The 57,671-nt window shown below is 40.3% G+C and carries 56 protein-coding genes, 1 tRNA gene, 1 other RNA gene, 3 pseudogenes and 1 other annotated feature; of the genes and pseudogenes, 51 read left to right on the forward strand and 10 right to left on the reverse strand.

Annotated features, from left to right (window positions below):
* Window positions 1–10: 10 nt before the first annotated feature.
* Window positions 11–81 (forward strand) — tRNA-Trp (locus FC14_RS08790).
* Between the two features lie 156 nt (window positions 82–237).
* Window positions 238–1,110 (forward strand): UTP--glucose-1-phosphate uridylyltransferase GalU, encoded by an 873-nt coding sequence (gene galU, locus FC14_RS08795; protein WP_050612328.1) that lies wholly within the window; start codon window positions 238–240, stop codon window positions 1,108–1,110.
* A 53-nt stretch (window positions 1,111–1,163) separates the two neighbouring features.
* Here the strand turns inward: galU and FC14_RS08800 are convergent, their stop codons facing one another.
* The gene (locus FC14_RS08800) at window positions 1,164–1,976 is read right to left on the reverse strand and encodes a Cof-type HAD-IIB family hydrolase (RefSeq protein WP_056977485.1); all 813 of its coding nucleotides are present in this window, start codon (window positions 1,974–1,976) and stop codon (window positions 1,164–1,166) included.
* A 169-nt stretch (window positions 1,977–2,145) separates the two neighbouring features.
* Between FC14_RS08800 and FC14_RS08805 the strand changes: the two are divergent.
* The 4 genes and pseudogenes from FC14_RS08805 (at window position 2,146) to FC14_RS08820 (ending at window position 5,594) form a co-directional block, all read left to right on the forward strand.
* Window positions 2,146–2,889: pseudogene (locus tag FC14_RS08805) on the forward strand (alpha/beta fold hydrolase).
* A 9-nt stretch (window positions 2,890–2,898) separates the two neighbouring features.
* Window positions 2,899–3,222 (forward strand): metal-sulfur cluster assembly factor, encoded by a 324-nt coding sequence (locus FC14_RS08810; RefSeq protein WP_056977487.1) that lies wholly within the window; start codon window positions 2,899–2,901, stop codon window positions 3,220–3,222.
* A gap of 18 nt (window positions 3,223–3,240) precedes the next feature.
* The gene (locus FC14_RS08815; RefSeq protein ID WP_056977489.1) at window positions 3,241–4,224 is read left to right on the forward strand and encodes an ABC transporter permease; all 984 of its coding nucleotides are present in this window, start codon (window positions 3,241–3,243) and stop codon (window positions 4,222–4,224) included.
* Window positions 4,224–5,594, forward strand: coding sequence for an RsmB/NOP family class I SAM-dependent RNA methyltransferase (locus FC14_RS08820; RefSeq protein ID WP_056977491.1), 1,371 nt, complete (start codon window positions 4,224–4,226; stop codon window positions 5,592–5,594). The genes FC14_RS08815 and FC14_RS08820 overlap by 1 nt, the downstream gene beginning before the upstream one ends.
* Window positions 5,595–5,641: 47 nt before the next feature.
* Here FC14_RS08820 and fni read toward each other — a convergent pair whose 3' ends face one another.
* Genes fni through mvk form a run of 4 tightly spaced genes read right to left on the reverse strand, consistent with a single transcriptional unit; the run spans window position 5,642 to window position 9,706 of the window.
* Window positions 5,642–6,679: a type 2 isopentenyl-diphosphate Delta-isomerase gene (fni, locus tag FC14_RS08825; protein ID WP_056977493.1), complete on the reverse strand. Its 1,038-nt coding sequence runs from the start codon at window positions 6,677–6,679 to the stop codon at window positions 5,642–5,644.
* An 11-nt stretch (window positions 6,680–6,690) separates the two neighbouring features.
* Window positions 6,691–7,758: a phosphomevalonate kinase gene (locus tag FC14_RS08830; protein WP_056977495.1), complete on the reverse strand. Its 1,068-nt coding sequence runs from the start codon at window positions 7,756–7,758 to the stop codon at window positions 6,691–6,693.
* Between the two features lie 24 nt (window positions 7,759–7,782).
* Entirely contained in the window at window positions 7,783–8,745 is a 963-nt protein-coding gene (gene mvaD / locus FC14_RS08835; protein WP_056977497.1) for a diphosphomevalonate decarboxylase, read from the reverse strand.
* Window positions 8,717–9,706, reverse strand: a complete 990-nt coding sequence (mvk, locus tag FC14_RS08840; RefSeq protein WP_056977499.1) for a mevalonate kinase — start codon at window positions 9,704–9,706, stop codon at window positions 8,717–8,719. The genes mvaD and mvk overlap by 29 nt, the downstream gene beginning before the upstream one ends.
* A gap of 110 nt (window positions 9,707–9,816) precedes the next feature.
* On the opposite strand from mvk, the gene FC14_RS08845 reads away from it, so the two are divergent.
* The 6 genes from FC14_RS08845 (at window position 9,817) to nth (ending at window position 17,207) form a co-directional block, all read left to right on the forward strand.
* Window positions 9,817–12,594: a helicase C-terminal domain-containing protein gene (locus FC14_RS08845; protein WP_082618729.1), complete on the forward strand. Its 2,778-nt coding sequence runs from the start codon at window positions 9,817–9,819 to the stop codon at window positions 12,592–12,594.
* A 99-nt stretch (window positions 12,595–12,693) separates the two neighbouring features.
* Window positions 12,694–13,191, forward strand: a complete 498-nt coding sequence (locus tag FC14_RS08850) for a cell wall elongation regulator TseB-like domain-containing protein (protein WP_050612317.1) — start codon at window positions 12,694–12,696, stop codon at window positions 13,189–13,191.
* Between the two features lie 15 nt (window positions 13,192–13,206).
* Window positions 13,207–14,391 (forward strand): pyridoxal phosphate-dependent aminotransferase, encoded by a 1,185-nt coding sequence (locus FC14_RS08855; RefSeq protein WP_056977502.1) that lies wholly within the window; start codon window positions 13,207–13,209, stop codon window positions 14,389–14,391.
* 13 nt (window positions 14,392–14,404) lie between these two features.
* On the forward strand, window positions 14,405–15,706 hold the full coding sequence (gene asnS / locus FC14_RS08860) for an asparagine--tRNA ligase (protein WP_050612315.1): 1,302 nt from the start codon (window positions 14,405–14,407) through the stop codon (window positions 15,704–15,706).
* Window positions 15,707–15,837: 131 nt separating this feature from the next.
* On the forward strand, window positions 15,838–16,563 hold the full coding sequence (locus FC14_RS08865) for a DnaD domain-containing protein (RefSeq protein ID WP_056977504.1): 726 nt from the start codon (window positions 15,838–15,840) through the stop codon (window positions 16,561–16,563).
* The gene (gene nth / locus FC14_RS08870) at window positions 16,563–17,207 is read left to right on the forward strand and encodes an endonuclease III (RefSeq protein ID WP_056977506.1); all 645 of its coding nucleotides are present in this window, start codon (window positions 16,563–16,565) and stop codon (window positions 17,205–17,207) included. Before FC14_RS08865 ends, nth begins: the two co-directional genes overlap by 1 nt.
* Before the next feature lie 66 nt (window positions 17,208–17,273).
* Here nth and FC14_RS08875 read toward each other — a convergent pair whose 3' ends face one another.
* Complete coding sequence (locus tag FC14_RS08875; RefSeq protein WP_056977508.1) at window positions 17,274–19,595, reverse strand: transglycosylase domain-containing protein; 2,322 nt, start codon at window positions 19,593–19,595, stop codon at window positions 17,274–17,276.
* 16 nt (window positions 19,596–19,611) lie between these two features.
* Window positions 19,612–20,229, reverse strand: a complete 618-nt coding sequence (gene recU, locus FC14_RS08880) for a Holliday junction resolvase RecU (protein WP_056977511.1) — start codon at window positions 20,227–20,229, stop codon at window positions 19,612–19,614.
* Window positions 20,230–20,352: 123 nt separating this feature from the next.
* Between recU and FC14_RS08885 the strand changes: the two genes are divergently transcribed.
* The 13 genes and pseudogenes from FC14_RS08885 to FC14_RS08945 all read left to right on the forward strand — a co-directional run bounded on the left by FC14_RS08885 (window position 20,353) and on the right by FC14_RS08945 (window position 29,815).
* On the forward strand, window positions 20,353–20,898 hold the full coding sequence (locus FC14_RS08885) for an SLOG family protein (RefSeq protein WP_056977513.1): 546 nt from the start codon (window positions 20,353–20,355) through the stop codon (window positions 20,896–20,898).
* Window positions 20,899–20,980: 82 nt separating this feature from the next.
* On the forward strand, window positions 20,981–21,322 hold the full coding sequence (gene gpsB, locus FC14_RS08890; RefSeq protein WP_050612309.1) for a cell division regulator GpsB: 342 nt from the start codon (window positions 20,981–20,983) through the stop codon (window positions 21,320–21,322).
* Between the two features lie 20 nt (window positions 21,323–21,342).
* Window positions 21,343–21,706, forward strand: an RNA gene (rnpB, locus tag FC14_RS10450) — RNase P RNA component class B.
* A 92-nt stretch (window positions 21,707–21,798) separates the two neighbouring features.
* The gene (locus tag FC14_RS08900) at window positions 21,799–22,935 is read left to right on the forward strand and encodes a THUMP domain-containing class I SAM-dependent RNA methyltransferase (RefSeq protein WP_056977515.1); all 1,137 of its coding nucleotides are present in this window, start codon (window positions 21,799–21,801) and stop codon (window positions 22,933–22,935) included.
* A gap of 87 nt (window positions 22,936–23,022) precedes the next feature.
* Window positions 23,023–24,424, forward strand: a pseudogene (locus FC14_RS08905) (APC family permease).
* Between the two features lie 609 nt (window positions 24,425–25,033).
* Window positions 25,034–26,890, forward strand: a complete 1,857-nt coding sequence (locus FC14_RS08910; protein ID WP_056977516.1) for a heavy metal translocating P-type ATPase — start codon at window positions 25,034–25,036, stop codon at window positions 26,888–26,890.
* 79 nt (window positions 26,891–26,969) lie between these two features.
* Window positions 26,970–27,197, forward strand: coding sequence for a heavy-metal-associated domain-containing protein (locus FC14_RS08915; protein WP_037619394.1), 228 nt, complete (start codon window positions 26,970–26,972; stop codon window positions 27,195–27,197).
* Window positions 27,198–27,212: 15 nt separating this feature from the next.
* Complete coding sequence (locus tag FC14_RS08920; RefSeq protein ID WP_014294089.1) at window positions 27,213–27,491, forward strand: hypothetical protein; 279 nt, start codon at window positions 27,213–27,215, stop codon at window positions 27,489–27,491.
* Window positions 27,492–27,518: 27 nt separating this feature from the next.
* A complete protein-coding gene (locus FC14_RS08925; RefSeq protein ID WP_050612305.1) occupies window positions 27,519–28,172 on the forward strand; it encodes a Crp/Fnr family transcriptional regulator in 654 nt (217 codons plus the stop codon).
* A gap of 8 nt (window positions 28,173–28,180) precedes the next feature.
* Window positions 28,181–28,810, forward strand: a complete 630-nt coding sequence (locus FC14_RS08930; RefSeq protein ID WP_056977518.1) for a hypothetical protein — start codon at window positions 28,181–28,183, stop codon at window positions 28,808–28,810.
* A 109-nt stretch (window positions 28,811–28,919) separates the two neighbouring features.
* On the forward strand, window positions 28,920–29,108 hold the full coding sequence (locus tag FC14_RS08935) for a hypothetical protein (RefSeq protein WP_056977521.1): 189 nt from the start codon (window positions 28,920–28,922) through the stop codon (window positions 29,106–29,108).
* Window positions 29,098–29,445 (forward strand): IS66 family insertion sequence element accessory protein TnpB, encoded by a 348-nt coding sequence (gene tnpB, locus FC14_RS08940; RefSeq protein ID WP_056977522.1) that lies wholly within the window; start codon window positions 29,098–29,100, stop codon window positions 29,443–29,445. The genes FC14_RS08935 and tnpB overlap by 11 nt, the downstream gene beginning before the upstream one ends.
* The gene (locus FC14_RS08945; protein WP_056977524.1) at window positions 29,429–29,815 is read left to right on the forward strand and encodes an IS66 family transposase; all 387 of its coding nucleotides are present in this window, start codon (window positions 29,429–29,431) and stop codon (window positions 29,813–29,815) included. The genes tnpB and FC14_RS08945 overlap by 17 nt, the downstream gene beginning before the upstream one ends.
* 104 nt (window positions 29,816–29,919) lie before the next feature.
* Here FC14_RS08945 and FC14_RS08950 read toward each other — a convergent pair whose 3' ends face one another.
* Both FC14_RS08950 and FC14_RS08955 read right to left on the reverse strand, forming a co-directional pair.
* The gene (locus FC14_RS08950) at window positions 29,920–30,393 is read right to left on the reverse strand and encodes a universal stress protein (protein ID WP_056977526.1); all 474 of its coding nucleotides are present in this window, start codon (window positions 30,391–30,393) and stop codon (window positions 29,920–29,922) included.
* Between the two features lie 30 nt (window positions 30,394–30,423).
* Entirely contained in the window at window positions 30,424–31,995 is a 1,572-nt protein-coding gene (locus FC14_RS08955; RefSeq protein ID WP_235804534.1) for an Nramp family divalent metal transporter, read from the reverse strand.
* Between the two features lie 149 nt (window positions 31,996–32,144).
* On the opposite strand from FC14_RS08955, the gene FC14_RS08960 reads away from it, so the two are divergent.
* The 25 genes and pseudogenes from FC14_RS08960 (at window position 32,145) to FC14_RS11095 (ending at window position 55,620) form a co-directional block, all read left to right on the forward strand.
* The gene (locus FC14_RS08960; protein WP_056977530.1) at window positions 32,145–33,188 is read left to right on the forward strand and encodes a helix-turn-helix domain-containing protein; all 1,044 of its coding nucleotides are present in this window, start codon (window positions 32,145–32,147) and stop codon (window positions 33,186–33,188) included.
* The gene (locus FC14_RS08965) at window positions 33,176–34,633 is read left to right on the forward strand and encodes a RecQ family ATP-dependent DNA helicase (protein WP_056977532.1); all 1,458 of its coding nucleotides are present in this window, start codon (window positions 33,176–33,178) and stop codon (window positions 34,631–34,633) included. Before FC14_RS08960 ends, FC14_RS08965 begins: the two co-directional genes overlap by 13 nt.
* Before the next feature lie 75 nt (window positions 34,634–34,708).
* Complete coding sequence (locus FC14_RS08970; RefSeq protein ID WP_056977534.1) at window positions 34,709–35,314, forward strand: LysM peptidoglycan-binding domain-containing protein; 606 nt, start codon at window positions 34,709–34,711, stop codon at window positions 35,312–35,314.
* 76 nt (window positions 35,315–35,390) lie between these two features.
* Entirely contained in the window at window positions 35,391–36,068 is a 678-nt protein-coding gene (cmk, locus tag FC14_RS08975) for a (d)CMP kinase (RefSeq protein WP_056977536.1), read from the forward strand.
* 75 nt (window positions 36,069–36,143) lie between these two features.
* The gene (rpsA, locus tag FC14_RS08980) at window positions 36,144–37,325 is read left to right on the forward strand and encodes a 30S ribosomal protein S1 (protein WP_056977537.1); all 1,182 of its coding nucleotides are present in this window, start codon (window positions 36,144–36,146) and stop codon (window positions 37,323–37,325) included.
* Between the two features lie 89 nt (window positions 37,326–37,414).
* Window positions 37,415–38,725, forward strand: a complete 1,311-nt coding sequence (der, locus tag FC14_RS08985; RefSeq protein WP_056977540.1) for a ribosome biogenesis GTPase Der — start codon at window positions 37,415–37,417, stop codon at window positions 38,723–38,725.
* A 216-nt stretch (window positions 38,726–38,941) separates the two neighbouring features.
* Window positions 38,942–39,217, forward strand: a complete 276-nt coding sequence (locus FC14_RS08990; protein ID WP_050612292.1) for an HU family DNA-binding protein — start codon at window positions 38,942–38,944, stop codon at window positions 39,215–39,217.
* A gap of 78 nt (window positions 39,218–39,295) precedes the next feature.
* Window positions 39,296–40,558 carry a tetratricopeptide repeat protein gene (locus tag FC14_RS08995; RefSeq protein WP_056977542.1) on the forward strand — a complete coding sequence of 421 codons (1,263 nt, stop codon included), beginning with the start codon at window positions 39,296–39,298 and terminating at the stop codon, window positions 40,556–40,558.
* Between the two features lie 294 nt (window positions 40,559–40,852).
* The gene (locus FC14_RS09000; RefSeq protein ID WP_056977543.1) at window positions 40,853–41,818 is read left to right on the forward strand and encodes a LysR family transcriptional regulator; all 966 of its coding nucleotides are present in this window, start codon (window positions 40,853–40,855) and stop codon (window positions 41,816–41,818) included.
* Window positions 41,819–41,857: 39 nt separating this feature from the next.
* Window positions 41,858–42,781 carry a manganese-dependent inorganic pyrophosphatase gene (locus FC14_RS09005; RefSeq protein WP_056977546.1) on the forward strand — a complete coding sequence of 308 codons (924 nt, stop codon included), beginning with the start codon at window positions 41,858–41,860 and terminating at the stop codon, window positions 42,779–42,781.
* 164 nt (window positions 42,782–42,945) lie between these two features.
* On the forward strand, window positions 42,946–43,779 hold the full coding sequence (gene hisJ, locus FC14_RS09010; RefSeq protein WP_056977548.1) for a histidinol-phosphatase HisJ: 834 nt from the start codon (window positions 42,946–42,948) through the stop codon (window positions 43,777–43,779).
* A 69-nt stretch (window positions 43,780–43,848) separates the two neighbouring features.
* Window positions 43,849–44,078: a binding site (T-box leader), on the forward strand.
* Between the two features lie 41 nt (window positions 44,079–44,119).
* On the forward strand, window positions 44,120–45,298 hold the full coding sequence (locus FC14_RS09015; RefSeq protein ID WP_056977550.1) for an ATP phosphoribosyltransferase regulatory subunit: 1,179 nt from the start codon (window positions 44,120–44,122) through the stop codon (window positions 45,296–45,298).
* Complete coding sequence (hisG, locus tag FC14_RS09020; RefSeq protein WP_056977552.1) at window positions 45,273–45,893, forward strand: ATP phosphoribosyltransferase; 621 nt, start codon at window positions 45,273–45,275, stop codon at window positions 45,891–45,893. The genes FC14_RS09015 and hisG overlap by 26 nt, the downstream gene beginning before the upstream one ends.
* Before the next feature lie 23 nt (window positions 45,894–45,916).
* Complete coding sequence (gene hisD / locus FC14_RS09025; protein WP_056977581.1) at window positions 45,917–47,206, forward strand: histidinol dehydrogenase; 1,290 nt, start codon at window positions 45,917–45,919, stop codon at window positions 47,204–47,206.
* A gap of 2 nt (window positions 47,207–47,208) precedes the next feature.
* Complete coding sequence (gene hisB / locus FC14_RS09030; RefSeq protein ID WP_056977554.1) at window positions 47,209–47,793, forward strand: imidazoleglycerol-phosphate dehydratase HisB; 585 nt, start codon at window positions 47,209–47,211, stop codon at window positions 47,791–47,793.
* A complete protein-coding gene (gene hisH, locus FC14_RS09035; RefSeq protein WP_056977556.1) occupies window positions 47,793–48,401 on the forward strand; it encodes an imidazole glycerol phosphate synthase subunit HisH in 609 nt (202 codons plus the stop codon). Before hisB ends, hisH begins: the two co-directional genes overlap by 1 nt.
* Complete coding sequence (hisA, locus tag FC14_RS09040; RefSeq protein WP_056977558.1) at window positions 48,398–49,117, forward strand: 1-(5-phosphoribosyl)-5-[(5-phosphoribosylamino)methylideneamino]imidazole-4-carboxamide isomerase; 720 nt, start codon at window positions 48,398–48,400, stop codon at window positions 49,115–49,117. The genes hisH and hisA overlap by 4 nt, the downstream gene beginning before the upstream one ends.
* A complete protein-coding gene (gene hisF, locus FC14_RS09045; RefSeq protein WP_056977560.1) occupies window positions 49,111–49,869 on the forward strand; it encodes an imidazole glycerol phosphate synthase subunit HisF in 759 nt (252 codons plus the stop codon). Before hisA ends, hisF begins: the two co-directional genes overlap by 7 nt.
* Entirely contained in the window at window positions 49,866–50,174 is a 309-nt protein-coding gene (gene hisI / locus FC14_RS09050; protein WP_056977562.1) for a phosphoribosyl-AMP cyclohydrolase, read from the forward strand. Before hisF ends, hisI begins: the two co-directional genes overlap by 4 nt.
* Before the next feature lie 11 nt (window positions 50,175–50,185).
* Window positions 50,186–50,506, forward strand: a complete 321-nt coding sequence (gene hisE / locus FC14_RS09055) for a phosphoribosyl-ATP diphosphatase (protein WP_050612284.1) — start codon at window positions 50,186–50,188, stop codon at window positions 50,504–50,506.
* An 11-nt stretch (window positions 50,507–50,517) separates the two neighbouring features.
* The gene (hisC, locus tag FC14_RS09060) at window positions 50,518–51,591 is read left to right on the forward strand and encodes a histidinol-phosphate transaminase (protein ID WP_056977565.1); all 1,074 of its coding nucleotides are present in this window, start codon (window positions 50,518–50,520) and stop codon (window positions 51,589–51,591) included.
* Between the two features lie 163 nt (window positions 51,592–51,754).
* Window positions 51,755–52,519, forward strand: a complete 765-nt coding sequence (locus FC14_RS09065; RefSeq protein ID WP_050612282.1) for a DeoR/GlpR family DNA-binding transcription regulator — start codon at window positions 51,755–51,757, stop codon at window positions 52,517–52,519.
* 72 nt (window positions 52,520–52,591) lie between these two features.
* Entirely contained in the window at window positions 52,592–53,752 is a 1,161-nt protein-coding gene (locus FC14_RS09070; RefSeq protein ID WP_056977584.1) for a pyridoxal phosphate-dependent aminotransferase, read from the forward strand.
* A 136-nt stretch (window positions 53,753–53,888) separates the two neighbouring features.
* Window positions 53,889–54,665 (forward strand): glutamate racemase, encoded by a 777-nt coding sequence (gene murI, locus FC14_RS09075; protein WP_056977568.1) that lies wholly within the window; start codon window positions 53,889–53,891, stop codon window positions 54,663–54,665.
* A 70-nt stretch (window positions 54,666–54,735) separates the two neighbouring features.
* Window positions 54,736–55,620: pseudogene (locus FC14_RS11095) on the forward strand (nitronate monooxygenase).
* Between the two features lie 180 nt (window positions 55,621–55,800).
* On the opposite strand, the gene FC14_RS09085 reads toward FC14_RS11095, so the two are convergent.
* The gene (locus FC14_RS09085; RefSeq protein ID WP_056977569.1) at window positions 55,801–56,226 is read right to left on the reverse strand and encodes a MerR family transcriptional regulator; all 426 of its coding nucleotides are present in this window, start codon (window positions 56,224–56,226) and stop codon (window positions 55,801–55,803) included.
* A 74-nt stretch (window positions 56,227–56,300) separates the two neighbouring features.
* On the opposite strand from FC14_RS09085, the gene FC14_RS09090 reads away from it, so the two are divergent.
* Complete coding sequence (locus FC14_RS09090; RefSeq protein ID WP_056977571.1) at window positions 56,301–57,647, forward strand: alpha/beta hydrolase; 1,347 nt, start codon at window positions 56,301–56,303, stop codon at window positions 57,645–57,647.
* Window positions 57,648–57,671: the final 24 nt, after the last annotated feature.

Consider the following 57,671-nt stretch of genomic DNA (forward strand, 5'->3'; position numbering starts at 1 on the left):
CCATTAATATAGGGATATAGTTTAAAGGTAGAACTACGGTCTCCAAAACCGTCGGTGTGGGTTCAATTCCTACTATCCCTGTCATAACTTGGTGAAAGGTTAGGTTAGTACCTGGCCTTTTTTAATTGAACTTCTAAGATTTACGGCTTAATTCTAGAAAGAGTATTTAATTATTGCCAAACTTATGCTAAGATAAATTGGTATTATCCTATTTAAATATACGAGGGAGTTTGAAAAATGAAAGTAAGAAAAGCTGTTATTCCTGCAGCAGGTCTAGGTACACGTTTTTTACCTGCAACTAAGGCGTTGGCTAAGGAAATGTTCCCCATTATTGATAAGCCAACTATCCAATACATTGTTGAAGAGGCCAAGAAGTCCGGAATTGAAGACATCTTGGTTGTAACAGGTAAAGGTAAGCGTCCGATTGAAGACCACTTTGATTCGGTTCCAGAACTAGAACAAAACTTGGAAGCTAAGGGTAAGGACGAATTATTGCGCTTAGTGGAAGAAACTACCGATATCAACCTTTACTTCATCCGCCAATCACACCCACGTGGCTTAGGTGACGCTGTCTTGATGGCTAAGGACTTTGTGGGAGATGAACCATTTGTAGTTATGCTTGGTGATGACATTATGGATGATAAGGTTCCATTGACTAAGCAACTAATTAACCGCTATGAACAAACTCACGCTTCAACTCTAGCGGTAATGAAGGTTCCTCATGATGAAGTTAATAAGTACGGTGTGATTGATCCAGCTGCCCAAACACACCCGGGTCTTTACGATGTTAAGCAATTTGTTGAAAAACCAGATGTAGATAAGGCTCCATCAGACTTAGCTATTATTGGTCGTTACCTATTAACTCCAGAAATTTTTGATATGTTAGAAACACAAAAACCAGGTGCCGGTAACGAAATTCAATTAACTGATGCTATCGATCGCTTAAATAAGATTCAACGCGTATTTGCACATGAATTTAAGGGCCAACGCTATGACGTTGGTTACAAGTTTGGTTACTTGAAGACTTCAATTGAATTCGGGTTAGCTCACCCAGAAGTTAAGGCTGATTTAACAGCTTATATTAAAGAATTAGCTGCTAAGTTAAAATAAAACCAGCTAGTTAAGAAAGCCCCCAACAACTCTTGTTGGGGGCTTTTCCTATGTTATTCGGCTAAGTCTAAGTAATCTTCTAAGTAGCTAGCTAAACCGTCATGGTCGTTATCAAGGGGGGTAATGTCATTAGCTAGCTTCTTTAACTGGTCGGTACCGTTTTGCATTACGACACCCCAACCAGCGTAGTCAATCATTTCAGCATCATTGTGTTCGTCACCAAAGGCGATGATATCTTTTCGATCAATGGCTAGGGTTTGGGAGAGAAATTTTAACCCGTAGGCCTTGTTAACCCCCTTAGGAGCTAATTCTAAGATAGGTGTTGGCCCACCCCAGACACCGACGTTGATTTTATCGCCAAATGAACGCTCTAGTTCTGCCACAACGTTTGGTAATTTTTGGCGGTCGACTAACATGGTCATTGCAGACGGGTCGGTAGTTAAATTACTCTTGTTTAGGAACTCTTCGGGCTTAAGCTTAGCGGGAAAGAAGTCAGGAATAATGTCATTAGGTTGGTCGGCTAAGGAGAGATTTTTACCCTCGGCAGCTAACAACTTAATACCTAACTTCTTTTTAGCTGCTAAAAGTTCAAAGGCAATGTCCTTGTTGAAGGTTAATTGATATTCCTTGTCCCAAGCTCGGTGGGGCAAGTGACCAACTGCCCCGTTAAAGTTAATCATGGGTGATTTCAAACCTAGCTCATCGTAAAAGTGTTCAGAGATACGGTTAGGACGGCCGGTAACAATCGAGACGACGTGACCAGCTTTGACAGCCTTATTTAAAACGGCCTTGGTTTTAGAACTGATTTGGGATTGGGAGTTTAAAGTAGTTCCGTCCAAATCAATTGCGATTAGTTTTCTTTTCATTTTAGTAAACATCCTCAAAATTAAATTGCTTGTTTTATCTTACCATAGATAGCGGCTGTTAGAAAAGTTAATGCTTTGTTTGGATTATTCTTAAGCTTAGTGGCAATTATTGTCAAACCAGCTTTCATCAACTAAAATAGAAATAGATTATGAATTGAGGTGGTAGGTAATGATAACTGTTACTGAAAAAACGGTAGCAACCTTACCGGTCTTAGAACTAATAGAAGCTGACTTAAAAACAAGTAAGGTTCCACTAGTATTTTTCTATCATGGTTGGACCGGTTGCAAGGAAAAAGTATTAACCCAAGGTTATGAACTAGCTAAGCAAGGCTTTAGGGTGGTTTTGCCGGATGCTTACTATCATGGTAGCCGTGCTAGTGAACCAGCTAGCAAGCATCAGTTAGAGTTTTGGCACATTATTCAGCATTCAGTGACTGAGTTTCCTAAGTTAGTGGCGGCCTATAACCAGGTTGGTTACGATAAATTAGGGGTTAGTGGCCTATCAATGGGTGGGATTACCACCTGTGCTTTGCTAGCAACCTATCCAGAAATTGATGCAGCTGTCTGCTTAGAAGGTTGTCCTCACCCACTAGCCTTTGCTAAGCAGTTAGTGGCAGCTATTCCAGGCGCAAATCAGTTGCCGGCTGAATTATTAGCACAAGAGTATCAGCAAATTGCTAGTTATGACCTAGCCCTACAACCGGAAAAACTTGCCGGTAGGCCGTTACACTTTTGGCATGGGACAGCCGATGAGATGGTTCCTTATCAGTTGACCGCAGATTTCTATCAAGCTATCAGTAAAGAAGCCCCAGCCTAAGTCACTATGACTACTAGTCAAGGTGTAGGGCACAAAGTTTCTTATGATACCACCCTTGAAATGGCGGCTAAATTTGCCCAATATTTTAAGAAATGAGATGATTTGATGACTGAAAAGAGAAGCAACCAAGCAATCAAAGATGATATTTTAGCTGGGTTAGAAGAGGTAGTGGATCCCGAATTAGGAATTGACATCGTTAACTTAGGTTTAGTTTACGAAGTTAATCTAAACGAGGATGGGCACTGTGAAATTCAGATGACCTTGACAACAATGGGCTGCCCGCTAACTGATTTATTAGCGGATATGGTTGAACGTCAGTTAGTAAAGATTCCTGAAATTACCGAAGTTGAGGTTAAGTTTGTTTGGGAGCCTGCCTGGACAATGGACAAGATGTCCCGCTATGCTAAGATGGCATTGGGAATTCACTAGTTAAGCGAGGAAAGATTAGTGGTTAAGAAAAATTTATTGGTGGTTGTCTACGTGGCTTTTTTGGCTTTTATAGCGGTTGCAACCTTCTATAAGATTCAAGAGCGGGATTTAGTAATTCAGCTAAATAACCATAATTTATCTGCCGCTGCTTATAAGGTAAAAGTGAAGTCAAGTCAGTCTCTAGCCCAACTGAATGAAGCAGTTTCTAAAAGTAAGTTAACTAATTTACAGCTACATTACCAGGCTAAGGATAATTCACAGGTCACCTATTTTTATGGGAAGGGGAAATTTGCAACTCCCCCAATGATTACGGGTAACTTCTTTTCCGAAGATGATTTTAAGTCGGATGTAGCCGTAGCGGTGGTTGGTAAAGACTGGCAAAAAAAATTGTATAAACCACAAGGGCAGGCTTACATCAAATTAAACGGGACTTACATTCCGGTGATTGGAATTATGGGTGATAGTTATAAGTCTGATTTAGATAAGCAGATTTTTATCGCCCAGTCCCAACAGCAAACCCCGATGATGAAAGCTACAGACTACAAATTAGTAGTCGATGCTAAGCAAGCCCTCACTAAAAATGACTTACGTACAGTCTTTAAGCAAGCAAAAATAACGCCTTTGGTAACCAATGTGTTCATCGTACCGCAATCAACTTGGGTGGCAGAACACCTTAGGGAGCTAGCGGTGCTAGCCTTAGTAGTGATTGGCTTAGCCTTAGAGCTCGGTTTGTGGGTAGCGTCATTTCGGCGTAAATATCAAGCGGCTAAGTTTGCTAAACTTAGCTTGAAAAAGTATGCCTTTGAAGAGTGGGAATTTTATACCTTATTTACCGGGTTAGGGCTAGCTTTCGGGACGGTTTTAGGCATTTTAAGGTATTCCTTTACCAGTGTGAAGGCACCAATTCTTTATGCACTTGGAATTTATTTTGTGGCCAGTTTAGGTTGTTATATTTTGCTAAAAAAGAAAATGAGTGAATTTGAGAGGAACGAAAAAAGATAGTGGAGTTACCAAAAGATTTTATCAGTAAGTATCAACGGCTACTAGCTACTGAGGCAGAGGAGTTTTTAGCTGCTTTTGATGGGCCGGTTGAAAAGGGGTTTCGCTTAAATCCCCTAAAGGAAAATTATCAAGCGGTGGCCTATAGTTTGGCCAAGAAAGCGCCCCATGTAAAAACCGGTTATTATGGTGAAGTTAGTGGCCGAAGTCTAGATCATCAAGCCGGCTATGTTTATAGTCAAGATTTAAGTGCGATGTATGTGGCTGAAGTAGCTGATGCTAAGCCTGGTGAGTGGATTTTAGATCTATGTGCGGCTCCTGGAGGGAAATCCACTCAGCTGGTAGAAGCGATGGCTAACCAGGGCTTATTGGTGGCAAATGAAATCAATAAAAAGCGAGCAGCCATCTTGGCTGAAAATTTAGAGCGAAGTGGTGCTAGTAACTATATTGTTCTTAATGAAAGTCCCCAAAACTTAGCTAAAAATTGGGGACCGATTTTTGACAAGATTATTGTTGATGCTCCTTGTTCTGGGGAGGGGATGTTTAGAAAGGACCACCAGGCAACTAGCTACTGGGATAAGGATTACCCTGCTGAGTGCGCTAAGCGCCAAAAAGAAATTTTAAAGTCAGCCTTAGAGTTATTAAAACCAGGCGGTAAGCTGATTTATTCGACTTGTACCTTTGCCCCAGAAGAGGATGAACAAATAGTGGCCTGGTTGCTGGCTGAATACCCTGATTTACGAGTATTACCTATCAAACAGTATCCTGGTATGGATCAAGGCCGCCCAGACTGGGCAGACGGTAATCCTGACTTAGAAAAGACCATTCGGCTATTTCCCCACCATTTCAAGGGTGAGGGTCACTTTGTGGCTTTGCTTGAAAAGGTGGGACAAGCAGTACCTAAAAAGGTTTCAAAAAAGAAGGGAAAAGCTAAGCAAGCTAAAGGCAATCTTAGTTTAGAACAGTTAGAACTTTGGCAAGCATTTAGCCAAGAGCTTGTGGGCACAGATTTATTTGCTAGCGCAGATCTGAAATTAGTAGGTGATTACCTTTATTACTCGCCTAAAACTTGGCCAAGGTTAGCCAACTTAAGGTATTTACGCCCGGGCCTATTATTAGGAGTTTTTAAGAAAAAAAGATTTGAGCCGAGCTATACGTTGGCTTTAGCATTAAAACCAAGTCAAGTTAAGCGGGTATTAGCGGTTAGCGAATCAGAGTGGGAAAACTATGTTAAGGGCAACGTTTTAACTACGACCAGTTCCCAACAAAACGGTTGGTACTTATTAACCTGTCAGCAAAAGGGCTTTGCATTTGGAAAAAAGGTCAATCAACAAATTAAGAACTTCTTTCCGAAGGCATTACGGTTTTATTAAAAAAAGGATGACCATCTAAACTTAGCGGTTTGGATGGTCATCCCTTTTTAGAATTTTAAGCTAGCAATTTGGTCTTTAAAATTAACTAACTCAGGACTGAGAAGATAAGGAACAGTTTTTAAGTCGGAAATGGTCCGGCAACCTAATATAACCATTAGGCGTTTGAGTTGATCTTTGAGGTTAGTAATCTCAGTAACCAAAGCATCATCGCCTTGACGTAAGAGAACGTGTAGGAAATGGCCGGCTAATCCGACGTTATCAGCTCCTAAAACTAGGCACTTAATAATATCAAGTGCAGTTCTGATTCCGCCTGTAGCGGTAAAGGAGAAGTCGGCTTGGAAGGTTTGGGCAGCTAAGAGACTTTCGGCCGTCGTGAGACTAAGTTCGTTAAAGTAACCCAGCTCTTTATTTTCACGGCGTTCATTTTCAATTGCAACAAAGTCCGTTCCCCCAGCGCCGCCTAAATCTACGTACTTAATGCCAGCTTCTTTTAACAGCATCAAACTACGGGGAGTCATTCCTGCGCCCACCTCTTTAACTAAGAGGGGCACGTCTAGGTGGCTGTTAATTTCTTTGAGGTTGGCTAGCCAGTAGAAACTTTGGTCACCTTCAGGCATGACCAACTCTTGGGCCAAGTTAACGTGTAATTCCAAAGCATTAGCATTAATCATCTTGACGGCGCGCTTGGCATTAGTTAAATTATGGTGAGCGCCAAGGTTAGCTAAAATAAAACCAGCAGGGTTATTTTGGCGGACAACCTCAAAGGTTGAGCTTAGGCTAGGAAGTTTTAAAGCAATACTTTGGGAACCAACTGCCATTGGAATTTGAGTTTTAGCAGCGACCTTAGCTAGGCGGGCATTAATCTTACCCGTTTGCTCGCTGCCTCCGGTCATAGCGTTGATAAAGAAGGGGACAGCAATTTTTTGGTCCAAGAAAGTCGCAGTTAAATCGACATCGGCCAAGGCCAGTTCGGGTAGGTTAGTTGCCAACAATTTAACTTGATCAAGCTTGGTTTGAGCTTGAGGGCGGTAGAATTTTTCGGCAATAAAAACGTGCTCATCTTTTCGGTGTGCTTGTTTATCCATAAAAATCCCCCTTATTCTTTATATACGTTAAAGGCAAGTGGTTCTATTCCCGCAGCTTGCCAACGATTGATTAAGGTTGAAACTTGGTTGGTATCTGTTAGCAAGGCAATCCCACAGTCCCCGCCTCCAGCTCCAGAAGTTTTAGCGGCACCGCCAAGGTCAGTGGCAGTTTCAATCAAGGTCTTAAGCAAGGGGGTTTCGATATTTAAGCCACTAAAACTTGCCAGCTTGACCAAGAGGTCGCGGTTAACCTTGACTTGAGTCAAAATTTCTGCAGGCGAGTTGGTTTTAAAGCCGGCAATCATGTTAGTTAAGCAGCTTTTACTTGCTTTTAAAAATTCTTGGTACTTAGCTTGTTTTTCTGCTTTACTAAGGCCAACGGCGTCTACTAGGTGAGAAGTAGATGCAGGAGATCCGGTCCAACCAATGAGTAAGGTCAAATCTTTAGGCGGGGTCAGCTCTTCAATACTTAAATCAGGCCAATCCATAGCTAGTAATTGTTTCAGAGAGTATTTTTGTCTAGCTAAAATGAGCCAGTCACGGTTTAGGGAGTGGTAGGCTAACCAGCCACCATAAACGCTAGCAGCAACGTCGCCTAAGGAACCATTACCTTGAACCTCAAAGTGGGCAATCGCTGCTAATTTAAACAAAATTTCCTTGGTAGGTTTTAAATCATAGTAGGCACAGAGGGCTTTGACTGTAGCCACCGTTACTGCGGCTGATGAGCCTAGGCCGTACTTTTTACCATCGGGACTATCTAACTGACTATCGATTTTGAGGTGGTAGCAGTCTAACACTTTACCAAGACTGCGGGCATATTCTTCCGTCAATTTGATTGCGGCTAAAATATAATGGAAGGGGTTATCACGGTTATCAAAAACAAGTTCTTGTCCTTCGCGCCGCCAGTAGATTGAGTTTTCTTCATACTGCTTGGATACAATCGAACCAAGAGAGGCGCTTTTTTCGATTGACACGTAAACAAATTGATCCAAAGCCACTAAGACAGCTGGATAGCCGTTTTCGACGACGGCATATTCACCAGCAATATAAAGTTTTCCTGGTGCTTTGACTTTAATCACACAAATCAGTTCCTTCCTAAATTATTAAGCTAATAGATGGGCTCCGGGACCAGGAGCCGCGAGTAATAGTTGTTCTTGGTTAAAGGCTTCTGCTAATTTAGCTTTGATTTGGGCTACATCTTTTTCAAGACATAAGACCTTTACATTAGGGCCGGCATCCAGTGTATAGTAGCAAGGAATGCCAGCGGCCCTTAGTTCTTCAACTAGTTGCATTGCTACCAAGGTTTCTGGCTGGAAGTAATTGAAGTGCGGACTAGCAGAAAGGTTAAGGGCGTGCATCTTCATGGCATTTTCCTCAGCGATAGTCCCCAGCCTTTCGAAGTCTTTAGCTTCAATAGCCTCCTTTAGCTCACCAATGTCTTGGTGGCAAGTTTTCACCCAGGCTGGGTAGTAAGGAGAAGTAGCAACGACTGTTTGCATCCCCCTTCTTGAAGAGATTTTCTTTTCAGCATCGTTTAAAACAATGGCTAGCATCCGGATGTCCCAATCAACTTCTTCTTGAAAGGGGACAGCGTATGAATCAAGGTCACCCGTCCCCATTTTCCATTCAACAAAGCCACCGTAGATGGAACGGCAAGCAGAACCAGAACCACGGCGGGCTAGGCGAGAGAGATCTTTTTTAGAAAGGGTTAAGCCGGCAGCACTACTAGCAGCTAAGGCTAACGCGGCGTAGGCTGAGGCCGATGAGGCCAACCCAGCCTTAGTAGGGACGTGGTTAGTTGAATCAACCTGGGCGTAGGTAGTGATTCCCGCCAGTTTTCTAACCAGATTTAAAAAGTTGGTAATTTGCTGAGCATCTTTGCTAACACCATTTAGTGAAAAGTTATCGGCGGTCAGTTCCTCTTTAAATTCAACGCTAGTATCCGTGTAGAAGTGATCAAGCGTTAATGAAAGTGAACTATTCATAGGAATAATTAACTCCTTATCTTTTTTGCCCCAGTATTTAACTAAAGCGATGTTAGTGTGGGCGCGGGCCGTTTTCTTCATTACTAAATTCCTCCAAATTAGTTAGGGGTTGAAGCCAGGTCTGGGTCACCCCGTGTTCTTTTAAAACCGTAGCTAGATTTTGGGCTGTAGCTTGATCTTTAACCAGGCAGATAAAGCAGCCACCACGTCCACCGCCAGTTAATTTAGCACCTAAAGCGCCGTTATTCAAACTAAGTGAGATAAAATTGTCTAATTCTTTAGAACTAACCCCTAACGCTTGCAGGTGACTTTGAGCCTGGTTAAAGGTTTGCCCAAGACCTAAGACGTCATTGTGGGCCAGTTGTTTTCTAGCCAGGTGGGCCAAAGCGCCTAAAGCTTGAATTTGACCTTGAGTTGAGCTAGGGTCGTTAACTAATTTTTCTTTAACTAGACTAACTGCCTGCTTAGTTTGCCCTTTAATCCCGCTATCTGCGATTAGTAGGTAGGCGTCAAGCGCGATTTTTAGGGGGTACATTTCCTGGTTACGAATAAGCCAAATAGGCTTTAGGCTGGCACTAGTAGCGGCATCTAGCCCACTGGGATTTTTATGAGTTTCTCTTTCTGCGAGTTGGGCTAGTTTCAGTAGCTGGGGGCGACTTAAGTTCCATGCAAAGTAAGCCGCAAAGGCACGGATGATTGCGATGGTAACAGCAGCAGACGACCCCATCCCCCGTTCGGCCGGTAATTGGCTGTTAATTTCCAAGCAAAAGCCTAACTGGGGCTGATTTGCTTTAGCCAACATAAATTTAATGAGGTTAGTAATCCCAAGCATTGATTGGGGGGCGGTAGTCAACGGCCCATCGTAATAGCTACTTTTGATTAATTGATTATTTGCTGGCAGTGGTTTTAAGGTGGCAGTAACTGTCACGGCTGAAAGGGGGAGGGCAATTGCTGGTTGCCCGTAGACTACAGAATGTTCCCCGATTAAGATGATTTTAGCGTGACTTTTGCCACTTGCGAGCACTGTGTTCTTTTCTTCCAATAAAAGCCTTCCTTTCTAGGATTATTGGCATACGATATAAATTATAACCGTTTAAATCACGAGCGACAAGAATTTATGCTAAAATGAGAAGATAAGAACATAAAAAGTCGGTGAAGAGTTTGAAAGCAAGTAACACTTATGCTGTTGTTGACTTAGAGACTACGGGAACTAACCTGGACGGAAGTCAACGGATAATCCAATTTGCGTGCGTACTGGTTGAAGACGGACAGATTGTTAATCAGTTTAGTACCTTAATAAATCCGCTCCGCCCGCTAAGTCCAGAGGTGGAAAAACTAACGGGATTAAAGCAAAAGGATTTAAAAAAAGCGCCCAGCTTCGATGAGGTGGCGGCTAGTATCTACGCCTTATTACAGGGCACAATTTTTGTAGCCCACAATATTCAATTCGACTACCGTTTTTTGAACCTTGAGTTAGAGCGGGTAGGGTACCCAGCCTTAGAGTTAAAGGGAATCGATACAGTCCAGTTGGCTCAAATCTTGTTACCAACCCAGTTGTCATACCGGTTAGGGGATTTAGGTAAGGCCTTAAAAATTGAACATGATCACCCCCACCATGCTGATAGTGATGCCTACGTAACTGCTAAGTTATTATTACTTTTATTAGCAAAATTAAAAGAGTTGCCACGAGATTTATTAGTTACCTTAAATAAGTTGGCAGGGGAATTGGTATATGATACGGGCGCCTGTTTTAAAGAGGCCTTGGCCCAAAAAGATGAGACGGAAATTTTGGATGCCGACCTCTTGCAGGTGGCAGGAATTATCCTCAAGCGGCCTCACTTTGAAAGTGGGGCCAAACTAACTATGACCTACCCGCTTACCGAACAAGAAAAGCGGCAACAGTTTACAGGAATTATTGATTATCGTAGTGAGCAAGTAAGGCTAATGGATGATATTGAAGAGTTTAGCCACAGTAAGGCTCGCTATTTCTTGGCCCAAGCGCCAACAGGTTTAGGCAAGACCTTAGCTTACCTTTACCCTGCTGCCTATCTAGCCTTAGGGGGACAAAAAGTGGTGTTGGCTGTGCCAACCAACACTTTGCAAGAGCAAGTATTAACAACAAGCATCCCCATTATAGAGCAATTAGTGGGTAAGTTAAGGGTCGTAACTTTAAAGGGAAGTCAAAACTACCTTAACTTAGAAAAGTTTTGGCAAAGCCTTAGACAAGCACAAGGAAAGTATACGCGGATTGTCCAGATGAAAATCTTAGTTTGGTTAAGTCAGACTGAAACGGGTGACTTGACAGAACTACACCTGCTAAAGACAAAGGATAGTTTTTTTGAACAAATTAGTCACCAAGGAATAGAGGGACTAGACAAGACCAGTCCGTTTTATCAAGTTGACTTTGTCAGACGCCAAGAAGTGGCAACTAAAAATGCTGATATCGTGATAACTAACCAGTCGTATTTGCTTAACCACGCTAGCGATTTTGCTTCATTAGGTGCCCTCCTTATATTAGATGAAGCACAACATCTTATTGACTTGGCCGCTAGTTACAACCGGCAAGTCTTAGACTTAGATGCTATTAAAATTTTGGCGGATAGTTTGTTGGTTAAAATGGAATCCCAGGTAAGTCTATCGTTTGAGCAGTTAGTGGCAACTGGATTTATGACCCGCTATAGTTACCAACAAATTAAGCATTACACCCAAGTAATAGACCATAGCGTTATGGATGTTAGGAGTCGCTTAATTCAATATTTCTACAGGAAAGAAGCAGGTAATGAGATTTACCTAAGTAATAACAAGTTGCGCGGCTTTGTGAAGGCCCACCTAGGCGAAATTAAGCAAATTGGGTTCGCCTTTGAAAAATTACTGAACCTTAATAGCAAATTAGAAGGAAAGTTTATTCAAGCTAGTCGTAAGCAGGCCCTCACCCAAGAAGAAGAAGGACTGTTGTTAGATTACTTTACTTTGGTGACATCTTTTAACAAGGAACTAAGTCAGTGGAGCCAGTTAGATCTTGAATTAATTGAAACCAAACAAAATAAAGGCATTACCTGGCTGAGTTTAAATCGTTCGCAGGCTAACGCGCACTTACGCTTAAACTTTGGCCTCTTAGAGGGAAAGGATTATTTAGCTACCAATATCTACCAAAAGTTTGCCAAGGTTATTTTACTGGGGGCAAGTGTGTTAACACCTAAGACTAAAAGTTACGTTTTAAATCAGTTAGATTTACCGGCTGATTTAAAAATCCATACTTATAAGAGTCAGTTTAACTATCGGAAGCAAGCCCAAGTTTTAGTGGCTCGTGATGCCCCCACGGTAGATCAGCTTGAATATAGCCAGTACCTAGTGCAGACGATTAACCAAATCGTAACGGAAAGTCCGCGACAAACCATGGTCTTGTTCAATTCCTTAGAAATGGTCGCAAAAATCTATCAAGGATTAGTGGAGCTAGGGTTGACCGCTAAAAGAGATGTCTTAGCCCAAGGAATTAACGGGGGAGTTAATAAATTAAAGAAGCGATTTGCTTTAAGTCAAACTAAGGACAGTATCTTGTTAGCAACTGGAAGTTTTTTTGAAGGGATTGACTTGCCAGAAGATAAGTTAGAGTTAGTAATTGTAACTAGGTTACCGTTTACTCCACCGGATTCGCTTTATAACCAGGTTAGGTATCAACGCTTAAAGGCGGCGGGGAAAAATCCATTCTCAGTCTTAGCTTTACCGGAGGCAATCATTAAGTTAAAACAAGCCTTCGGCCGCTTGATTCGGACTAAAAACGACCGCGGGGTCTTTGTTTTACTCGATAGTCGCTTTGTCACTAAACGTTACGGAAGCGAATTTAATCAGGCTTTTCCTACGGAATGTAGCTTACAGGCGGTTTTAACAAAACAAGTTGTTAAGGAAGTTAAAGATTTTTTTGAAAGTTAATTTTTTATTTTAAAGGTTAACCTCAAATTAAATTTGAATGGTATAATAAAAAAGTGTTACTTATCTTATAAAGAAAGGTTGCGAACTAATCAAAAGTTTATGAAAAGAAGTAGACAGTCACGGTTTGGTTGGAGAAAACTGTTAATCAGTTTAGGGGTAATTTTAGCTCTTTATGGTAGTTGGTATTACTACCACCAAACCCAAGCCCCCCTAACGGTAGCTAAAGACGAGGCATATGCTTTAGCTGATAAGTATGGGCATTTAAAAACACATACGGCCTTTTACCGTTACAATCGTCAAGAAACTTATTTTACAGTTGCCGGAGAAAATCAACGGGGGCAAAAAGTATATGTGCTTATCGCTAAGCGGGGAGGTAAGATTAACATCTACTCCCAAGATAAAGGACTTACTGCCCAAGAGGTGCAATCCTTTGTTAAAGCGCGCTATCGTCCTAAGAAAATCCTAAATTTAGCTTTGGGCTTATATAAAAAGCAACCGGTTTGGGAAGTTAGTTATCTTAACTCTAAGAACCAGTTATGTTATGACTTAATCGCCTTTAAAAATGGGCGGATAGTCAAATCTATTCAAAATCTTTAAAAGGGTGGTCAGCATATGAATTTTTCACAACGGGCAGCAAATATAAAACCGTCTGCAACTTTAGCTTTAGCCAATAAGGCTAAGGAAATGAAGGCACAAGGAATTGATGTTATTAATCTTTCAGTAGGCGAACCAGACTTTAAAACACCAGCTCACATCAAGCAGGCTGCGATTGAGGCAATTCAAGCTGGTAAGGCAGATGCGTATACGGCGGCAACTGGGATTTTACCACTGCGAGAAGCAATCGCTACCTATACCAATAACGATTACCAAACTAATTTTACGGCTAAGAATGTGGCTGTTACGGTTGGGGGTAAATTATCCTTATATGCATTAGCCCAGGTTTTATTTGAAGCAGGGGATGAAGTTTTAATCCCGCTCCCTTACTGGGTCAGTTATGGTGAACAGGTTAAGTTAGCAGAGGCTAAGCCAGTTTTTGTTGCACCTGCATTAGGAAATGATAAGGTATCGGTAGTTGAATTAGAGGCTAAACGAACTGATAAGACTAAGGCCTGCATCATTAATTCTCCTCAAAATCCTGCTGGCTTAATCTATAGTCGCGAGGAATTAGAGGCAATTGGAAATTGGGCTGTTGAACATGAGATAATCTTGATTGCTGATGACATGTATAGTAAGTTAGTTTATAATGGTAATCAGTTCGTTTCTTTACTTAACTTATCAGATGCAATTCGCAAGCAAACCATTTTAGTTAACGGACTTTCAAAAGCTTATGCAATGACGGGCTGGCGGGTAGGCTACACTGTCGCTAGTGAAGAAGTAATTCAAAAGTTGGCAGCTTTCTTAGGACACGCCACGAGTAATTTGGCGGCTGTTAGCCAGTACGCAGCTTTAGCGGCGTTAACAGGTGATCAAGCTTGTGTTGAAGAAATGAGACAAGCCTACGAAGAAAGACTCAATACTATCTATCCGCAGTTAGTGGCTTTACCCGGCTTTAAGTTTACTAAACCTCAAGGAGCCTTTTACATGTTCCCTAATATTAGAGAAACCTTAGAGTTAACTGGCTTTAAGAGTGCCGATGACTTTGCTGCCGCTTTATTAGAACAAGCTCACGTGGCGGTGGTCGTTGGGTCTGCTTTTGGGATGCCGGATTGCATTCGAATTAGTTATGCGACCGACTTAGCTAGCTTACAAGAAGCGGTTAAGCGGATGAAGAAATTTATTGAAGAATATAGACACTAGGAGGAATTTGCGCGTGCAAACTATTAGTATTATTGATGCCAAAAATCACGTTGATGAAAAAGTTAAAATCGGAGTTTGGCTAACTAATAAGCGTTCCAGTGGGAAGATTGCCTTCTTACAACTCCGGGACGGATCAGCTTTTTTCCAAGGGGTTGTTGTAAAAAATAACGTCAGCGAAGAAGTATTTAAGCGGGCTAAAGAAGTCAAGCAAGAAACCAGTATGTATGTGACGGGAACAATTCATGAAGACGCTCGGTCACACTTTGGTTACGAAATTGAAATTGAAGATATTGAAATTGTCGGTGAAAGTGAAAATTACCCAATTACCCCTAAAGAACACGGAACGGACTTTTTAATGGACCATCGCCACTTATGGTTGCGTTCTAAGCGGCAATTTGCAATTATGCAAATCAGAAACGAAATGATTAGGGCGACTTATGAATTCTTCAACCAAGAAGGTTTTATCAAGTTAGATTCCCCAATTTTAACGGGAAGCGCACCTGAAGGGACTACAGAACTATTCCACACTGAGTATTTTGACCGGGATGCTTACCTTTCCCAGTCAGGACAGTTATATGCAGAAGCTGGGGCGATGGCTTATGGCAAGGTATTTACCTTTGGGCCAACTTTCCGGGCTGAAAAATCAAAGACGCGGCGGCACTTAATTGAATTCTGGATGATTGAACCAGAAATGGCCTTCATGCACCAAGAAGAAAGTTTAGAAATCCAAGAAAAGTATGTAGCCTTTTTAGTCCAAGCGGTACTTGATAATTGTGACTATGCCCTAACTATCTTGGGTCGGGATAAGGAAGTCTTAAAGGAATACACTAAGTTACCTTACCCACGGATTTCTTATGATGAAGCAATCAAGTTACTCCAAGAATCAGGAGAATTTCCTGATGTTAAGTGGGGCGAAGACTTTGGTTCTCCAGAAGAAACTTACTTAGCTAACCACTTCAGCAAACCGGTCTTTGTCATGAACTATCCTAAGGCAATTAAGCCATTTTACATGAAACCACACCCAACTAGAGATGACGTGGTTGTCTGTGCCGACCTCCTAGCTCCTGAAGGCTATGGTGAAATTATCGGTGGTTCTGAACGGGCGGTAGACCCTGCTTACTTAGAAGCACAAATTAAGCAAGCTGGTTTAGATGTGGCCGATTATGAATGGTACCTAGACTTGAGAAGATTCGGGAGTGTTCCTCACTCTGGTTTCGGTTTAGGGTTAGAACGGGCGGTAACTTGGATCACTGGTGAAAGCCATATCCGGGAAGCAATTCCATTCCCACGTCTTCTTAACAGAATTTACCCATAAAGTAAAGGTTATTAAATGCAAGCATTTTGACGCTGTCGTTATGATGCTTGCATTTTTCTTCTCAAAGAGTGCTAATTAGTTAAGCTTTGTGTTAGATTGTGATAAAGTTGTTTTGTGAGAGGGGCGATTTTATGGAGAATGATTGGGAGTTTTTTGTTGATGCTAAACAAGTAACTATTTCCAGTTTGATTCTGGCAAACTATCAAAAGTTAGGGTTAACTGAAGAAGAATTAGTTTTGTTTTTGCAAATTGATAGTCAACTTCAAGCCGGGAAGAATATTCCAGATATTGAGAAAATAAGCCAGGCGATGGGCAAAGCTAGCACTGACATCTACAGTCTGATGCACAAGCTAGTTGAAAAAAAAGTGTTAGCGATTAATACGGTCAGCGATGAAAATGGACGGGAAACTAACCAGTATAGTTTTAAGGGCCTATATCAGAAGTTAGTGGCCCTAAAGAGGCAAGAGGAGATGACAACTAGCCAAGCCGCCCTTAGTGTTAGTCGGGCAGAAATTTATAAGAGTATCGAGGTTGAGTTTGGAAGAGCTTTGACTCCGATGGAGTTACAAACCATAGATATGTGGTTTAGTCAGGACCATTATCAGCCTGAACTAGTTAAACTAGCTTTAAGGGAAGCGGTTTTGAATCAAGTCTATAACCTACGTTACATAGACCGGATTTTAATCAGCTGGGAAAAGCAAAACATCAAAACGGCTGCCGATGCCCAAAAACTGCTAGTAAAACAGCGGGAGGTTAAGGCGGCGAAGTGGAGCAAACCTACCTCCCAGTCTAAGACTAAAGATAAGCCAGAAATTCCGGTTTATAAATGGTCAAATAGAACAGAAGGTGAGCACTAATGTTAGATGCTAAGGAAACCCTACAAGCGATTCAAATCATGGGTAAAACCTACCCGACCACGGGTAGCTCTTTAGTGGCTGATACCCCCTTTCATTTTTTAATGGCAGTAATTCTTAGTGCCCAAACGACGGATAAGGCGGTTAATCAAATTAGCCCCGCCTTATTTGCTCGGTTTAAGCAACCTGAAGACTTAGCTAATGCCAAACCAAGTGAAGTAGAGCCCTATATCCAAACGATAGGTTTATATCATAATAAAGCTAAGTATCTAGTTGCATGTGCACAGGGGTTAGTTACCCAGTTTGATGGTCAAGTTCCTAAGACTCATAAAGAACTGATGAGCTTAGCCGGAGTAGGGCGAAAAACGGCAGACGTTGTATTAGCCGAGTGCTTTGGAATTCCGGCTCTAGCGGTAGACACCCACGTAGGCAGAATTGCCAAGCGGCTTGCAATGGTTAAAGCAGATGCAACCGTTAACCAAATTGAGCAAACCCTAATGAAAAAATTGCCTAAAGAAATGTGGATTACTGCCCACCACCGGATGATTATTTGGGGGAGAAACCAGTGTCTAGCTCGGGCACCTAAATGTCAAACCTGTCCCTTATTATTTATGTGTCAAGAAGGGCAAAAGCGGACTCAATCTTAAAAAGTACCATAAGTCAAAAAAGTAGCTCTTATATGAAGAGCTACTTTTTTAGTTTAATAAAGACTACTATTGATTAGGGTTAGTGGTAGTCGTTGTTGTTGCAGCCGAACTAGTTGGGTTGCTTGGCTGACTAGGAGTTTGTGACTGGGAACTATTAGTATTAGCACTGGCGGCACTTGAGCTCGAAGATTCAGCTGTAGACTGACTAGAACTGGAGCTAGAACTAGAACTCAAAACAGATGAAGTAGTAGTAAGCGAGCTAATGCTTGAAGTATCCTGTGAGCTAGCAACTGAATTGCTGGAGTGAGTACTTGAGTTTGAATGCTTCTTTTGACTAGTATAAGGATCAGAAGTACCAGCTAAGTAGAGATACTTTTGGCCATCAAGCGTCTTGGTGTAAACATTAGATGGTCGTTTCCAGTTGGTATTAGATTTACCCTGCGAGATATTAGCAATTAGTGACTTGTAAAAGGCAATTGGAATTCTAGCTGTGGTAGTATCCAGGTAATTAGCGTCACGATAAGGATGATCATAACCCATCCAAATTGAAACAGAATAATGTTTCGTGTAGGCGTTAAACCAAGAATCCATGGTGGCATTATCAGGGAAATTAGTTTCGATATCATCTGGATAAGCATTGGTCCCAGTCTTACCGGCTTGGTAAAAACCAGGGATGTTAGCACGATAACCAGTCCCACTTGGGTTAGTAATAACCTGTTGGAGCATGTAGGTTATCATATAAGCGGTTGAGGCTTGCATAACTTGCTTGCCACTGCTTTCATAGGTCTTAGACTCACCATCAGCAATCGTAACCTTATTGATATAACTAGGTTCATAATAAGTTCCGCCGTTGTCGAAGGCAGCGTAGGCAGCCGCATTTTGCAAAGTTGAAGATGGCATCCCAATCCCATTAGAATATTCAACACTCTTGTAGTTAAAGCCAAGCTTGTTGACGAAATTACGGGCCCGGGTTAAACCAACGGTTGCTAGCGCGCGGATAGCCGGAATGTTACGGGACTGCATCAAGGCGTCTTGCATTGTCATAGTCCCCTTATAAGCCTTATCAAAGTCATGTAAGGCAATGGAGGTACCAGGATAATTATATTCGGTATCTTCTAGTTGGTGGTAAGTTGCCCAGCTAAGGTATTCAATGGCTGGACCAAAGTCCATAAGTGGCTTAGCAGTTGACCCGTTAGTTCTGGAAGTTTGTACCGCCCGGTTGAGACCATAGGTTACATCCCCGTTTTTGCGACCTCCAAGCATGGCTAATACCTTACCGTTGTTAGGATTAATAATCGTGGCAGCAATTTGTACCTTATTGTCAGGGTAGTAGACATACTCGTTGGTATTGGCCATATCGTATAGGCGTTTTTGGATATCCATATTAAGGTTGGTGTAAACTTTGAGGCTGGAAGCATATGGATCATAACCCTTGTCGTAAAGGTCTTTGATTACTTGCTTAAGGTAAGCGTCCGACCACTTAGCCTGCTTAGTTTGACTTGAATTAGTATGAGCATCTTGTGAAACTAAGCCGTCAGTAACACTAACGGCTTTGGCTTGAGCCGCTTGGGCTGCGCTAATCTTCTTATTAGCGACCATGGCGTTTAGGACTTCATTTCGCCTTTGCGTAGCCAGTTGCACGTTAGAATAAGGGTTGTAGCTAGAAGGAGCGTTAGGAATTCCGGCGATTAAAGCGGTTTGAGCTAGTGACAGTTCAGACAAATGCTTGCCATAGTAGTATTCTGCAGCAGTCTGCATTCCGTAAATTCCATTACCCATAAAGACCTTGTTGATGTAGAAAGTCAGAATCTGGTCTTTTGAGTATTGCTTATCCATCTTGATGGCCAGCCAAGCTTCCTGGGCTTTTCGTTTTAAGGTTTGGTCGGACTTTTTAGTAGAGAAATAAGCTAGTTTGATTAACTGTTGGTCAAGGGTACTCCCACCTTGGAGGCTACTTGAACCGGTAACGTCATTGACAGCGGCGGACATAATCCGGTAAGGGTCGACCCCATGGTGCTTATAGAAACGCTTATCTTCAATTGAAACAATGGCGTCTTTAAGTTGTTGGGGGACCTTTTGTTCCTTGATGGCTTGCCGTTTTTCTGTTCCAAGCGTCAGAATCTTATGGCCTTTAGCATCATAGATGGTAGTCGAACTATCGCTAGTTAATTTGCTAGTGGTGAGGGCTGGAGCGCTTTTAGCGTAGGCAAAGAAGAGTAAACTCCCCCCGATGAAACCAACGAAAATCAAGGCCACCAGGCTTAAGGCAACAGTAACAGCAATCTTTTTAAAGCTCCATTTTTTCTTAGGCTGTTGACTATGCTTTTGTTTATGGGCTGCCTGCTGTCTGCGAGCTACCCGTGAATATTGTTGATCTTGCTTAGTCATTTTTAGACTCCTTTAGTTAAAGAATTTGTTCTAGTAACTTATCTACATAGGTTAGGTAAGGAATTTTAGGTTGAAGCTGGTAAGTTATATGGGCACATTGTTTCTTGATAATCTCATAGGGAATCGATTTGCGCCCATTATTGGCTTGTTGATTATCCCAGTACTGAAAAAGTAGGGAGGCCGGCATTAAGAAGACCTCTTTTAGACTGGTAAAGCGTAAAATGGTAAAGCAGATACCACCTTGTTTTTGACAGGCTTTCATATGCTCAATCTGATGGGCGTGAAAGTTTGCTAGGGGAAAAGCCGTTAAATTCTTAGTTTCCTTAGCTTCAAAATCAAGGTAATGGCCTTTGTAAACCCCATTATAGTCAGTTGTTGAAGGCTGTTTAAAGTAAGCTTCTTTGATTACGGCAGCACTTCTTTTAGGGTAGTCAACGTTAACAATTTGAATTGGAATTGGTTTTTTATGAATAACTGCAATTCCCTGCTTGAGATAGTATTGGTTACTTTCATTGATTTCCTCTTCCAAGGTCATTCCCCGATTACCATATAAAGTGGCAGTGGGATAGGGGCTTTTTTTAAGGGACAGCTGCTTGGTGCGATAGGGTTGTCCGTTAGGATAATGCATGACCATCTAATCCCTCCTTTGTTCAACCCATTATACCAACTAAGTGTGTAGTTGGTAAAGCAAGCAAGTTAGAAATCTTACTTTTAAATTCCGTAAGTAAAAGATTATAATGGAATCGAGGTGATGCTAATGCGGCTATGGCTTTCAGGCTATCGTAGTTATGAATTGGGGATTTTTAATGAACAGGATTTAAAGGTAAAGGTCATTAAAGCGGCCTTAAAGGAACGACTGGTAGCTAAGTTAGATCAAGGTTTAGAGTGGGTAATAACTGGGCCTAACTTGGGTGTGGAGCAATGGGGCTTGGAAGTAGTCTTGGAATTAAAAAAAGCTTACCCTGACTTGAAGTTAGCCTTACTTGAACCGTACGCAGATTTTTCTAGTCGCTGGCAAGAGGCCAAGCAAGTGAAGCTAGCGCAGTTGCGAAGCGAGGCTGATTTTTTTGGCTTAGTGAGTAAGAAGCCCTATCAAGGAATAAGACAGTTACAAAATTACCAAAACTTTTGTTTAAATCACAGTGATCAGGCCTTATTTGTTTATGATGAATTATACCCGGGTAAATTAAAGTTTGCTTACCAAGCTAGCAAGAAAAAGGCTAACTATCCTTGTGAATTGGTGACGATGGATGAGTTACAGACCTTTGCAGCTGATTATCAAGAAAATTACGGAAGTTGGTAAAAATCCTTTGCAAGTTGTAATATTTTTGTTATAATTAAAAACGTTATGAGTTAAGTTCCTATTATGGAGATGAGGTGCATTGATGGAAAATGTAAATCTTACACCCAAGGACATCGTAAATAAAAATTTCAAACCTAAAATGCGGGGCTATGACCCTACAGAAGTTGATGAATTCCTAGATATGGTTATTCAAGATTATGAAAACTTCAACAAGGAAACGCAACGGCTTCAGGTTGAAAATGACCGCTTGGTGGCCAAAGTAGATGAACTTACTAAGCAACTAGCAGTTGGTAATTCTGGTAAGACGGCGCAACCTACTAGTTCTACAACGAACATGGATATCTTAAAGCGTTTGTCTAACCTAGAAAGACATGTTTTCGGTGCACAGCTTAACGGTGATAATAACCAAACTAATCGGTTTTAATATAGTTAAATAAAAATGTAGATTTCGGGTAATCGCGGTCTACCTTGAGTAGGCTGAGGAAAGTCCAGGCTTGCACAGGCTGAGATGCCTGTAGTGATCGTACTTACTGAAAAAATAAGGTAAGGCACCAATTGGTGACGGCGGATAAAAGAGCTAAGGGAAACTATGCTTGAGTAGTCCTGAAAAGTGCCACAGTGACGAAGTAATGTTGGAAACGGCATTAGTGGAACGCGGTAAACCCTGCGAGCAGGTAACCCAAACTTTGGTAGGGGCGCTTCATGACGGAAATGAACAAATCATGGGGGCGAGTGAAAACTCGGAGATAGATGATTACCACCGAGATCGGTACCTGACCGGTCGACGTACGGAACTTGGCTTATAGAGATCTACATACAGGATTAATAGAGACTGGGAATTTTTTCCTGGTCTCTATTTTTTTGGCAGTAAAGGGCATTCAATAGAAAAGAGGAAAATTTATGAAGAAATATAATTTAATTGCCACGGCGGCAGCAGGAATTGAAGCAATTGTTGGAAACGAACTGAGACACTTAGGCTATGAGGTCCAGGTGGAAAATGGACGCGTGCGTTTTCAAGGAACCATTGAAGATGTATTAGAAACTAACTTGTGGCTTAGAACTGCTGACCGGGTAAAAATTGTTGTTGGCGAATTTTACGCGCGTTCATTTGAAGAATTATTTGAACAGACTAAGGCATTGCCTTGGGATGAGTTTTTACCATTGGATGCTAATTTTCCAGTAGCGGGTAAATCTCAAAAATCTACCTTACACAATGTTCCTAGCGTGCAGGCAATTGTCAAAAAGGCGATTGTCACCAAGTTAAGCCAGGTTTATCACCGGACAACGCGCTTACCGGAAACGGGAGCAGTCTATCCGCTAGAAGTCGCAATTAATAAGGATAAGGTGTTGTTAACTTTAGATACCAGTGGTTCGAGTCTATTTAAACGTGGTTACCGGGTAGCTAAGGGGGGAGCGCCACTTAAAGAAAATATGGCGGCGGCCTTGGTTTTACTAGCCCATTGGTATCCTGAAAAGCCATTTGTTGATCCTGTGTGTGGTTCTGGGACGCTACCGATTGAGGCGGCCTTAATTGGGCACAACATTGCGCCAGGCTTTAACCGGGATTTTGCTTGTGAAAGTTTTGCTTGGGTAGACCCCAAGCTGGCTCAAATGGTAAGGGATAAGGCGGATAGTCAGGCTAACTATGACATTGAGTTAGATATTTGGGGTTATGATATTGATGGTAAGATGATAGAAATTGCTAAGCAAAATGCCCTAGAAGCAGGGTTAGCTGCTAGTGTAAACTTCAAACAGATGGCTTTAAAGGACTTTAAGACGACTAAGGAATACGGGGTGATTGTAGCTAACCCACCATATGGGGAACGCTTAAGTGATCAAGCCTCGGTCCGGCAATTATATAAGCAAATGGGGCAAGTTTACCAACCATTAACTACTTGGAGTAAATATATCTTAACTAGTGATTTGGAATTTGAAACTTACTATGGACAAAAAGCAAGTAAACGGCGTAAACTATACAACGGTTCACTTAGAACTGATTTATTCCAATACTGGGGTAAGAGAAAGCCTAGAAATTAGGCTTTTCCAAATAGTTAAGAAAGAGAGTTGTTGATTGTGAATGAGTTAGGACAAAGGCAACACTATATCTCTTGGCCCGTAATTGCCATGGTAGGGTTTGTGACAATTATTGGTTTCGATGATATTTTGTATCCCTTGCAAAACCAAGGGTTATCAGTTGTTTTCTCCTGGATTTTTATGGTGTTCTTCTTTGTTATCCCTTATGAAATGACGGTTGCTCACCTTGGTTCGACTTTTAACGGACACCAAGAAGGGGGGCTGGCTTCGTGGGTTAGAAGAAGTACCCATAGTGATGCTTTAGGTTATTGGACCGCCTGGATGTATTGGGCGGCTTGCCTACCTTACATTGTCGACGTGGCTAATTCAACGATTGTGTCGTATAGTTGGTTGATTTTAGGCAATAATCACCTTGATCAGTATATGTCTAGTTTTTGGTTTGGGGTTTGGACCTTCGTAATTATTCTAGCCTTTATTTTATTGGAGAATTTTTATAAAAAGTCACTAGAGCTAATGGCAACCATTGGTGGGGTGGCAATGTTTTTAATGACCGTCTTATTCGTGGTCATGACCGCTTGGACTTTATTAACTGGGGGAAAGATTGCTACCCATCCTTTTAACTTAGAGGCGTTTATCCCTAAGTTTTCGACCTCGTATTTTGCTACCACGGGACTATTGATGTTTGCGGTTTGTGGGGCTGAGTTAGTTGCTCCTTACTTGACCAAAATGAGAAATCCCAACCGTGATTTTCGCAAGGCAATGTGGTTGATTGCACTGATGACGGCATTTTTAACCGTCTTTGGAACTTTTTCGTTAGCAATCTTTTTTAATGCCAATGATTTACCACATGACTTAAAGATGAACGGGTCTTATTATGCCTTCCAGCTTCTAGGACAGCAAATGGGCTTAGGCAAAGGCTTGATGTACCTATTTGCCCTAGTACAAGCAATCTACATGATGGCTCAGTTGGCAATTTTTCTAGATTCAACTAGTTGGGTTTTTGCAGCGGATACGGCTGCTAAGTTTATGCCTAAATGGATGAGGAAGCGTAATCGTAATGGGCGACCTATCCATTCTTATGTATTAACTACGGGGTTAAGTTTATTCCTACTTATTAATGAGTGGGACCCTACCGGATATTAACGCTGTATTCAACTGGTTATTAAATTTAAATGGAATTGTGTTTCCTTTCAAGAATTGTTGGTTGTTTTTAGCTTTTATAGCGGTTAGATACCAACAAGATCGCTTTACGTCCGAATTCGTCTATATCAAAAATCGGATGGGGGCATTAGCGATGGGAAGCTGGTGTTTTCTGTTCTCCCTAGTCTGTGCCGTGATGGGCTTCTTGCCCCAAGATGTTACCTTTGGGACTAAGGCCTGGGATCATCAGTTATTGATGAACTTCTTATCTGTCGCAGTTTTATTTGGTGCCGGCATGATTATGCCCCTCTTAGCGCGCTTGGAAAAGCGTAAAGCGAGTGTCCAGGAGTAAGATATACAAATTTCAGCAATAAATACCTTTCAAGTGTATAGATGCAATCATCCTATACTTGGGAGGTATTTTTTATGAGGTTATGCTAAAAATTAGCTAGTAAAAAGACAAACTTTTGCCAATTAATGCGACCGTCATTCAAAAAATTACGAATAGTTCTAGTAGTGAAAGCGGGAGCTTCTTTAGCACGATACAAAGATTGACGTGCAAAGATAGCAGTAAGCAACCACTTGATAAACTCTGTCGGGTTAATTGGAGTACGTCGTTTGAAATTAACCTGGCGAATAATTTTACCTATACCAAATTTGCTTGAAAAATGTAGCGATTGAAAAAAATGATTCGTTATTTTCTTGAGAATAATTTATACTGGACATAGCGTAAGGACCCCTTTGTTTTTTATTTGTGCATTTAAATTATAACGCAGGTGTCCTTGCGTTTTTCTATTTTTTGGCAAAAAAGCATGAAATAGCGGGAAGTATCCACTATTTCATGCTTTCAAGTTTCAGTTTGAAACAAGCTAGACATTCTAGTATTTTTAAAACTTGATATAAATCAATTATTATATTTCTATGCTCGGTTATACTGGATATAATAAAGGAGGTAGAAATCATGCAAAAATGGTTATTACGTTATCGGAATTGGTTGACAGCAATAACTGGTGTTCTTATTATACTTGCTTTTTCATCCAAATGGGTTTTTAGTAGTGAGCAGGGTTCAGCTTATCTACTGTTTGTAGCTTCATTAGTTGGCGGTTTACCAATTTTTGTTCAAGCCTATCAAGCTCTTAGAATTAAGGTAATTAGCATCGATCTCTTAGTAACTCTTGCTATTTTAGGAGCATTTGTTATTAAAGAGTTTGAAGAATCAGCTATTGTAGCTTTTCTCTTCTTATTTGGTGCATACTTAGAACAAAGAACATTAGCCAAGACACGTTCTGCGATTAAGAATCTCGTGGAGATGGTACCAGAGACTACTTTTCGTAAACTACACAATGGTGACTTTGAAGAGGTGTCAGTTGAGGAAGTTAATGAAGAAGATATTCTTTTAGTAAAAACTGGTGGAAAGATCCCAGTTGACGGTGAAGTGATATTTGGCTCTGGTACTGCAAATGAAGCAAGTATTACGGGCGAATCTATTCCAGTCTCTAAAGGTTTAAGAGATAAAGTTTTTGCTGGTACCATTCTCGAAAATGGCACTATACAAATACGTACTGAGAAGATTGGGGAAGATACAACTTTTGGGAAAATTATTGAATTAGTAGAAGAAGCACAGGACAGCAAGTCAAAAGCTGAGAGATTTATTGACCAATTTTCAAAATACTATACTCCTTCAGTTTTAGTGTTAGCGATTATTGTTTGGCTTATTAGCCGCAATATTGAGTTAGCCGTTACTATTTTGGTTCTTGGATGTCCTGGTGCACTGGTTATTGGCGTACCAGTTTCAAATGTGTCAGGGATTGGAAATGGCGCACGACATGGTATTTTATTTAAGGGTAGTGATGTCATTACAAACTTTAGTAAAGTTGATACAATGTTATTTGATAAAACAGGAACATTAACTTATGGTAACCCTCAGGTTGCACAGACAATCTATTATAGCAGTGATAGGAGTCTTGCTGAGAGCTTACTGGCTAGTGTTGAGAGAGAATCAAATCATCCGCTCGCGAAAGCAATTGTGAACCATTACTATTACTCAGGTTCTGTAGTAGAGGTGATTGACTCAACAGAGGTCGTTCAAGGTGGGGGAGTTGTTGCTCGTATTCAAAATCACCAAGTTCTCGTTGGGAACTCTTATTTGATGAATCAATATAATATTCCTTTCACTAACCAGATGAAGAGCGACATAGCAGGGATGGAAGCAGAAGGGAATTCAATTGTCCTAACTGCTATTGATGGACAAATAGCTCTTGTTGTAGGGATTCGCGACCAGATTAGACAAGGAGTCAAGGAGGATTTAGAGACGCTTAAGAATATGGGAGTAAAAAATCTCATTCTATTATCTGGAGATAATCAAGGTACAGTTGATTTAGTTACTAATCAGTTAGGCTTAACCGAGGCTTATGGTCATCTACTACCAGAAGACAAGGCAGAATTTGTGAGAAAACGTCAGGCAAGTGGAGAAATAGTAGCATTTGTCGGAGATGGTATTAATGATAGCCCATCATTGGCCTTAGCAGATATTGGAATTGCCATGGGAAACGGTACAGATGTTGCCATTGAAACTTCAAATGTTGTTTTGATGAATTCGGATTTTCACAGAATCCCTCATGCGATTGGATTGGCTAAAGCCACACGACGTAATATGATTGAAAATATCTTCATTGCATTGCTAGTCGTAGTAGTTCTTCTTATCAGCGTTCTCTCAAGTTCGTGGATGAATATGGCAATTGGCATGTTTATTCATGAAGGTAGCATTCTCGTAGTTATTTTGAATGCTATGAGGCTTTTAAAATATAAAAGAAAATAGAGATTCTTGATAGAAATCAATTTTTTACTCTAAATATCGTACTATACTAAAAATATAATAAGGAAAGGAAGTAAAGATGATGAAAAAAGCTATACTACAGCTTGAAACACTGGCTTGTCCAACATGTATGCAAAAAATTGAGGGAGCCATTAAAAGTGTAACAGGTGTCGATAAGGAAAGTGTCAAAGTTCTATTCAATGCCAGTAAGGCAAAAGTAAATTTTGACGCTAGTATGACAAACATTAATGAAATTGTGAAGGCAGTGCAAGCAATTGGCTATGATGTCCTAAAAGCATCAGAAAAATAATAGGAGAAAGTTACAATGTTAAAACAATTTTTTGAAGCAAACGATGAGATGCTTGATCTATATACAAATGCTATTACAAAAGCTCATGGGAAAAATCATCCAGAAGTCTTTGACGTTCGCAAAGTTTATGAAACAATTCAACATAAAATTAGGGATAATAATTTAGACCTATCAAATGAATTTTCAGAACTAAGAGCTCTTACAAAAGATTATACAATTCCAGATGATGCTTGTGAGACATTTACTAAAACTTATCAGCTATTAAAACAATTTGATGAATTATCTCAAGAATAGGTTTTATCAATTAGAAGGAGGCTATCCATGGTTCAACATATTTGTGTGACACTTGTACCATTATTTCATCATCTGTCAGAAGATGAACAGATTAAAATTAATAGATTGGCACAACACAAACAATTTAAAAAAAATGAAATTGTTTTTAGACCAGGAGATGAAAATCTAGACATCGTGGCTCTCGGAAGTATGAAAGTATTCCAACTGTCTACAAATGGTGATGAACAGCTTTTACGGGTCGTTGAACCAGGTGGCTATGAGGGTGAGAATCAGTTGTTCGGTATTAAAAATGAATCTCTTTTTGGTAAAACTCTTGAAACAACTGAAATTTGTAGATTAAGTAAACAAGCTTTTGATCAAGTAATGCTTAGGAATCCACAAATAGCTCTTAAATTATTTGAATTAAGTGCGCAAAAGATGATTCAAGTAGAGAAACAGGCCCATATTTTATCTATGGAGCGTGTTGAGGAACGGTTAGCGAACTACCTCTTGGATCTGTCAAAAGTAGCGAACGATTATCGGTTCAGTTTACCTATGAAGATGATTGATATCGCGCGATATATAGGAACTACCCCTGAAACTCTTTCTAGAAAATTTAGATTTCTTGAGGATAATAGATTGATAAAACGTTCAGGTAGAAGAATAATTATTCTTAACAGAGATGGCTTAATTGATTTATGAGGTGAAAAATGTCGTTTAACAAATTAAAGGAATATCTACCCTATCGAGGAGAAAAATATATTAAGCCGGAAAAGGCTGGTAATTATCGCCAGTATATGATGGATTTAAGGGACCTAGCTCGACAGGCCCGGGATGAATTCAGTTTAATCAGTAAATCTTTTGAAGACAGGGTAAAGCCATTTAAAGCAGAGCGTGTTAGTCAATGGATGAATCAATCTCAGCTATGTCGTCCACATTTTTGGTGTTATTTCCGATTGCCTTCCGATGATTTGGATGATTCAGCATTGGCTATTCGTCTTTATGGGGAATCTGATAATTTTGGAATTTCCGTTGAGGTTAGTTTTGTAGAAAGAAGGAGGTCTGAAAACAGTTTAGAGAAACAAAATAAAGTTTTGAATCTTCTTCCTTTTGGAGCTATGTATTATTTTGTACAAAAAAATGGTATAAGTTTCAAAATGGATGCAACAGAAGAAAATCGAAAGAATTTACTAAAACAGGTCAAATCAGGTGAGGTTCGTAAGGTCTTGGTTAAACAGGATATTCCAATTGAGACTGACCACTCATTAGAACGGTTAATTGATGATCTATTAAAAAGTTTTGATGAATTACTGCCATTTTATAAGGAAACAAAGAAATAAACTAAAGGATAGGTAGAAGTAACGTAAGCACTCCATAATGAGACGTATGTAAATATTTTCCTAATCCCCCTATACTACTAACATGGACATAGTATAGGAGGATTTTTTCATGGAAAAGCAAGAGATTGTTAAGTTTAAATTGACACTAAAACGGAAGCCAAAAGCTAAAAACAGAACCAATAAGTTGAGACTAGCTACTGAAATAAAGCTAGCCAAAGTGAAAATTTCGCTATATCACGGTGCTGATGTCGAACTTATGAATGATATCTGGGAGTTGGTGAAGAAGCATGCTGGTTAATTATCATGCCCCTAGGCATGTGTACATTGTTTGTGGTAACACTGATTTACGTAAAGGAATTGATACGCTGGCAATCTTAATTGCCGATAACTTCGGCTTAGATCTTTACGATGACTCCTTATTTTTATTTTGTGGACGGAGAAATGATAGGTTTAAGGCTCTTTACTGGGACGGTGAAGGGTTCATACTACTTTACAAGCGGTTTGATAACGGACGTTTAACTTGGCCACGAAATAGTGAGGAGGTTAAGGAGTTGGATAGTCAGCAACTTAATCTACTTTTAAAAGGATTAAATCCTTTACCACAGCCAAAAGTTCATCGTGCCAAAAAAGGTTGATAAGTTTTACGACTTTCTAGATACTATCCTTAATCCAAGTGGTAAATTGAAAAAAGCAATCGGTTATGCCAAGAAATTCCGCACTAGATTGGAAAAGATTTATGAAATTGGTGAATTACCGTTATCAAATAACCCAGTTGAACAAGCAATCAGACCAGCAACTCTAGTCCGCAAAAATTCACTATTTGCGACAACGATAGCTGGAGCAAAAGCTAACGCAATCTGGTACAGCTTAATCCAAACAGCTATAGATGTCTCTAAATATCTCAACTACATCTTTTCATTACTAGAACAGCGAAAAGAGGTTGATGTTGAGGCTTATTTGCCATGGAATTCCGAAGCCAAAGAAAGTTGCGCCGTTGCAAACTAAAAGGCCGTAAATTCACAATTTGTGATTTTACGGCCTTTTTTACCAATAACGTCCAATTATGGAGTGATTATGTTTTTTCCCAGCCTCTTTTTAGATAACGTTTTTTAGCGGACAACGATTACTGAACAAGGAGCGTTTTGCGCCATTGCGCTTGCTTGGGAACCGATAAAGATTTGTTTACGGCCAGTGACCGGTTTGGTTTTAGAGCCACAGACTAATAAATCGGGCTGAAACTCTGGTAAAATATCTTCGATAATGACGGTTGAAGGCTTACCCTCACCTGTAAAAGCGAAAACTTCTTTGACGCCAAAACTTCTAGCCTTATTGACGTAACGGGCTAGGTCGTCACTGACTTGATTGCGCCGCTTTTTCATGATATCTGGACTTAAGGTATCAAAGATGTTGAAGTCTTGAACTTCTAAGATAGAAACAATTCCTAGCGGAGCACCTAAACGTTTAGCGGTAGTAACGGCATAGTTAAATGCGCGGACTGAAGAGTTTGAATCATCTTCGTCGACAGCAACTAGAATTTTGGTAAAACTACGTGGTGTGATTTCGAAATTAATACGATCTGACATAACTTTCCCCTTTCGTTTAGTGGAAAATGATTAAGCTTTGTGATTAGAATTCATTTTGGCAAGGTGTTTATCACCCTTTTTAATTTCAACAATGGTCCAGGCTAACAGCAAGAGAATTGCGACAATTAAAAAGTAGGCGATGCCGTGAGCGACTGAAACTTGGGTAGCAGTTGGGTGTTCGCCAAAGAAGTCGGTAATTGAGTCAGGAAGCCCCTTGAGATTTAGGACCGTTAACGAAATAACGGAGAACCAACCTAAGACCTTAATGATTAGTGAGTTTTTAAACCGCCCCATAGTTTCTTCACTATCGGTCATCATGATTAACGGAATCATGGAAAATGGGAGGGCAAAGGCCAAGAAGACCTGGGAGTTGTTCATTAAGGTATTCAAGGATTGGTGTTCTTGAATGGTACTTTGACCACTGGTGAAAGCAACACACAGTAATACTGGTACCACTGCGATTAAACGCGTAACTAACCGCCGTGCCCACAGAGGCATTTTTAGGTTAACAAACCCTTCCATGATAACTTGCCCAGTTAAGGTCCCCGTAATAGTAGAGTTTTGACCAGAAGCTAAGAGGGCAACTGCAAATAGGACTGATAAAATCCCTGACTTAGCAACTGAAATCAAGACGCCGTTGCTAAGAGTTGAAGTGTCTGAGAGGGCGTCGTATAAACCAAAGAAGGAAGCGTCTTGGACTGCGCCGGTCTTGAAAACAGCCACCCCCATAATTAGTAACAAACAGTTAACGACAAAAGCAGCTGTTAATTGGATGTTTGAGTCCCAGGCTGAAAATTTAACAGCTTGCGCAACCGCTTCTTCATCGTCATGGTCAATTTGTCTTGTTTGCGAAACCGCTGAGTGAAGATAAAGGTTATGTGGCATTACGGTCGCCCCAATAATTCCTAAAGTCCCCATCAGAGGAGTCATGCCGTTGACAGTTGGTGTCGTTGAAAAAGTTTTAGCACTAGGGATGAAACCACTAAAAACTGCCCCCCAGTCAGGGTTAGAGAGTGCTACTTGGTAGGTAAAAACAAATAAAATCACTAAAATCAAGGCAACAACAATAGTTTCAATTTTTCTAAAACCAACTTTAGTTAACAACAATAGAACTAAGACGTCTAAAACGGTAATAAAGACGGCTAAAAACATTGGAATTCCAAATAAGAGATAAAGGGCAATCGCAGCCCCGATAACTTCGGCAATATCTGTAGCCATGATAGCTAGCTCGGTCATGATCCAAAGAATAATTCCTAAGGTTTTGCCGGTGCGAGCGCGAATGGCTTGGGCAAGGTCTAACTGGGTCACAATCCCAAGTTTAGCTGCCATGTATTGAAGTAACATCGCAACCAAACTTGACATTAAGATAATAGACATCAAAAGGTATTGGAAATTTTGTCCCCCAGTAATCGAAGTTGACCAGTTACCTGGGTCCATATAACCTACGGCAACCAGTGCACCCGGGCCGGAGTAAGCGAGCAAAGTCCGCCAAAAACCTTTACCCTTTGGAACTTTAACGGTCCCATTAATTTCTTCGAGGGATGGACCGTTAGCGTAAGCGATAAATTTTTCTTTATCGTGCTTAGTTTCATTGTTACTCACAGTGAAAACCACCTTTCTTAAATTAGCACAACTGTATTGTACCTTATTTTAGAAGTGTTTGAAAGAAATTTTTAGGCATACCGTAAAATTATTAATTTTTAAAATGATGTATAATAGTGAAGAGAAATTTTTTTCGTTGAGGTGCTGTTATGAACTATTACTGGCTCTTGTTTTTTGATGCTAATCAGCCTAGACGGCCAGCGGTTTTGCGTCAACTATTGGCCAACCGTCAGAAGGGCTCGGCCTTATACTTTGGCATGCTAGCTAATTGGTTACAATATATCGGCTTATTTAGCGGTTTTGATGAAGCAAAGTTTGACCGCGAAATCCAGCAGCTAGTAACGGCTGCCTATTTAGAAGCGGGTTTAGCTGGATTAACCCTGAGTACCAAGGGAGTGGAATTTATAAACGAGAATGATTTGAAATTAGAGCTAGCGCAACCAAAATTATTTCGGATTTTTCCAATGGAACTAGTAGCCAATCTGATTTTATTGGCAGTTCAAGTCGCTTCGGAGGCCAGTTATCAAAATAAACAGTATTACGTAGTTACTGACAATGTCTACAGCCAATACTTATTTAAACGCTGGCTAACGCAAAGTAATTACGGCCTAACTGGACTGCAAGAAGAATTAGTACCTAGTTTAGCAACTTTTTTAGCCAATGAACCACCACAAAAGGCTGCCATTTTTGCCCAAAAATTACGGGGCCATAATTTTCCGGGGCAAACAAATGAGCAGCTAGCAACTATTTACGGAAAATTCCCATTTGAAATTGAGCAAATTTGGTTAGACCTGCTCAGTAGGTTTGCTTATTATCTTTACCAAGGCGATGGAAAATTAGCTGAGCTAATGGCCCTAACTCAACCAAACTTTGAGCCAGTACGTGCAAGCAGGTTTAAGACGATTAACGCTTTTATGGCTGGAAATACTATTAAGGAAATCGCCAGCCACTTGCACATAAAGGAAAATACTGTATTAGATCACCTTTATGAGGCCTACATTTGGCATGGAAAACCCGACTTATTAAAACTAGTTTCGGCTAAGGAACAAGAGTTGATGACTAAGTTATTTGTAGAGACAAAGAGTCAAGAAGAGTGGTCCTACCAAGATTTAGTGGCGGTTCAACCAGAAATTGCCTTTTATAAATTTAGAATCTTTGAGATTGCAAGGGGGCGGAAACGGTGGCAAACTTAGAGCAATTTTTAAAACAAACCTACCATTTTAGCGCCTTTAGGCCGGGCCAAAAAGAAGTCATTAATGCCTTGCTGGCTAAGCAGTCAATGCTGGCAATTTTACCAACCGGTAATGGCAAATCTTTATGCTATCAGTTTTATGGACGCTACACCAACAAACGGGTACTGATTGTATCGCCTTTATTATCCCTAATGCAAGATCAAGTTAGTCAAATGAAGTACCAAGGTTACCAGCAGGTGATAGCATTGACTTCGGAACAGGATTATTTAACCAGGCAGAAGGTGTTAGCTAATTTAGGAGCCTACCAGTATATCTTTTTGGCTCCTGAAATTTTGCAAAATCAACTGGTTAAGCAGGCCCTCCAAACCCTCAAAATAGGTCTGTTAGTTGTGGATGAGGCCCACTGTATTTCAACTTGGGGGCCTGATTTTCGCCCGGATTACCTGCAACTGGGTAAGTTACAGCGCCTGTTAGGTCAGCCCTTAACCTTAGCTTTAACAGCGACTGCTACGCCCAAGGTTAAAGAAGATATTTGCCAGCAGCTAGGTTTAAGCAAGGTTTACCAGCGTTCGGTCAACCGGGAAAATATCTACTTAGAAGTCTTGAAGGTGGCTAGTCAAAGTCAAAAGGATCAAAAATTGCTAGAGTTAGTTAATTACTTACAAGGACCAGGACTAATTTATTTTTCTAGCAAGAAATTAGCTGACCGTTTAGCTAAGTGGTTGGGGCAACGTAGTCAGTTAAGAGTAGCTGCTTATCATGCGGGGCTTAGCCATTTGGATCGGTATTCGATTCAGCAGCAATTTTTACAAGGACAGTTAGACTTAGTTTGTGCGACTAGCGCTTTTGGGATGGGGGTTAATAAGGAGGATATTCGCTACGTCATCCACTACCACCTACCTAGTGACTTGAATAGTTACGTTCAAGAAATAGGACGGGCTGGGCGGGATGGTAAACAAAGCTGTGCTATTCTTTTATATCAAGCTGGAGATGAATTTATTCAAAGGCAGCTGCTGGAAAATACGCTACCTGCCCCGCTTGAAATTAGCCAATATTTTATGAGTAAAGCTCAAGGCCAATCTAAAATAAGTTCAGAAAAACAACGGCTCTTAGCAAGTTTTAATGACCAAGTTGCCGGCGAACAACGGGCGCTAACTTTTTTTGCAGCTAGAAAAAAAGAACGGCTAACAGCACTTAAGCAGATGGCGACCTACGCAAAGACCAGTGGCTGCTTGCGACAGTATATTCTAACTTATTTTGCTGAAAAACCTGGGCAGCATAATGACTATAACTGTTGTCACAACGCCGACTACTGGCAAACGCTTGCGCAATTAGGCCTAAAAAGAAAATCCCGTGACGAAAGAAGTAATGCTTGGGCAGGCAAATTTGAATACCAAATAATCTTGGCCCAGTTATTTACCAATTACAACAAATCAGAAGAATAGCCTTTTTAGACTAACAAAAAGATATTAGCTATGGTAAAATAATACGAGTAATACTGTTTAGGAGGAAAATGAGGTATGACTAGTCATAATAAAAAACCGTGGGAAAATACATTTGAAGATGAAAAAGATTCCAAGGGTAACTATTCTCGCACGGTTAACCGCCGCAATACTAAGCGCAATACTGTTTTGACAACGTCATTATTGGTAATCTTTATTGTGCTAATATTGGGAACGATTGGGTTATACTTTGTGTCACAGCGGACGGCTTCTGAAGAACAAGCAAGCAGTTCAGTTACAATTGCTTCTACTACTAAGAGTATTTCTAGTAAGAAGACAAGCCATAAGGAAAAAAAGACTACAACCAAAGCTAGCAGTGTAAAGGAAACGGCATCAAGTAGTGAAGCCAGCAGCCAAGCAACCAGTCAAGCCGAGGAAAGTAGCCAAGCGCAAAGTACAGAGTCAGCGCAAGCAAGTAGCCAGCAAGAGCAAAGTCAAGCAGAGTCAAGCAGCCAAGAGCAATCTTCTCAAGAAGCTGCTTCTTATGCAACGGTTGGGGCTGGCCAAGGGATTTACCGGGTGGCCGCTAATAACGGTTTAAGTATTTCTGAATTGTTACAACTCAATCCAGGTTTATCTGCTAACTCAACCTTAACACCCGGGCAAACTGTAAGGGTTAAGTAATAAATTAGATAAATAATATTAAACAAAAAGCGAGGATGCTAGTCAGCCTCGATTTTTTTATGAGGGGTTATTTTTTATGAAGAAAAAATTACAAATTGCAATTGATGGACCCGCTTCTGCCGGGAAGAGCACGGTGGCTAAATTGGTGGCAACCAAATTAGGTTATATCTACTGTGATACCGGCGCAATGTACCGGGCGGTAACCTATGCTGCCATTCAAGCTAAGGTTGCCTTAGATGATGACCAAAAGTTAGCCGAACTGCTGACTGATTTAACTATTGAATTTATACCCGGTCAACCAGAGCAAAAAGTAATTGTTAACGGGCAAGATGCTACTAAGCAAATTCGGATGCCAGAAGTTACCAATAATGTGTCAGTAGTAGCAGCCCAAAAGAGCGTCCGGGCTGATTTGACTAAACGGCAACAAGAAATAGCAGCTGCCGGTGGAATTGTCATGGATGGACGTGATATTGGCACCACGGTACTACCAACTGCTGAGGTGAAAATTTTCCTAATTGCTTCCGTTGAACAACGGGCACTAAGACGCTACAAGGAAAATATTGCCAAGGGGATTAATACTCCGTTAGCACAGCTAGAAGAAGAAATTGCCCAACGGGATTATAAGGATTCGCACAGAGAAATTTCTCCTCTAACTAAGGCAAGTGACGCAGTAGAACTAGATACAACTCCATTGAGTATTGATGAGGTAGTCGCTGCGATAATGGCAATAATCGAAAAAAAGCAAGCCAATTAATAGTTTTGACTGGAATTTTATATAATAATACGTTAAAATGTAATTTAGAGTTAGTCGTTAAGGAGGACATTGTCCATGAGTGATACAGAAGCAAAAGATTTATTAGCAGCTTTAGATAGCGTACAAGAGGTGAAAATTGGAGACGTAGTTAAGGGTGAAGTTTTAGCCTTCGATGATTCCAAGCAAGCCATTATCGGAATTGAAAACGCTGGGGTTGAAGGAGTTGTTCCTGCACGTGAATTAAGTGTTAAGGAAGACGAATTACACGTTGGCGACACCTTAGAATTAGTAGTTATTTCTAAGATTGGTTCTGACAAGGAAGGCGGTTCATACCTCTTATCCCAACGCCGCTTAGAAGCACGTAAGGTTTGGGATAACATTGAAAAGAAATTTGAAGCAGGTCAAACAATCACTGCTCCTGTTACTCAAGTCGTTAAGGGTGGTTTAGTAGTAGATGCCGGCGTGCGTGGCTTCGTACCAGCTTCAATGGTATCTGACCACTTTGTTGAAGATTTAAACCAATTCAAGGGTCAAGAATTAGAATTTAAGATTGTTGAAATCGAACCAAGTGAAAACCGCTTAATCTTATCTCGCCGTGAATTAGTTAAGGCTGAACGTCAAGCTAAGAAGGAAGCTGTGATGGCTAAATTAGTTGTTGGTGACGTAGTTGAAGGTAAGGTTGCTCGTTTAACTAACTTTGGGGCCTTCATTGACTTAGGTGGAGTTGACGGTTTAGTTCACGTTTCAGAAATTGCCTTTGAACGTGTAGATAAGCCAGCAGATGTATTGAAGGTTGGCCAAGATGTTAAGGTTAAAGTTTTAGCAGTAGACGCTGACAAAGACCGGATTTCTCTTTCAATCAAGCAAACTTTACCACAACCATGGGACAAGGTAGCAGAAGAAGTTGCTGAAGGTGATGTTTTAGACGGAACTGTTAAACGCCTTACTAGCTTTGGGGCCTTTGTTGAAGTCTTCCCAGGGGTTGAAGGTTTAGTTCACATTTCACAAATTTCACACAAGCACATTGCAACTCCAAATGAAGTTTTGGAATCTGGTCAAGAAGTTAAAGTTAAGGTCTTGTCAGTTAATGCAAGTGACCACCGTTTAGCTTTATCAATCAAGGCTTTACAAGAAAAGCCAGCAGTTGAAAAGAAGGAAGCTGCACCTAAGGCTGAAGAAAAGGTTACTTTACCAGAAGAAGAAACTGGTTTTACTTTAGGTGACCTTGTTGGTGATGAATTAAAGAACAACGACTAAGTTTTATTTAGTTGATATTTTTGGCTGGCCCGAAAGTCTTACCTTTGGGTCAGTTTTTTATTGAGATTAGAAAGAAAAGAGGGGATCTAATGGCAAATCCAGTTGTAGCGATTGTTGGGCGGCCTAATGTTGGTAAGTCAACCATCTTTAATCGAATTGCAGGGCAAAGAATTTCAATTGTCGAAGATATTCCAGGCGTTACTCGTGACCGCATCTACGCCAAAAGCGAGTGGATGGGGCAAAAGTTTAACATGATAGACACAGGTGGAATTGATATCGGCGATGAACCATTTGTGACGCAAATTACTGAACAAGCTCAAATCGCAATTGAAGAAGCAGACGTGATTGTCTTCTTAGTTTCAGCTAAAGAAGGTGTGACCGATGCAGATGAAAAAGTAGCACGAATTTTATATCAAACCGATAAGCCGGTAATTTTGGCTGTAAACAAGGTAGATAACCCAGAGTTGCGGGCCGAAATCTATGATTTTTATTCACTTGGTTTTGGCGATCCCGTTCCAGTTTCAGGTACGCACGGAATCGGGACCGGTGATTTATTGGACTTAATTTGTAAAGCTTTCCCAAAAAGAGAAGCGGTAACAGAAGATCAGACTGTCAAGTTCAGCTTTATTGGCCGGCCTAACGTGGGTAAATCCTCCTTGGTAAACGCAATTTTAGGAGAAAATCGGGTGATTGTTTCAAATATTGAAGGAACAACCCGGGATGCTATTGATACTAAATTTGTTACGGAAGATGATACCGAGTTTACCATGATTGATACTGCCGGAATTCGGAAAAAAGGAAAAGTCTACGAATCAACGGAAAAATATTCGGTCTTAAGGGCCTTACAAGCAATAGATCGCTCGGACGTTGTCTGCGTAGTTTTAAATGCCGAAGAAGGAATCAGAGAGCAAGATAAGCACGTTGCTGGCTATGCCCATGAGGCAGGGCGGGGGATTATCATTGTCGTAAATAAATGGGATACTTTGAAAAAAGATAACCATACCATGAAAGACTTTGAGAACTTAATTCGCCAAGAGTTCCAATACTTATCTTATGCGCCAATTATTTTTGTTTCTGCTAAAACGAAACAAAGGTTAGCCAACCTACCTGCTTTAATCAAGCGGGTTAACGCTAACCACGAGCGGCGGATTGCTTCGGCGGTCTTAAATGACGTTGTTATGGACGCAATCGCACATAATCCGACTCCAACTGACAATGGGAAGAGATTGCGGGTTTATTATGCAACTCAGGTGGCCGTTAAACCACCAACTTTTGTGATTTTTGTCAACGACCCTGAATTAATGCATTTTTCTTATGAACGCTTTTTAGAAAATCAAATTCGAGCTGCCTTTGACTTTGAAGGAACACCAATCCACCTCATTGAACGGCGGCGCAAATAATTTTCATGTGATCGTTTTCTTTTGCTTAACTTAAACGGAACAAAAATTTGCCTGTTTAGGATAAAATCATAAAAAAACCTTGTTATATCAAGCTTTATATGGTATTTTATTAATTGAGCAATGATTGTTGGTCATTGTTTCAACTCGTGCGGATTTTCCGTAGAGTATTTTTAAACATGGTCATCCATGTATTTTCGCTTCAAGGAGGTGAAACATATGGCAAACAAAGCACAATTGATCGAAAACGTTGCTGAAAAGACTGGTTTAACTAAGAAGGACGCAACTGTTGCAGTTGACGCTGTTTTTGGTTCAATCCAAGATTTTCTTAAGGATGGCGAAAAAGTTCAATTAATCGGTTTTGGTAACTTCGAAGTACGCGAACGCGCTGCTCGTAAAGGCCGTAACCCACAAACTGGGGCAGAAATTGAAATTCCTGCAAGCAAGGTACCTGCATTCAAACCAGGTAAGGCTTTAAAGGACGCTGTTAAATAAGCATGCATTTAATTGCATAAGGAGGGGGTCATGCCGCTGGCATGGCCCCCTTAATTTTTGGATCAAGGAGGAATTATGATGACTTATTCTGAAGAAACCCTCGAGTTACTTGCAAATGGCCAATATGAAGAGGCTAAAAAGAAATTTGCTTGGGCTTTGCGTAAGGATGACGATGACATGCTTTATAGCTTAGCAGAGGAACTGTATTCGTTAGGATTTAGCACGATGTCCAAGCGGGCTTACCAAAAGCTATTGGAGCGTTATCCTAATGAAGATGGTTTAAAAACAGCCTTAGCTGATATTGCTATTGGTGAAGGTAATGATGACGAAGCTTTAACCTATTTAGCTGATATTGCTCCTGAGTCTGAAGCATACGTTGAAGCCTTACTTGTCAGTGCTGATTTATATCAAACTCAAGGGATGTTTGAAGTTAGTGAACAAAAACTACTGGAGGCATACCGCTTGGCTCCAACTGAAGAGGTAATTTGGTTTGCCTTGGCCGAATTTTATTATAATATCAAGAAATACGAACAGGCGACTAAGTTTTATTTGGAATTAATTAAGGCTGGAACGTTTGAACTAGCAAAGGTTAACCTGGTACAACGTCTAGGGGTTGCTTATGCTTCTGACGGGCATTTTGAACAGGCTTTAGGTTACTTAGAGCAAATTCCTAAGGAAAAATTAGACCCAGACACTAGTTTCCAACTAGGTTTTACCTACCAACAGTTGGGTAAAAATGAGGAGGCTAAAAAACAGTATTCAGCCCTCCGTGAAACCAATCCAGATTATGCGACCCTTTATCCTGCCCTAGCCGAAGTTTTGGCAACCGAAGGAAATTACGCGCAAGCTTTAATCACGGTGCAAGAAGGGCTGGGGGTTGATGAATACAACCCTAATCTCTACCAACAGGCAGCTGACTATGCTCAAAAACTAGGGCAAGCTGCTAAAGCCAGTGATTATTTAAAGGAAGCTCTAGCCTTGGAACCAGACAATATGACCTTGGTTTTAAAACTCAGCAACCTTTACCTGTTATTGGGGCGCGATGAAGATAATATCGCCTTTTTGAAACGTTATTTAGCAAGTAACGAAAGTGATGGCCAATTATATTGGAACCTGGGTAAGGCCTATGCAAATCTAGATGACTATCAAGCAGCCTTAGAATATTATGATGCCGCCTACCAAGAGTTAGACAAGAACAGTAGCTTTTTACGTGATGCAAGTTTCTTCTATCGAAATGCGGGTCAGGCTAAGCAGGCCTTGACGGCGGTTAAGAGCTATTTGGAAACTAACCCTAGCGATGGAGAAATGTTAGAGTTAGAATCTGAGCTGGAAAATTGGTAACAAGGTAAAAACTAGTGCGCTGACCGCTAATTCCCATTGAGTGTCTAAAGATTCCTTAGCTTTAAAATTTTAGTAAATATTTTTATGAGGTAATTACTAGCTTGAAGTTATTATTAGGCTTTAGCAGTTTAATTAGTTCTTGTAAAAAATACCTTTACTTAATCTAAATATATTTTAATTGTTTTGGAAAAAATTAGAAAAACCTATTGTAACTTAGTATCGTTATGGGTTATCATGGTTTATGTAATGATTAATCTATAGTTATATATGATTAAGAGGGGAGATTGAAGAACCATGAAGACAAAGCAAGAAAATATATTTTCTTCTAAGACCCTGAGCTACTTTTTGCAACTAGCTGAAACAATGAGTTACACTCAAGCGGCTCAAATTTTAGGCATAACACAGCCTGCCCTAACCCAGCAAATAAAGAAGTTGGAACGCACGGTAGGAGCGCCACTTTTTTATTCAATTGGTAAAAAACTACACCTATCAGACGCTGGTTATACCATGCTTGATGCAACCCACCAAATTTATGAGACATTAAACCGGGCGACCGATGAAATCCAACAATCAACCAGTGCAACTCAAGGTGAAATCAATATTGGGCTGTTGGCTTCGATTGAGGTGAGTGTCTTTACCGACTTTGCCATTAAGTATTTCGAAGAAAATAACGGAATCAAATTAACGATTCATAGTTTGACTAGAAAAGAAATTTGGGAACGGTTAGAAAATAATACGATTGATTTGGCCGTAATGTACTTACCAGATGAAAGTATTAAGAACTGGAAGCCTTATGAATCTAAGCGTATTTTAACGGAAGACTTACTCTTCTTGCATGCTGAAGACAAATTAGCTAAGCGGCGGCGTGTAAAGATGAAGGAAACCTTAAATAATAAGTGGGTGACTTACCCACCTCAATACTACTTGAACGACTTGATTAGGGAGTCTTATAAGAATGCCTTAGTTGATAAACCAATCAGCGTAGCTCACTTCACTAAGCCTGCGCAAATCTTTAATTTTGCTAAGGAAACCAACGTTTATACTGCTTTGCCAAGTTCCTTTGTAACAGCTCATAACAGTGCGATGAACGGACTAAAGACAGCTTTATTCGAACCAGAAGTCAAATTTGATATGTCCTTTGTCTTTTGGAAGGGGAAAGATCAGATTCCACGTATTGAGAGCTTTTTATATGCATTTGAACGCTACTTAAGTCAAAAAGATTATGTTAGCCGCTTGACAGAAATCAGTGAAAAGTATTAACTACTATATAGAGATATTTTTAGATAGGAGTTCTGAAAAATGAAAGAATTAGTTTTTGGACATCAAAATCCTGATACAGATGCAATCGTAGCCGCTAAGGCCTACTCATACTTACAAAATAAATTAGGTAAGGATACAGAAGCGGTAGCATTAGGTGAACCTAACGAAGAAACAAAGTTTGTCTTAGCCCACTTTGATGAACCAGCTCCCCGGGTTATTGAATCTGCTAAGGCAGAAGTAGAAGCCGTTATGCTAGTTGACCATAACGAAGCCCAACAAAGTGTAGCTGATATTAAGGACGTAACGGTTACAAATGTTATTGACCACCACCGGATTGCTAACTTTGAAACAGCTGGTCCACTTTATTACCACGCTGAACCAGTTGGTTGCTCTTCTACTATTGTTTATAAAGAATTTGCAAGCAATGGCGTTGAAATTCCTGCTAAGTTAGCCGGCTTAATGCTATCAGCTATTATTTCTGACACCTTACTGTTTAAGTCACCAACCACAACTGCAGATGATATTGAAATCGGTAAGAAATTGGCCGCTATCGCTGGGGTAGATTATGAAACTTACGGTTTGGAAATGCTTAAAGCTGGGACTAACTTGGCTGCTAAGACAGAAGCAGAGTTAATTGAAGCAGACGCAAAGTCATTTGAAATGGGTGGCCTTACAGTTCGTATCGACCAAGTTAATACCGTTGATTTAGAAGATGTCTTCAGCCGGGAAGCAGCTTTCCGGGCAGCGATTGAAGCTGAAAATAAGGCTCAAGGTTATGACCTCTTCTTGCTAATGGCAACCAACATCCTAGACTCTAATACCCGTTTATTAGTAGTGGGTGAAGGTCAAGACAAGGTTGAAGCAGCCTTTGGAGTTAAATTAGTCGATGGTAAGGCAGACTTACCTGGGGTAGTTTCACGTAAAAAGCAAGTGGTACCACCATTGCAAGCAGCCTTTGACTAATTAATATTGGTTAAATTAAATAGATTATTGACGACCTTGGCACGGTTAGTTGCCGGGTCGTCTTTTTGTGTAAAGTAAATAAAATGTTACTTTAACTAACGGTAAAAAATTGTTAACTAGGCAAATAGTTTGTTATACTAGATTTCACTAGGGAAGGTGATTTTTTGAAGATAGATGGACACACACATACAGAACTCTGTCCCCATGGAAATCATGATCGGGTGGAAAAAATGATTTTAAAGGCAATCAAATTGGGCTTTACCGATTACTGTCTAACAGAACACGCACCACTTCCACTTAACTTTAAGGAACAGTTTGCAGGTAATTTGAGTGGTTTAAAGACGGCTGCGTTAACCTTTAACCAGGTTGATGAGTATTTGAAGTTAGCTGAGGACATGAAAGCTAAATTTGCAGGTAAAATTAATATTTCAATTGGATTTGAAGTAGATTATCTTCAAGGTTTTGAAGAAGAAATCAGAAATTTTTTAGATGAGTACGGTCCCTATACTGAACAAAATATCCTGTCGGTTCACTATATGCCCGGACTTAAGCAGCAATTTTATGGTATCGATTATGACCCAATCGAATTTGCGACAGGTTTTGGTCCCTGGCTGGAAATGCCAGATGCCTTGTATGGTAAATATTTTACCCAGATAAAAAATTCATTACTGGCCGATTTAGGGCAATATAGTCCTATTCGAATCGGACATATGTCACTAATTAAAAAATATCAAGATTATTTTGGACTAGATTCAAAGTGGGATGAGGAAAATTTAAAACAAATCAAGGAAATTCTAGATTTAATAAAGGAACAGGGGCGGCAATTAGACTTTAATACAGCTGGTCTAAGAAAACCTTACTGTAATGACTTTTATCCTGGTAAGACAATCATTGACTTAGCATTAGAAAGAGAAATTCCGTTAGTTTTTGGTTCGGATGCCCATAGTTTAGAAGAAGTTGGAGCAGCTTGGCATTTTTATGATGACTATCTAAATTAAAACCATTTTATTTGACACGAGAAAAAATTAGTGTTAATCTAATTAAAAATTAATAATAATTGTTAAAATATAATGGTTTTGACTAGCAGAGTAGTCAAGTTTGACTTAGTTTAGAGAGTTCCGGCAGCTGAAAAGGAATCTAGGTGGCTTGATGAACCACAGCTAGAAATAACTGGTGGATTGAAGAACGTAGGTCGACCCGGGAGTACCCGTTAACACAGTTGATTTCAAATCAACCTGAGGTCTACTTTGTGAAGAGTAGATAAATTGAGGTGGAACCACGTTTAAACGTCCTCTTGCGAAAGCAAGGGGGCGTTTTTCTTTTTAAAGGGGGTATTTTATGACTAAGTATAAATTACCACTTGGATTTCGCGATTACTTTGGCTCAGTTGCCCAGAGTAAGGTACAAGTAGAAAACTATTTAACAGCTTTATTCGCGGCTTTAGGATATAGCCAGATTGAAACACCTTTATTAGAAGATCAAACCGTTTTTGAACAGTATTCATTAACAAACGAAGATGTTTATCGGGTACTAGGTCCTAACGGTGAAGTCTTAGTTTTAAGACCGGACTTAACCTTGCCCATCGCCCGCTTTCTAGCAACGACTAATATTGAATTGCCACAAAAATTTGCCTACATTGGCAGTATCTTTAAGCGAAAAAGGGAGCTGATGGGTTTTTCTAACCAAGAAGCCCAAGCCGGGGTCGAACTAGTAGGTTACGCTAGTTTAAAGGCGGAACTAGAGTGTATTTACCTAGTTAACAAGTTAAATACCGAGCTACTTGAAAACAAGTTGTACCTAGAATTAGGACACGCTAACTTTGCCCAAGAGGTATTAGCTAAGTTAGCGATACCGTTGCAAGAGCAAGAAGCTATTAAGCAAGCATTATTTACAAAGGATTTGCCTAAGTATGAACAATTAATTCAGGCTTACAGCAAGCAAGAGCTATTTTCCTTTTTAAAGTTATGGCCCCGTCTATTTGGTAGCTTAACGGAGGTTGCAGCTGATTTAGCCAAGGTTAAACTGCCAGCCGACTTACAAGCTAAATGCCAAACAATTTTAGATCTAGGTAAACTAGTAGCTAAACTCCCTAACCAGGAGGTGCGAGTTGATTTAACCAGCTCTGCTCCCCAAGACTATTACACGGGAGTGACGTTTAAGGCTTATTTGCCGACTGAGTCAGCTTACTTGGTTAGTGGAGGAAGGTACGATAAGTTATTAAACACTTTTCAAGCCCAGCAAGTTCCGGCCGTGGGGATGGGAATTGACCTTGATTTACTCGCCCAATTGGTTATTGAAAAAGATCAACCAGGAAGGCAAGTAAAAAAACAGCTTTACTGTGAAACTAAGCAATTAAAGCAGGCCCTTGCCATAGTTGAGCAGACTCCAGATTTAACTTTATCATTAGCTACTAGCTTACAAGCAGCACGCCTATTAGCTAAGAAAAAGGGAGAAAAATTACAGATTCTAACTGATAAGGGGGAGCTTGTAGATGACATTGAAAATAGCGTTGACTAAAGGCAGGGTAGAAAAACAGGTTGTCGGCCTACTGAAGAAGCTAAACATAGATGTAAGTCCCTTGGAAAATAAGCAGCGAAAGTTAATCATTCCCCTTGCGGATGGACAATATGAATTTATTTTGGCTAAGGGGCCGGATGTGGTTACTTATTTAAGTAATGGTATCGTTGACCTAGGGATTGTTGGCAGCGATATTTTGATGGAACAAAATGTTTCCGGCTACCAATTATTGGATTTAAACGTTGGCAAGTGTCAATTTATTTTGGCTTCTACGACTGATTTTAATCCAACCAGTGCTGGCCGGAAAGTGATTGGTACTAAGTATCCGCGGGTTGCCCAAGAATACTTTGCACGGTTAGGACAGGACGTTGAAATCATTAAGATTGAAGGGTCAGTAGAGCTTGCACCCTTAGTGGGCTTAGCCGATGCAATCATTGATATTACCGAAACGGGGACAACCCTTAGGGAAAATAACTTACAAATTTATGACTGGTTAGCTAAGATTTCGACCAGGTTAGTGGTTAATCCGTTAGCCTTAAAACAAAAGAAAAATGAGATTTTTCAATTAGTAGATCAGTTAGCTCAAGTGATATAAACCTTATGAGGGGGATTAAGATGATAAAGATTTACCAAGAAGATTTAGAAACGATGAAACGAATTGTTGCTGATTATACTGAGCAAGTCGTTGATTTTGAGATTGAAGCCAAGGTGCAAGCAATTATTACTCAAGTTAGAAAAAGAGGAGATCAAGCCTTAATCGATTATGCCCGCCAATTTGATGGGGTAAGTCTAACCGATTTAAAGGTAGCTGAAGAACAACTAGAACAAGCCTGGCTGCAATTAGATGATTCATTAAAGACTAGTTTAAAATTAGCTGCTCAAAACATTACTTCTTTCCACGAATTAGAAAAGGAGAAAGGGTTTGTCGATGCTAGTCAAGCTGGAATTGTGCGGGGACAAAAGGTAACGCCCTTAAAGCGGGTAGGGTTATATGTTCCAGGCGGGACGGCTGCTTATCCCTCGACTATTTTGATGAACGCAATTCCCGCTAAGTTAGCTGGGGTGGAAGAACTAGTGGTGGTTACGCCGCCACAAAAGGAAGGGATTAATCAAGCGGTTTTAGCAGCGGCTAAACTTGCCGGGGTTGATGCCATCTACCAAGTTGGGGGAGCTCAAGCTATTGCAGCCTTAGCCTACGGAACCGAAACAATTAAGCCGGTTGATAAAATTGTGGGGCCAGGTAACATTTTTGTTGCAACTGCTAAAAAACAAGTTTTCGGAACGGTTGCAATCGATATGGTGGCTGGTCCGTCTGAAATCGGTATTTTAGCTGATGATAGTGCCCAAGCCAGTGAAATTGCAGCTGACTTATTATCACAAGCAGAACACGATAAGCGGGCCCGCGCAATGCTTATTACAAATAGCTTAAGCCTAGCCCAAGCCGTGGCTAAAGAAGTCGAGAGGCAATTAGTAAATTTACCGCGAAAAGAAATTGCCCAAGCAGCAATTATGGATAGGAGCTTCATCGCCGTAATGCCTCAAATTGCTGAGATGTTTGACCTAATGAATACAATCGCACCGGAGCACTTAGAAATTCAGCTGACCGAACCCACTGCTTATCTAGGGTTGGTTAAAAATGCGGGCTCTGTTTTCTTAGGGAGGTATGCTTCAGAACCATTGGGTGATTACCTAGCTGGGCCTAATCACGTCTTACCAACGGGTGGAACGGCGCGCTTTTCATCACCACTGGGAGTTTATGATTTTGTAAAAAGGATCCAGTTTGTGCAATATTCAAAGGAGGCCCTAGCTGAGGTCGAAAAGGCAGTTACGACCTTAGCGCGAACCGAAGGATTAGAGGCCCACGCCCGTGCACTTGAATCACGATTTACTAATTACGAGGGGGAATAAAAATGCGGACTGCTACACTTACACGCCAAACAGCGGAAACAAAAATTACGGTTAGTTTAAATTTAGACCAGGAAAGTGGAATCGATATCCAAACTGGGGTCGGCTTTTTTGATCACATGTTAACCTTGCTTGCTAAGCACGGTCGGTTTGGACTAAAGGTTATGGCCGAAGGTGACTTAGAAGTAGATGCTCACCACACCGTTGAGGATACTGGAATTGTGCTGGGTGAGTGTTTAAAACAGGCCCTAGGCCAGAAGGAACAAATTGAGCGCTATGGTCAAGCTACGATTCCTATGGATGAAGTGTTAGCTCAAGTAGTGATTGACTTAAGTGGTCGCTCTTACCTGGTTTTTGATGCAGATTTGACCAACCCTAAATTAGGTAACTTTGAGACGGAAATTACCGAGGATTTCTTTCAAGCCTTGGCATTTAGCGCCCAAATGAATCTACATACACGTATTATATATGGGCGTAATACCCATCATAAAATTGAAGGGCTATTTAAGGCAACCGGCCGGGCATTACGACAAGCAGTAACAATTAACCCAGCCATTAAGGGGGTTAACTCGACTAAGGGGGTAATTTAATGTTAGCAATTATTGATTATGGTGCAGGTAACACCTATAACGTGGCCAAGGCATTTGCTTATCTTGGCTATGAAAGTCAGCTAACCTCAGATCCTGCTCAAATCGCTGCCAGTTCCGCCTTAGTTTTACCGGGGGTAGGCGCTTTCAATGCAGCCTATCGCAAGTTGCAAGCAGACGGGTTAGTAACAGCAATTAAAGCAGAAGTGGCTAAAGGAAAGCCGTTGTTGGGAATTTGTTTAGGGATGCAACTACTGTTTGACTCTTCAGAAGAGTATGGTAATACCCCAGGGTTAGGCTTAATTCCCGGCCGGGTTATCCCAATTCCTGCCAATAATCTCTTAGTTCCACAAGTAGGTTGGAACCAAAATAAATTGCTACAAGAGCAGAGCTTATTTAAGCGGGTGAAAGATGAATACACCTACTTTGTTCATTCTTATTATGCCAAGTGTGAGCAACAGTATGTTGTCAGTTACGTTGACTATGGGGTTAAGGTGCCGGCGATTGTTAATTACCAAAATGTTTACGGAATGCAGTTTCATCCAGAAAAAAGTGGGCAAGTCGGTTTAGGCTTACTTAAAGACTTTATGGAAGGGAATGGGTTGAGATGATTTTACCAGCGATTGATTTACAAAACGGTCAAAGTGTCCGTCTCTATCAAGGAGACTTTACAAAGGAAACCATTATTTCGCCAGCTCCGGTTAAACAAGCTAAAGAAATTAATGTAGCAGGTGTCTACGCTTTACACCTGGTGGATTTAGATGGGGCTAAGGCCGGTTCTCCCAAAAATTTAGCGGTCATCAAAAAGATTCGGGCAGAATTTACGGGGTTAATAGAGGTCGGTGGGGGCATTAGAAGCTTAGACACGATTGAAACTTATTTAGCTATGGGGATTGACCGGCTAATCTTGGGATCAGTTGCCCTCAAAGACCCAGCATTTACGAAGCAAGTTTTGGCTAAGTTTGGTCCCGAACGTATTGTTATTGGCGTAGACGGAACAGATGGTAAGGTTGCAGTTGATGGCTGGCTCAAACAGTCAGAGGTAACGATGGCAACATTAATTAATGAAATGCAGCAGGCAGGAGCCAAACACTTCATCGTGACCGACGTAGCTAAGGATGGTACGATGACCGGGGCCAATATGGACCAACTGACAAGCTTACAAAACCAGTTTGTCCACGCTAATATCATCGCCTCTGGAGGAATTAGAAATTTACAGGATATATTGGCGCTTCAAACGGCGGGAATTGCCGATGCGGTTGCTGGAAAAGCTTTGTATGAAGGAAGCCTTACCTTAAAAGAGATTGCGGAGGTGAATGGATGTTAGCTAAGAGAATAATTCCTTGTTTGGATGTTGCTGATGGCAAGGTTAAAAAGGGGGTAAACTTCGTCAATTTGATTGATGTGGGTGACCCGGTCGAGATTGCGGCTGCCTATGAAAAACAGGGGGCAGATGAACTAGTTTTCTTAGATATTAGCGCAACAAACGAACAGCGTAAGACGATGGTGGACGTTGTTAGCCAAGTTTCTAAAGAGGTTTTTATGCCTTTAACTGTTGGAGGGGGAATTAATAGCGTGGCTGATATGCAGGCCCTGTTGAAAGCGGGGGCTGATAAGATTTCTTTAAACTCTGCTGCTGTGACTAATCCAGACCTAATTAGCCAAGGAGCTGAGTTATTTGGGAGTCAATGTATTGTAGTTGCGATTGATATTAAAACTGACCCAGTAACGTTAGAAAAATATGTTTATACTCATGGTGGCAAAAAACGGACTGACTTAAAGGCGCTAGAGTGGGCTCAAAAAGTAGTGGCCCTAGGAGCGGGGGAATTATTAGTTACAAGTATGGATCATGATGGCACGCAAGCAGGCTTTGATGTAGACTTCTATCAGACTTTAACCAACCTAGTTACTGTGCCCGTCATTGCCTCTGGAGGTGCTGGGAGTCTAGCTGATTTTAGTGAGGTCTTCTTAAAAACCAAGGTAACAGGAGCATTAGCTGCTTCCGTTTTCCATTTTGGTAAGTTATCAATTCCTCAGGTAAAAGCGGAGCTAAAAACAAAGGGAGTGACGGTGCGATGAGAGAACCAGACTTTTCTAAGGGACTGCTAACAGCGGTAGTGGTAGATGAGCGCAGCAAGGATGTTTTGATGGTGGCTTGGATGAATGAAGAAAGTTACCGGCAGACACTTGCTACCAAGGAAACTTGGTTTTGGTCTCGCTCCCGCCAAGAGCTATGGCATAAAGGCGCTACAAGCGGTAATACTCAGCGGGTTAAAAAGATAATGCTAGATTGTGATCAAGATACCATTTTGCTTTACGTCAACCCAACCGGACCAGCCTGCCATACTGGGCATACAACCTGTTTTTTTGAACAAATTTTATAGAGGTGATTATCATGCAAGATTTAGAGGCATTATACCAATTAGTCAGTGAAAGAAAGCAAAATCCTAAAGAGGGTTCCTATACCGACTACCTTTTTACTAAGGGGTTGGACAAAATTTTGAAAAAAGTAGGGGAAGAAACAACCGAAGTAGTCGTGGCCGCCAAGAATCACGATAATGATGAATTACGTTATGAAGTGGCCGACCTCTTATATCATTTAATGGTACTGTTGGTTGAACAAGGCTTGAGCTATGAACAGGTTAAAGTAGAATTAGCTAGTCGCGAAGGCTTGATGAGTCAGTTTAAAGACCGGCCAGAAATCAAGAACTTATAGGGGGAACTTAAGTGAAAGAAGAGATTAAAAAGCTAAAAAGCTATGTGCCAGAAGAACCAGTGGCAGCGGTTAAAGAAAAGTATGGCTTAGATAGGCTGGTTAGGTTATCGGCCAATGAAAATCCCTTTGGAACTTCCCCCAAGGTTAAAGAAGCAGTGGTTAATTGGACATTTAGCGAGAGTAATCGTTATCCGGATGGCTACGCAACCAAGCTGCGCCAGGCAGTTAGTGAGCGACTTGGCCTGCCTGAAGAACAGCTAGTTTTTGGGGTAGGATTAGACGAAATCCTAGAATTATTATCACGGACTTTCTTAGAAAAAGGGGATGAAATTCTAGTTGCAGACCCAACTTTTTCTGAGTATGCCCTCCACGCGCAGATTGAAGGGGCACGGGTAATCAAGGTGCCGGTTAAGCCAACGGATGGGCACTACGATTTTGAAAGGGCACTAACTGAGATTAGTTCCAAGACCAAGTTAATTTGGCTGTGTAACCCTAACAATCCGACTGGTGTTTATGAGCGTAGTTCTCAGATAGCAGCATTCATTAAACAAGTTCCAGCTACATGTTTAGTTTTAATTGATGAAGCCTACATTGAATATGTTACGGATGAAAAACCTGCTACTAGTTTGGACCTTTTAAACGATTACGATAACGTGGCAGTCTTACGGACATTTTCTAAGGTTTACGGCCTAGCTAACTATCGGGTTGGCTATATTGCGATGGCTCCTAAACTGGCCGAGTATATGCAGACCGTGCGTTTACCCTATAACTTAAATTCTGTAGCCCAAGTGGCTGCGGAAGCTGCCCTGGCCGATCAAACTTTTGTCGCAGCTTCGGTCGCTAAAACTGTTGAGGGCCGTCAGTATTTGGAAGAGTTTTTAACTAACAAACAAATTAAGCACTTCCACTCCCAAGCTAACTTTGTTTACCTTAAATATCCGGCTGCGCTTGAATTGGCCCAAAAATTATTGGAAAATGGCTACCAGGTCAGGACTGGCTTGCAGCTGGATTGGCTCCGAATTACGATTGGTGAATTAGCTGATGTTAAAGCAATTTGCGCCTTAATTGATGAGGATTTAAACTAAAGTAGTTATTAACGGCTTTTAGGTATGTTTACCTAGAAGCCTTTTTAACTGTGGAAAAGAAACTAACAGCTTTTTTACGTCTAAATACTTACACATCCTTATTTATTTTCAGAGAAATAAAGATTATAATGAAGATAAGAGACTATGTAAGGAGGCTGGGGTTTTGAGCCAAGAAAAAAGAATTGAATTAATTAAGCAATTATTGGCAGAAAGACAAGAGCTATCGACTAAAGAAATCATGGAGGAGTTTGGAATTTCACAGGATACTGCCCGCAGAGACATTGTCCTTCTAACTAAACGGGGGGAAGTTAAACGGACCCACGGGGGGATTTTACCCCTTGATTTTGGCCGGAGTGTACCTAATTTTCAAAGTCGGCTCAGTCGTTTTACCAAGGAAAAAACACAGATTGCTTTGGAGGCTACTAATTATTTTCGGCCCCACCACGTTTACTTTGTAGATTCATCTACGATTCTGCTGAAGACTTGTCAAAATGTCAATATGCCTCTAACGATTGTAACGCACTCACTAGATAATTGTATGGCGTTAGCAGAAAATAATAAGGTGACGGTTAAAGTTTTAAGTGGGACCTTGAATCATGAAAACCGCTTTTTCTACTCCAACCGGGCAATGGGGGAATTACAAAATGTAGCTTTTGATACAGCCTTTGTGGCTGCCTCAGGCATTGATGAAAATGGTATTTACCTGTTAGATCAAGGCGATGCCGAAATTGTGGGCCTGGCTGTTGAACGGGCACGCAAGGTGATTTTGGTTGCTGAGCACCAAAAATTCGTGAATAAATCTTACTATCGAATCTGTTCGCTAGATAAGATTTCACTGTTTATCACAGATGAGCCTTTAACTAAAGCGCAAAGAGCGATGTTTCCAGAAACGACGGAGATAAAAGTAGCGACTAGAAGCGATAGGTAAAATTTCTTTGGCATAAAAGTAATAATTGTGTTAGAATTAGATTAAATTTTCTAAGGGGTGAAGGCTGTGCCAATTAAAGATAAATTCAACCATAAAATCGAAAAAATTGCGGTTTCTGATATCCGTCAATTTGATACCGAAGTTAGTTCAATTCCAGGAATTATTAAGTTAACCTTAGGAGAACCTGACTTTAATACACCAGAACACGTAAAGCAAGCAGGGATTAAGGCGATTGAAGATAACCAATCACATTACACTCCTAATCCTGGCATCATGCCACTTCGTGAAGCAACGGCGGCTTACTTTAATGAAAAATATCACTTAAACTACAAGCCAACTCAAGTAATCACGACGATTGGGGCAACAGAAGCAATTAGCGTGGCATTACAGACCATCCTCAATCCGGATGATGTGGTAATTATGCCAACCCCTGTTTTCCCAATCTATAAGCCAATTACTGAGATTAATCAAGGTAACTGCATCATGGTCGATACTAGTGCGGATGGCTTTATTTTAACTGCAGATAAGCTCCGCCAAGTTTTAGCTGAAAATCAAGCTAAAACGGTCAAGGCCTTGGTTTTAGTATACCCAAGCAATCCAACCGGAGTTACATACAGTCGTAAGGACCTAGAAGAACTAGCTGAAGTTGTTAAAGAGGCAGGCATTTGGGTCTTATGTGATGAAGTTTATGCTGAATTAACTTATAACGGCCAGCACACTTCGTTAGCAGAAATTATTCCTGATCAAGTCCTATTAGTTTCAGGACTATCCAAATCCCATGCTATGACCGGTTGGAGAATTGGTTACTTATTTGGCCCTGAAGATTTCGTTGAACAAGCGGTTAAAGCTCACCAATACATGGTGACTGCACCAACTGACAACGTTCAGTTTGCGGCCTTAGAAGCGATGACTAATGGTAAAGAAGATAGTCAAGTGATGAAGGCCGAATACTTAAAGCGGCGTGAATTCTTACAAGCTGAGTTGGCAGAAGCCGGGTTTGAAGTTGCTAGTCCTGATGGAGCCTTCTACCTCTTTGCCAAGATTCCGGCTCAATTTGAACCTGATTCATGGGCATTTGTCCGTCGACTAGCTAAGGAGGCCAAAGTTGCCTTGATTCCTGGGATTTCCTTTGGCCCTGGGGGCGAAGGCTATGTCCGCCTAAGTTATGCTGCCTCAATGGAAAACTTAACAGAAGTAGCTAAGAGAATTAAGGCTTTTGTAGCCGCTAATTAATTATTACTAACAAGCCCTTGTGAAAAGTTCTTCTTTCATGAGGGCTTTTTTATAAAGAAATTTAAATTCCTACTTTCTTTTTCGAGAGTATGATAAAATTAACTGGTAGAATTAGATAGATAGGAAGTAGACTGGCATGGATTTGCAAACAGTAAAACGACCCATTGGAGTATTTGACTCGGGTGTGGGTGGAATTAGCGTTTTAAAAGAGGCGGTAAAATTACTGCCTAATGAGGATTTTATCTTTTTTGGGGATTCAAAAAATGCCCCCTATGGAGTAAAATCTGTCGAGCAAGTTTATCAGTTGAGTAAAAAAATTGTTACGGATTTCATTGCCCAAGATGCTAAAGCAATTGTGATAGCATGTAATACAGCGACTAGCGCAGCGGCTAAGCGTTTGCGTAGTGAACACCCCGAAGTACCAATTATTGGCCTAGAACCAGCATTAAAACCGGCGGTTTTAGCAAAAGAAAATTCACATGTGCTTGTGATGGCGACCCCGCTGACGCTAAAGGAGCAAAAGTTTGCTGATTTAATGAAGCGCTTTGAAAGTCAAGCTAAGATTAGTAAGTTACCAGCTCCAGATTTAGTAGAGTACGTGGAAAAAGGGGAGGTTGCTAGTCCAAAGCTTAAGAAGTATTTGCGCTCGATTTTAGCACCTTATATTGGGCAGATTGATAGTCTAGTTTTGGGCTGTACCCACTTTCCTTTTGCAGCACCGGCGATTGCAGAGATTGTTGGACCTGAGGTAACTTTATATGATGGTGGTGAAGGGGCTGCTAGAGAATTACGGCACCTGTTAGTTAAAAATCAGCTCAGCCGAACTGACAAGCGCCAGGGAAAGGTAACTTTTAAAAATAGTATTAACACCGAAGCAGAATTAAACTTGTGTCGGACTTTATTTAGCTTATAGTTTTAAGCTGGGGGCTCACTTAATTTTAAGTGGGTCTCTTTTTTGTTTTAGATAATTGAGGTGAGAAATTATGAATCGAATTACAGAAATGTTAGAAATTAAATATCCAATTATTCAAGGAGCGATGCAAGATGTAGCCAAAGCAGGATTGGTGGTAGCTATTTCTAATGCTGGTGGTTTAGGGGTGCTAGCTTCAGGGTAAGATACACCTGAACAGGTACGCGAAGAAATCCATAAAGTAAAAGAATTAACTGATAAGCCATTTGCTGTAAACTTGATGTTTTTAAATAAGAAAGTTCCAAAAATCGTTGATGTTGTCATTGAAGAAGGAGTAAAAATTGTAACAACTGGTGCTGGTACACCTAAATTGTATATGCCTAAACTAAAGGATGCAGGGATAAAAGTAATGCCTGTTCAAATGTAAAAATTGCTAAAAAGATGGAAAATCTAGGTGTAGATGCTACTATTGCTGAAGGTATGGAAAGTGGAGGCCATATCGGAACTATAACATCGCAAACTCTTTGGCCTCAAGTTGTTGATGCCGTAAATATTCCTGTTATTGCAGCAGGGGGAATTGCTGATAATGTGGGGTGAAGGCAGTAATAGCGATGGGTGCTGAAGGTGTACAATTTTCTTGATTTCTAAGGAAAGCCTCGTTGGTGATAATTGGAAGAAAACGATTATTGAATCAAAGGACACTTCTATTGGTGTAATTGGTACAAAAATGGGAGTGGCCAGCCGAACGGTTGTAAATAAGAAAGCTAAAGAGCTATATGAGTTAGAAGATAGAATGACTGATAAGTTAAAATTCAATCAATTGTCAGATGGAGCATATCAGAAGGCCGTGTATCAAAATGATGTAGAAAATGGAATAATATTTGCAGGCTCAGTTGCTGGTATGATTCATGAGAGTAAGAGTGCTGCAGAAATTATTTCTGATTTAATGAAGGAATAGTAAAAGCAAAATAATATTGAAGCTAAAAACATGCTAAGGATAAAAATTTATCTTTAGTGTGTTTATTTTATTAGGAATAAATATTACTAATTTCTATTACCATAGGGGTGCTAATAGAGTAGTTTTTGCTTCTAAAGTACTAAAAATATACTTGATTTCTAATATGAAATAAAACAAATATTATTTTATTTTTTTAGAATTTTTATTTTTTAATAGAATATCTTGTAGTTTTTTAAAATGCCATTTCAATTTGAAATCAGGAGATTCTATACCTTTATCTAGTACATTAGACATTAATTCGTTAAGTTCTTCTAATATTTTGATATTTTTTTGATATTCTTTAATTTTTAACTGGATTTCCTTTTGAATAAACGTTTTGGAGTAACCATTTTCTTCAGTAATAAGTAAGATTTTTTTGATATCAGCTAATGTAAAGTTTAGAGAACTTAAATTTTTGATTGTAGTTAGGATAAAAATAGTATCTTCATCATATATACGATAACCATTTTGGGCACGTTTAGGCTTAGGTAAAAGACCAATCCTTTCATAATAGCGAATGGTGGATACTGGTGTATCAGATAATTCAGAAATTTTTTTAATATTCATAAAGAACCCCCCTTGACATTAAACCATGGTATAACGTTTACAATAATTATATTACAGAAGAAGGAGGGATTCAATTGTCAAGAATCAATCATATTATTAGTGGTACTGTTCCTATAATATTAGCCAGCCTACTGTTTTTGTTGGGATTTGCAATTCAAAATTTATCAGAGTTCATGATCGTAGCAATGATAATAGTAGGAGCTTATGTATGGTTTAATCGTCAGAAACTATCCAAGTCAATGATTATGATAGGAATATTTTTTATCATTAGTGGAGGAATTTGGATTATATTTCGACCATTAGCTTTTTGGATTTTAGCATTAGGTTTATTAATCATTTTCCACCTGTTGATATGGTTACACATAAAAAGCTCTTTTATTTGGGCAAAATGGTTAAAAATTGGATGTTCGGTAGTATTAACAGTGTTATTTATCGGCATGCAATTAATTATGATTAAGCCAGGAATAATAGTACCTTTATTTCAACAAAAGTCAGGTTATATAAATAGCTACCATGCATTATCTTTACCGCACTCCAAACTATCAAAGGAAATTAAAGCGCAATTTAATATTTCTTATGGTAAAAAGTATCCTCGGAGTTACCTAGATGTATTTACTAAAAAAGATCAGTCAGAAGCTCCAACAGTTATCTACTTACATGGAGGCGGATGGGTAGCAGGAGATAAAAGTGCTGGAGATCCCAATCAATCAGGTAATAAAAAGAATTATCAAATTGAGCATTTTGAAAAGACTGTAAAAGCTGGTTATAACGTAGTCTCACTCAATTATGCTTTAGCACCAGCTTATCCTTATCCAACACAGTTGAAGCAGATTTCTCAAGCTGTAAAATTTTTACAATCTCATGCAAAACAATTAAACATCAACATGGATAAAGTAATTATTTCAGGAAGTAGTGCTGGAGGAAATTTAGCTGCAGATTTTGTGACATTACAAGTAAATCCAAAACATCCGCAAGCTAAAAGAATAAAACCTGTTTTATCTAGAAAGGTACTAAAGGCGATGGTATTAGAAGTTCCTGCTACAGATATGACGCAAGTAAATCATACCTATCGACCAGTTCATACGAATGACTATTTTTTTGGAATATCTGTCATGAGTTATACTAATCAGCCAATGGTTAGTTATGATAAAACATATTTAGCTAAGATTAGTCCAATTAATTATGTAACAAAAGATATGCCCCCGACATTTATTACAGATGGAAATACAGGGAGTTTCATGAAAGCTAATCAAAGATATGCTGAATTGCTAAAGAAGGCAGGGGTACCAGTAGAATTATACATTCCTACATTGAAAGAAGGTACTGCTGGACATGGATTTTTAGCAGATTTACAAAGCCAAATGACCCAAAAATATTTAAAAGATAAATGGGAATTTTTAGAAAAATATGTTTACAAATAATTATTATTCAGACTGAGATTTTAT

Origin of the sequence: Ligilactobacillus agilis DSM 20509 (assembly GCF_001436215.1) — a bacterium.
Lineage (GTDB): Bacteria > Bacillota > Bacilli > Lactobacillales > Lactobacillaceae > Ligilactobacillus > Ligilactobacillus agilis.

Bases quoted from the DNA above. Each gene is read 5' to 3' on its own strand.
- rpsA (WP_056977537.1), top strand. From the start codon at position 36,144: ATGAGTGATACAGAAGCAAAAGATTTATTAGCAGCTTTAGATAGCGTA.
- FC14_RS08865 (WP_056977504.1), top strand. From the start codon at position 15,838: ATGGAGAATGATTGGGAGTTTTTTGTTGATGCTAAACAAGTAACTATT.
- recU (WP_056977511.1), bottom strand. From the start codon at position 20,229: ATGGTCATGCATTATCCTAACGGACAACCCTATCGCACCAAGCAGCTG.
- hisB (WP_056977554.1), top strand. From the start codon at position 47,209: ATGCGGACTGCTACACTTACACGCCAAACAGCGGAAACAAAAATTACG.
- FC14_RS08950 (WP_056977526.1), bottom strand. From the start codon at position 30,393: ATGTCAGATCGTATTAATTTCGAAATCACACCACGTAGTTTTACCAAA.
- hisG (WP_056977552.1), top strand. From the start codon at position 45,273: ATGACATTGAAAATAGCGTTGACTAAAGGCAGGGTAGAAAAACAGGTT.
- hisE (WP_050612284.1), top strand. From the start codon at position 50,186: ATGCAAGATTTAGAGGCATTATACCAATTAGTCAGTGAAAGAAAGCAA.
- FC14_RS09000 (WP_056977543.1), top strand. From the start codon at position 40,853: ATGAAGACAAAGCAAGAAAATATATTTTCTTCTAAGACCCTGAGCTAC.
- fni (WP_056977493.1), bottom strand. From the start codon at position 6,679: ATGGATAAACAAGCACACCGAAAAGATGAGCACGTTTTTATTGCCGAA.
- FC14_RS08855 (WP_056977502.1), top strand. From the start codon at position 13,207: ATGAATTTTTCACAACGGGCAGCAAATATAAAACCGTCTGCAACTTTA.
- FC14_RS08850 (WP_050612317.1), top strand. From the start codon at position 12,694: ATGAAAAGAAGTAGACAGTCACGGTTTGGTTGGAGAAAACTGTTAATC.
- FC14_RS09015 (WP_056977550.1), top strand. From the start codon at position 44,120: ATGACTAAGTATAAATTACCACTTGGATTTCGCGATTACTTTGGCTCA.
- FC14_RS08915 (WP_037619394.1), top strand. From the start codon at position 26,970: ATGAAAAAAGCTATACTACAGCTTGAAACACTGGCTTGTCCAACATGT.
- FC14_RS08900 (WP_056977515.1), top strand. From the start codon at position 21,799: ATGAAGAAATATAATTTAATTGCCACGGCGGCAGCAGGAATTGAAGCA.
- FC14_RS08800 (WP_056977485.1), bottom strand. From the start codon at position 1,976: ATGAAAAGAAAACTAATCGCAATTGATTTGGACGGAACTACTTTAAAC.
- gpsB (WP_050612309.1), top strand. From the start codon at position 20,981: ATGGAAAATGTAAATCTTACACCCAAGGACATCGTAAATAAAAATTTC.
- FC14_RS08970 (WP_056977534.1), top strand. From the start codon at position 34,709: ATGACTAGTCATAATAAAAAACCGTGGGAAAATACATTTGAAGATGAA.
- FC14_RS08920 (WP_014294089.1), top strand. From the start codon at position 27,213: ATGTTAAAACAATTTTTTGAAGCAAACGATGAGATGCTTGATCTATAT.
- FC14_RS09085 (WP_056977569.1), bottom strand. From the start codon at position 56,226: ATGAATATTAAAAAAATTTCTGAATTATCTGATACACCAGTATCCACC.
- mvaD (WP_056977497.1), bottom strand. From the start codon at position 8,745: ATGAAGAAAACGGCCCGCGCCCACACTAACATCGCTTTAGTTAAATAC.
- galU (WP_050612328.1), top strand. From the start codon at position 238: ATGAAAGTAAGAAAAGCTGTTATTCCTGCAGCAGGTCTAGGTACACGT.
- cmk (WP_056977536.1), top strand. From the start codon at position 35,391: ATGAAGAAAAAATTACAAATTGCAATTGATGGACCCGCTTCTGCCGGG.
- hisI (WP_056977562.1), top strand. From the start codon at position 49,866: ATGAGAGAACCAGACTTTTCTAAGGGACTGCTAACAGCGGTAGTGGTA.
- FC14_RS08910 (WP_056977516.1), top strand. From the start codon at position 25,034: ATGCAAAAATGGTTATTACGTTATCGGAATTGGTTGACAGCAATAACT.
- FC14_RS08930 (WP_056977518.1), top strand. From the start codon at position 28,181: ATGTCGTTTAACAAATTAAAGGAATATCTACCCTATCGAGGAGAAAAA.
- FC14_RS08935 (WP_056977521.1), top strand. From the start codon at position 28,920: ATGGAAAAGCAAGAGATTGTTAAGTTTAAATTGACACTAAAACGGAAG.
- nth (WP_056977506.1), top strand. From the start codon at position 16,563: ATGTTAGATGCTAAGGAAACCCTACAAGCGATTCAAATCATGGGTAAA.
- hisH (WP_056977556.1), top strand. From the start codon at position 47,793: ATGTTAGCAATTATTGATTATGGTGCAGGTAACACCTATAACGTGGCC.
- FC14_RS08960 (WP_056977530.1), top strand. From the start codon at position 32,145: ATGAACTATTACTGGCTCTTGTTTTTTGATGCTAATCAGCCTAGACGG.
- FC14_RS08875 (WP_056977508.1), bottom strand. From the start codon at position 19,595: ATGACTAAGCAAGATCAACAATATTCACGGGTAGCTCGCAGACAGCAG.
- murI (WP_056977568.1), top strand. From the start codon at position 53,889: ATGGATTTGCAAACAGTAAAACGACCCATTGGAGTATTTGACTCGGGT.
- FC14_RS08925 (WP_050612305.1), top strand. From the start codon at position 27,519: ATGGTTCAACATATTTGTGTGACACTTGTACCATTATTTCATCATCTG.
- hisA (WP_056977558.1), top strand. From the start codon at position 48,398: ATGATTTTACCAGCGATTGATTTACAAAACGGTCAAAGTGTCCGTCTC.
- tnpB (WP_056977522.1), top strand. From the start codon at position 29,098: ATGCTGGTTAATTATCATGCCCCTAGGCATGTGTACATTGTTTGTGGT.
- FC14_RS09005 (WP_056977546.1), top strand. From the start codon at position 41,858: ATGAAAGAATTAGTTTTTGGACATCAAAATCCTGATACAGATGCAATC.
- hisF (WP_056977560.1), top strand. From the start codon at position 49,111: ATGTTAGCTAAGAGAATAATTCCTTGTTTGGATGTTGCTGATGGCAAG.
- FC14_RS08995 (WP_056977542.1), top strand. From the start codon at position 39,296: ATGACTTATTCTGAAGAAACCCTCGAGTTACTTGCAAATGGCCAATAT.
- FC14_RS08810 (WP_056977487.1), top strand. From the start codon at position 2,899: ATGACTGAAAAGAGAAGCAACCAAGCAATCAAAGATGATATTTTAGCT.
- FC14_RS08990 (WP_050612292.1), top strand. From the start codon at position 38,942: ATGGCAAACAAAGCACAATTGATCGAAAACGTTGCTGAAAAGACTGGT.
- FC14_RS08885 (WP_056977513.1), top strand. From the start codon at position 20,353: ATGCGGCTATGGCTTTCAGGCTATCGTAGTTATGAATTGGGGATTTTT.
- der (WP_056977540.1), top strand. From the start codon at position 37,415: ATGGCAAATCCAGTTGTAGCGATTGTTGGGCGGCCTAATGTTGGTAAG.